We start from the raw sequence: 57,671 nt of genomic DNA, 5'->3' as shown, positions 1-57,671 counted from the left end.
CAAACCATCTCTTCTTTGGTACTTTCTTTACGCCAAAAAGAAAAGATTAAGGTACGCCAGCCGCTACAGCGAATTATGATTCCGGTACTCAATGAAGCCGAAAGATTTGAGATCAATGACATAGCCGATCTGATAAAAAGTGAGGTTAATGTTAAAGAAATAGAGCTGATTGATGATGCTTCCGGGATTTTGGTAAAACAAATTAAACCAAATTTCAAGACTTTAGGCCCTCGTTTTGGAAAAGACATGAAGTTGATAGCCAACAAGATACAAGGATTTGATCAAAAAAGTATCAAAATTCTCGAACAAACTGGCAGTTTTGATGTAGAAATTAATGATAAAATTATTACATTAGGAACCGATGACGTAGAAATTAGCTCTCAGGATATAGAGGGCTGGTTGGTAGCAAACTCTGGTCCCTTAACTGTGGCATTAGATGTAACAATTACTCCAGAGCTCAAAAAAGAAGGTATAGCCAGAGAGCTTGTGAATCGAATTCAAAATATGCGTAAGGACAGTGGGCTTGAGGTGACTGATAAAATAGAGATTGTTTTCCAGGAAAATAAAACTATACAAGAAGCGGTTACAACCAATGAAACATATATTAAAAACGAAACCTTAACAGAGACAATTGAATTTGCAACAGATGTAATAAATGGTACAGAAATTGCGTTTGATGACATTGCAACCCAATTGACAATAAAAAAACATTAAAAATATGGCAGAAGATGTAAAAGTAAGGTACAGCGACTCTGACTTAGAAAAATTCAGAAAAATTATCGTTGACAAGATGGAAAAAGCACAAAAAGATTTGGAATTACTTCGAAGTGCTTATAAGAATGATGGAAACAATGGTACAGATGACACTTCACCCACATTTAAAGCATTTGAGGAAGGAAGTGAAACCATGTCCAAAGAAGCCAACACGCAGCTTGCCATTAGGCAGGAAAAATTCGTGCGTGATTTAAAAAACGCTTTGTTACGTATAGAAAATAAAACATATGGTATTTGCCGTGTAACCGGAAAGTTGATTAATCCAGAGCGATTAAAGCTTGTTCCGCATGCTACATTAAGTATCGAAGCAAAAAATATGCAGGGTTAACAAACAGCAAAATATTGTAACTTTAAAGTGCTTTCCAGATCTGGAAAGCACTTTTTTTATATCCTAATGTAACCTTTTCAAAAAACTCAGGTATTACTAATAGAAACTAACCAAAAGAGTAAGGTCTTGAAAAATGTAAGCGATGAAGAATTAATGATTCTGGTGTCTAATGGAAATCTAGATATGATGAGCATCTTATTTGATAGATATCATGTTCGCATTTATAATTTTTTATTAAAAATGACCAGAGATCAAGATGTAAGTCAGGATATCACTCAAGAGGTTTTTTATAAGGTTTTAAAGTATAGAACCTCATATAAAAAGGGAAAGTTTTCATCATGGATCTATACCATCGCCAGAAATGTATTTTCAGATCATTATCAGAAACAGAAAAATAAAGATCAACGTTTAAATGACATTCACTATAAAACTATAGGTCAGGAAACTAATAGTGTAGACGATGAGGAGATCAAAGAGCAATTACATCTAGCATTAATGAAATTGAGTCACAGCGATAGAGAATTAATAATTATGAACCGGTATCAAGGAATCAAATACCAGGAAATTGCAGAAATTATGGACTCTACCGAAGGTGCAGTAAAAACCAAAGTACATCGGGCCATACATAAATTAAAAGAATATTATTTACAAAAGATATAATATCATGAACTGTAAACAAATAGAAGAGCAACTTATCGACTTCATAGATCATAATTTAAACCAAGAAGAACACAAAAAGTTTGAAGAACACCTTAAGGATTGCTCAAGCTGTAGTAAAGCACTACATGAATTTCAACAAGTTTTTGATATAATAGGTAAAGACATCGGTGAGCAACCAAATGCAAGTATGAAACTTAATTTTGATCAGATGCTTGAGAAGGAAAAAGCAATACAAAATGATCCCAAAGTAGTTTCACTTAAAAACAATTCTAAAAGCTCATGGAAAATTGCCTTACAAATTGCAGCTACGGTTGTTTTAATAATCTCGGCATATTTTTATGGAAAACACCAAAATAATAAGTCTTTCTCTGAAGAAATAGCCGTGCTGGAAAAAGAAAACAATAAAATGAAACAAACGATGACCATTTCGCTTATAGAGAACGAATCTGCGAGCAAGCGTTTACAAGCCGTGAACTATGCAGAAGAGTTTGAAAAACCAGGAAATGACATCTTAAAAGCTTTGATCGATAAAATGTCATATGATGATCATATTAATGTACGACTTGCTGCTGCAGAGGCACTCGTTAAGTTCTCAGATTCAGAGATGGTTCGTAAGGCGTTAATTAATGCCTTGGAAAAAGAACGAGATCCTAGTATGCAAATTGAATTAATTCAAATATTAGTTTCCATTCAGGAAAAACGCGCGATTCCTTCGATGGAAAAGTTACTTCAAAAAGAAGAAACACCAGATTATGTAAAAGATCAAGTAGTAGTTGGTCTACCAAGTTTAATTTAAAATTTCAATCAAAAACAAATAGTCATGAAAAAAATAATATTCATATTCTTAGTATTCTTCGCCATTGGTCAATCAAAGGCTCAGGACTACACAAAATCCTTACAAGGAATCAAAAAAGTAAAAATCAGTTCAGAATCAGGAGTATCAATAAAAGTAAATGATCAAAACGAATTAAGAATAGTAGGTGACGGTCATGAGACACCTGAAAAGGCCAGAGGCTTAAAAGCAGTATATGCAGGCGGGAGCGATAATACCGGTCTAGGCATGTATGTGCAAAAAGAAGGTGAAATCCTGGTGATTAAAAACCTAAAAGGTATGTATGGGAAATTGCTAGAAATGTATCTTCCTAAAACGGTTAATATTGTCATAGAAAAAAGTAACCTGGGTAATGTGACTTTGAGTGGATTTACTTCAGAAATTGAAGCCACTACCAATGTGGGATACATTAAGCTCGAAGATGTCACGGGGCCAGTCGTTGCCAAAACGGCTACCGGAGAAATTAACGTAGTATTCACCAAGGTAAGCCAAAGTTCTCCTATTTCTTTGATTTCTGCAACTGGAGCCGTTGATGTAAGCTTACCATCAGCTACACCAGCCAACTTAGAACTAAAAACATCGATGGGCGAGATCTATACAGATTTTGATATCAAGTTTCCTGTAGAAGATAATAATATGAAAATAGTAGGGGGAAAAAGAGCTATCAAAACCAAATTAAATAACGGAGGAGTCCAGATTAGCTTAAGATCATCAACAGGTAATATTTACCTTAGAAAACAATAATGAGGTCATAACATTCATCAAAAATCGAACAACATGAAAAATTTAGTCATCTTAATTGTATTTTGTCTTGCTGCATTGCAAATACAAGCACAAAAAGTAATCGAAAAAGAGATCAGCACTTCTGCAAACGAAGTAAAGGTAGCGTTCAAATTTGCCGAAGATATTACCATAAAAACCTGGGATAAAAATACTATTTACCTCAAGGCTGAAGTAAGCATCAGGAATGGAGAATTCGATGATTATTTTAATTTGAAAATAGATAATTCTTCAGTTTTAGATATAGCATCAGATTATGGAAAATTATTTGATATGTGGAAAGAAAAGCGGGGTTCAAACAAAGGAAACAATTGGGATTCCTGTAACAATCTCAATATTGATGCTTTCTACACTTTATATGTTCCTAGAAACATGCGATTACGTGTAAAAAGTATCTCAGGTAATGTCCAATCTGAAAATTATCAGGGAGAGTTAATTGTAGATATTATCAGCGGAAATATAGATATAAAGCAATATAATGGAGATTTAAATCTTAAAACAATAAGCGGAGATATCGATATTAACGTGGCAAAATCTCGTTTAAAAGCTGAAACTATCTCTGGTATGATATACTCTGATAAGGACATGCAGTTTGACCAAGGCAAAAACCGAGTGGTAGGCAGTAAAGTAACTGGCACCTTTGGTGATGTCCAAAGCGAATTGCTTCTTAAAACCATAAGTGGCAGTATATTTATTAGAAAGCAATAAGGCAAAACGGTAATTTTGAGTGTTATCAGGAGTTTAGTTACTTAGTTTTTAAAGTAACTAAACTCTTTTTTTGCTTTTATTGCAAAACTGAGGCATAAGCAAAAATATAAGTGTTTGTAAAACAAAATAAAATACTATTTTTGTCCGGTGCTTTTAATACCAAGGCAAACCCATACATTTATGTCCTTAAAGAAATCAATTTTAGTTATAATTTTAGTTTTATTGATTGACCAGATCACCAAGATTTATATTAAAACTCATTTCAGTCTTCATGAAGAGGTAAAAGTGTTTGATTGGTTTAGAATTGTATTTGTCGAAAATAAAGGAATGGCATGGGGTTTTGAACTTCCGGGCAACTATGGGAAACTTGTTCTTACACTATTTAGATTAGTAGCCATTACTGGTATTGGGTATTGGCTCTACGATTCTGTTCGTAAAAATAGTCCTGCAATACTCACATTTTGTATCGCTTTAATTTTTGCAGGTGCTTTTGGAAATATTATAGATTCTCTTTTCTATGGAATCTTTTTTGGAGAAAGCACTAACATAGATGTTGCTAGTTTCTTACCAGAAGAAGGAGGGTATGAAAGTATTTTTTATGGGAAAGTTGTAGATATGATTCAATTTACCTTTTATGATGATCTTTTACCAGAATGGATACCTTTTTGGGGAGGCCAGCATTTTTCTTTCTTCGACCCTGTTTTTAATATTGCCGATTCTGCTATTAGTATTGGGGTGTTCTTATTAATTATTTTCTATAAAAAAGCATTTCCAAAACAAAACGAAGTATAATACTTGAGGTCAAAACTATTCTAATATCCTTTCAAAATCATCAATTTTGATTGGTTTGGTGAGATAGTCAGAAACTACGTCTATTGATTTGGCTCTTTCTATATCTCTGGAATCTATAGAAGAACTGACCACATAAAGATTGATCTTGTCACTTAATTTATTTTTAATCTTCGAAAACTCCCTTAAAAATTCCCATCCATCCATTACCGGCATGTTGATATCCAAAAAAATTACCTGAGGCACCTCTGGTTTTTCGTTTTTTTCTAAAGATTCCTGGAAAAAATCCATAGCTTCTTTACCATTATTGAATACAATCACAGTTTCAGACAACTTTCTTAATTCAATAATCTTACTCACTAAATTTATGTAAATACTATCATCATCGATGATACAGACACTTTCTATATTTTGGGACATTTTTGGGGGTAAAACGTTTATAGTTGTCGAAATATAATACAAACTATACTTGAATGCAAGGAATGTTAATTAATTCTTAAAATAGTACGTTTCTAACGGAGTAACACAAAGGTCAAGCCTTATATCTGAGGGAATTATTCCATTTATTTCTTCTTCTGCAGCAAAAAATGAAAGCCCAATTTTTATAGTTTCAGGATTACATTTTGCTAAAAAATTATCATAAAAACCTTTGCCATAACCCACCCGATTTCCATTTTGATCGAAGGCGAGAAGCGGTATAAAGACAACTTCTATTTTATCCTCGGTTATTGCAATACCATCAACCGGTTCTGGAATACCCCAAGAGTTCACCTTTAATTTGGTACTATCAGTAAGTAAAATATGATCTAGTGTATGATCGTCAAAATTACTCTTGGGAACAAGCACATGTTTATCTTTTCCGTGTAAAACATGCATTATAAACTCTGTATTGATCTCTTTTTGTCTGGATATAGGCAAAAAAACATGATAATATGATTTATCCCATATTGATAATGGTAACAATCTATTGGCTATGTCCATACTCAGGTTATCAATTTCTTCCTGGCTTAATTGAGATCTTAGCTTTTTATATTTTTCTCGAAGTGCTTTTTTATTCATTATTCTTCTAACTCGGTGGTAATTCTGAAAATTGCATCTCCTTTATAAACAATAGGTGCCTCATTTACATTGATGATATATCCATCGTTTGAAGATTTTACAATATGTCGCATTTTCCCGTAAGGATCTGTTATGGTAGCTAGCATTTCTCCTTTTTCTACGTACTTACCGATAGGAATTTTAATGTGCAACAATCCACTGTATTTTGCACGCATCCAGAAACTTTTTTTGATAATGATAGTTTCTTTAAGGGTATCGGGCATTACAAAATCGGGTCTTAGCATTTCTAGATAATGTAATACCCGTATAGTACCATGCACACCCTCTCTGGCTACATCCCTATTGTTATTTTGTGACTTCCCACCCTCGAACAATAAAATATCTATTCCTTTTTTGGCACATGTCGCTCTGTAGGATCCATCAAGATTTTTGGAAAGCAGTGTGAAAGGTGCATTAAAAATTTTGGCTAATACTACCGATTTTTCATTTTTAGGATCTACCCGAATATGAGCTGCATTAAATCTACTTCCTCCTCCTGTATGAAAATCAAGACAAAAATCTGCTACTGGTAAAATTTCATTGACAAACTGATATGCAAATCGACTTGCTAGAGAGCCATTTTTTGTACCAGGAAACACTCTATTTAGGTCTCTCCCATCTGGAAAAAACCTATCCATATTCAAAAACCCGAACACATTAAGAACAGGAATACAAATAATAGTACCTTTGGCCGGTTTATTGATCTTTTTTGCTATAATCTGCCGTACTACTTCTACACCGTTAACCTCATCTCCGTGTATCCCTGCTGTGATCAGAATTGTAGGACCTGGCTTTCTAGACCTTTCTATAATTATGGGTATTTCTACTTTGGTAGAAGTATATAGTTTGGCAATATTAAAATTTATGGTTTTACTGGAGCCCAAAGGGATTTCTTCTCCTAATATATTAAGCAAATCTTTTTCTTCTGTTTTCGTCATATTATTTTACATATTTCTTTCGATATACTTGATAATTGACTTTGCAATATCCTTTCCAGTTGCATTCTCTATACCTTCTAATCCAGGAGATGAATTAACTTCTAAAATAAGTGGCCCTCTTTTACTTTGAAGCATATCTACACCAGCTACTCCCATTTTTAGTGTTTTCGTGGCCATAATGGCCGCTTGTTCTTCATGTCTAGTTAAATTAATCACGTTGGCTGTACCTCCCCGGTGCAGATTAGACCGAAACTCTCCATCTTTACCTTGTCTTTTCATAGCCCCAACCACTTGCCCATCTACTACCAAAGCTCTAATATCTGCTCCTTTGGCTTCTTTAATGAATTCTTGAACGATTACCCTGGCCTGTAATCCATTAAATGCCTCTAACACAGATTCTGCAGCTGTTTTAGTTTCAGCAAGTACAACTCCAAGTCCTTGAGTACCTTCGAGAAGCTTTATAATTAAAGGAGCTCCTCCAACATGTGATATAACCTCAGACACATCTTTGGAATAGTTTGTAAATACTGTTTTGGGAAGACCAAGACCAGCTTTTGATAACACCTGTAAACTTCTCAGTTTATCTCTCGATTGTATTAATGCTTGTGAACTTAGTGTTGTAAATACATTCATCATCTCAAATTGTCTCACCACTGCAGTTCCGTAAAAAGTAGTAGATGCCCCTATTCTTGGTATTACAGCATCAACATGATCTAACCTTCTACCTCGATAATAAATTTCTGGTTTTTGTCGCTCGATTACAATATCACAATTTAATGGATCAATTACCTGAACATTATGTTTACGCTTTACTGCAGCTTGAACAAGTGCATTAGTAGAATATAAATTCGCACTACGCGACAAGATTTTGATATTCATTATAACTTTTGATTGTAAGACTGATTTTCTAATTGAGGATCAACTAAAAATTTCCCGCTTAAGAATTTACGTCCTATCAATACAGGAAAACGCATATCATCACGAGGAGATAAGGTAAAAGTAATAGGATACGTTTTATTGAATACTAGTATTTGAGTTCTGATAGCAAAACGCATTTCGACTTTTCCATTACTGCTTTTTACTGCAGTCATATCATAATTTTTAAATGTAAATCTTTTGCCATTATATTCGGGATGTGTCGCATCAAGAAAGGTACATTGTAGAGTCTTGTCAACTTCTCGTATACCAATACAATGTATCGAAGAGGTATACACACCCGTATCGATTTTGGCATCGATATCTGATAGTTCTAAAAGCGGAAAATCCACTTTATCTATGCGACCAATTATTTCCTTCTTTTGTTCCAAAAGAATAACCGTTTATATTTAGGACTACTAATGTAGTAAAAATCAAAATGTATTATACAGTTAACGTTATTTTTAATAACAATTGATATTTTGCTACGGGTTTAACAAAATTTAAACTTCATATCATTATCCTTGAATTGGGTAAACCCTTAACTTTACCATTAGAATATGCGAGAAGCCACATTAGACATACAACTTAAGACACTACCCTCAGGCCCGGGAGTATATCAGTATTATGATAAAGATGGTAAATTATTATATGTCGGTAAAGCAAAAAACCTTAAGAAAAGAGTAGCTTCTTATTTTACTAAGAATCATGAAAATTACAAGACAAAAATCCTTGTAAAAAAGATTCATTCGCTTAGGCATATCGTTGTGGATACTGAAACCGATGCATTATTGTTAGAGAACAATCTAATCAAAAAACATCAGCCTCGTTTTAATGTGATGCTTAAGGATGATAAAACCTACCCTTGGATTTGTATCAAGAAAGAGCGTTTCCCAAGAGTTTTTCCAACAAGAAACTTCATCCAGGATGGATCAGAATATTATGGCCCGTATACAAACTTTAAAACGGTAAATACCTTATTAGATCTAATAAAAGGACTCTATCAGCTTAGAACATGTAATTATGATTTGTCTCAGGAAAAAATAGATAATGGTAAATACAAGGTTTGCCTAGAGTATCATTTGGGAAATTGCAAGGGCCCCTGCGAAGGCTTGCAAGATGAAAAGGAATACAACGAAAACCTGAATGCCATTAGACAAATCGTTAAAGGAAACTTTAAAGATTCTTTACATCGATTTAAAAGGCAAATGGCAGATCACGCAAAAAAAATGGAGTTCGAAGATGCACAGAGAATTAAGGAAAAAATCGAAGTGCTTGAAAAATATCAAGCTAAATCTACCGTAGTTAATCCTAAAATAAGTAATGTAGATGTCTTTTCTATCATTTCAGATGAGTCTTTTGGCTATGTGAATTTTTTTCAACTTTCTTACGGATCGATTATCAGATCCCATACTACCGAAATTAAAAAAAAGCTCGAAGAATCAGATAAAGAGCTATTAGAATTAGCGATTATTGAACTTCGTCAACGTTTTAATTCTAAATCGAAAGAGATATTTGTTCCTTTTGAGGTAGAGGTAGGTGAAAATATAAAAATTACGGTTCCACAATTAGGTGACAAGAAGAAAATTGTTGACTTGTCTCTAAGAAATGCCAAATACTTTAGGCAAGAACGCTTTAAGCAGATCAAAATCATCGATCCCGATCGTCACGTCAAACGCCTAATGGCACAAATGAAAAAGGACCTTCGATTGCCTGAAGAGCCAACACATATTGAATGTTTTGATAATTCAAATATTCAAGGAACAAACCCTGTAGCTGCCTGCGTTGTTTTTAAAAATGGGAAACCAAGTAAAAAAGACTATCGTAAATTTAATATCAAAACAGTAGAAGGCCCAAATGATTTTGCTTCTATGGAAGAAGTGGTATATCGCAGGTACAAACGATTGCTTGATGAAGAACAATCTTTACCCCAACTGGTGATAGTTGATGGTGGAAAAGGACAGCTTTCTTCTGGCTTAAAAGCTCTTGATGCCCTAGATTTAAGAGGAAAAATTACCATTATTGGTATTGCAAAGAGATTAGAAGAAATCTATTATCCTGGTGATTCTATCCCTCTTTATCTTGACAAAAAATCTGAAACCCTAAAAGTAATACAACATCTAAGAAACGAAGCACATCGGTTTGGTATTACCTTTCACAGACAAAAACGAAGTAAATCTGCTTTAGACACTGAGTTGGATTCTATCCCGGGAATTGGAGAAAAAACAGTGGTAGAATTACTTAAGCATTTTCGATCTGTAAAAAGAATTAGTAAAGCCACTATGGAAGAGTTGACCCAAGTAGTAGGAAATTCACGCGCAACCAAAGTTTTTAATTACTATCTTTCTAAAAAGGATTAATTGTGAATACACCAAACATCTTATGGGTTTTTCTAATTAGGATATTAGTACTCACCATATTATTCTTGCCTCAAATACATTGGTCCCAGGAAAAAGATCTCATAGAAACGCATGATGATCCTGCACAGGAAGATTTGAAAGTAGGTTTAGTACTTAGTGGTGGTGGTGCAAAAGGTTTAGCACATATTGGTGCATTAAAGATCATTGAAGAAGCGGGTGTTCGAATAGACTATATCGGCGGAACAAGCATGGGAGCAATTGTTGGTGCGCTATACGCTTCGGGATACCGAGCAAAAGAGCTCGATTCTATTTTTAGATCAGTAGATTTTGATACTTTTATTCAAGATTTGTTACCCAGAGATGCAAAAACGTTTTATGAAAGAGAAGACTCTGAAAAGTATGCCCTAACATTGCCTTTCGATAATTTTAAAATAGGTCTCCCAAAGGGATTATCAAAAGGACAGAATTTTTATAATCAATTTTCCAGATTTACAGCTCACGTAAATGACATTAATGATTTTGATGACCTCCCCATACCCTTTTTCTGTATGGCTACCAATATTGAAACCGGACAACAAGTGCTTCTCGACAAAGGGTATTTACCCGAAGCCGTGGCTGCCAGTGGAGCTTTACCTTCAATTTTTAGTCCTGTAGAATTAAACGGAGTTTTAATGACTGATGGAGGGGTGTCAAACAATTATCCTGTAAAAGAAATCAAAGAAAAAGGAGCTGAAATAGTAATTGGTATTGATGTTCAAGATAGTTTAATGCCTAAGGATGAATTAAATTCTGTAACGAACATCATGTTACAAATTAGTAATTTCAGAACTTTTAATGCCATGAAAGGCAAGGTTTCGGAAACTGATATATATATAAAACCGTCTATTATGGATTTTTCGGTTATGTCATTCAATAGAGCTGATGAAATCATAAAAAGTGGAGAAAACGCAGCCTTTTCCAATTTTGAAAAACTCAAGGATATTGCACAACGTCAAAAACCCACAGAACCTAGAGAAAAAGTTCCTGAAAATTCTGAAAACATTTTAATAAGCAATCTATATATTACCGGTAATAAACGATATACAAGAGCATATATAAGAGGGAAACTTAAGCTAAAGACACCTCGAGTTACTACATATGAAAAACTCAATGAAGGAATTAATAATCTATCAGCTACTGGGAATTTTGATCGGGTCAGTCATAGACTGATCGATGGTGATGAAGGTAAAGAACTTTCCCTAAATGTCAAAGAGAGTGAAAATAAAATGCTGTTGCGATTTGCCGTGCACTATGATGATTTGTATCAAACTGCAGCACTAGTAAATGTTACCAGAAAAAGTTTATTATTTAATAATGACGTTCTTTCGCTAGATGTCGCACTAGGAGATAACATTAGATATAATTTGGATTATTATATTGACAAAGGCTTTTATTGGAGCACAGGATTAAAATATGGGTATACTAATTTTAAAAAAGATTTTGATTTTGATTTTATAGGTCAATTTGGAGAAATTCCTGATCTGAATATTAATAGAATTGATGTTACCTATACAGACTATAATGTTCAGGCATATGCTGAAACATTGTTAAATCAAACTTTTTCGGTTGGGCTGGGTGCAGAATATAAAAGATTACAAATCATCTCGGACACCTTTGGAGAAGATGAAAATCAAATTCCAAGAACAGTTTTTGATGACAGTGATTATTGGAGTGCTTTTGGATACTTAAAATTTGACACTTACGACAATAAATATTTTCCAAAACGGGGAATATTATTTGAAGGAGATATACATACTTATCTCTTTTCATCAGATTTTACCAATAGTTTTGATGAGTTCTCTATCGCCAAGGCCCATTTGGGATATGCCAGACCTTTGTTTCACAATATTTCTATGAACTTAAGTCTTGAGGCAGGTACTAAAATTGGAAATAACGCAATTAACTCTCTTGATTTTCTACTTGGTGGTTTTGGAGCAAAAACTATAAACAATTTTATCCCTTTTTATGGATATGATTTTTTAAGTATTGCCGGGCAAAGTTTTATGAAAGGATTAATCACAGTAGATTATGAAATCTTCAAAAAAAACCATATTAATGCTTCAGCTAATTTTGCAAACGTCGGTAATAAATTATTCAGTACCGGAAGGTGGTTCGAAGACCCTGATTTTACAGGATACGCCCTAGGATATGGTCTAGAAACCTTCGCCGGACCCATACAGGTTAAATACTCGTACTCACCAGAAATAGATGAAAGTACATGGTTCTTTAGTGTAGGCTTTTGGTTTTAAGAAAATAGAAACTATAAAAAATAGAAATATTTACGATATTTGTAATATCATGAGCATGTTTTGGCAGGATTTATTACTACTATTACACTACCTTATCAAACGCAATCCAGAATAAGGCAGATTTGTTATTTATCTTTTAGAAAAGTAGTTAATACCTTAAATTTAATAATCAATGCCTTTTTATCATACACTAGGAAAAATACCACATAAACGCCATACTATCTTTAAAAAACAAGATGGTAATTTATACTATGAACAATTATTTGGAACTATTGGTTTTGATGGAATGTCAACCAACATGTACCATTGTCATAGACCTACTCAAGTAAAAGAAATTAAAGGAAGTTATTCTGTTGCACCAAAAATTGCAATTGGAAATAATATAAAGTCTTATAGATTTCATGGTTTTAAAGTGAATCCGGAAAAAGACTATTTGCAGAGCAGAAAAAATGTATTGACCAATAGTGATGTTAGTATTCTTTTATCTGCACCACAAGAATCGACCTCTGATTATTTTTATAAAAATACAGATGCAGATGAATTGATTTTTGTGCATCGCGGTAGTGGAAAATTTAGAAGTCATCTTGGTAATCTCGATTTTAAATATGGAGACTATATTCTAGTGCCTAGAGGAACTATTTATAAATTAGATTTTGATACCACAGATAATCGTTTGTTTATTGTAGAATCAAGAAGACCGATCTACACACCAAAGAGATATCGCAATTGGTTCGGCCAATTACTAGAGCATTCTCCATTTTGTGAACGTGACATTAGAACCCCATATGAATTAGAAACTAATGATGAAAAAGGCGATTTTTTAATAAAAGTAAAAAAGCAAGATGAAATTTTTGATATGATCTATGCTACACATCCCTTCGATGTAGTAGGCTATGATGGTTTTAATTTCCCCTATGCTTTTTCAATACACGATTTTGAACCCATCACAGGAAGAATTCATCAACCACCACCAGTGCACCAAACTTTTGAGACTGATGCTTTTGTAGTGTGTTCATTTGTTCCGAGATTATATGATTATCATCCCGAAAGCATTCCTGCTCCATATAATCATAGTAATATTGATAGTGACGAAGTACTATACTATGTAGACGGGGATTTTATGAGTAGAAACGACATTGATGCAGGACATATTTCTTTGCATCCTGCTGGGATACCTCATGGGCCACATCCTGGAGCCGTAGAAAGAAGTATCGGCCAAACCAAAACAGATGAATTGGCTGTAATGGTAGATACTTTTAAACCTCTTAAGGTTACTGAGGAAGCTATGAAAATAGCCGATGAAGATTATCATAAATCATGGTTAGAATAACCCATAAGAAGTTTGAAAATGCTAAATTATAGAATTGATATAACTCCTCATTTAAGAGCAATGTGGTAATTAGGGTTTGATTCTTTAAATTCTAATTTACTCAGAGAATACATTTTCTAATTAACACATTAACTAATTTAAAAGACATGTCAACAAATATAACACCTCAGGATTTAGAAAAAGTGGTTCCACAGGCAGAAGATTTTTTGCCCCTGTTAGGAACCGATTATGTAGAACTTTATGTAGGCAATGCCAAACAAGCTGCTTATTATTATCAAACTGCATGGGGATTTCAACCTATTGCATATGCAGGACTGGAAACAGGACGTAAAGACAGCGTTTCTTATGTACTTGAACAAGACAAAATACGATTAGTACTTACTTCCCCTCTGCAACCAGGCGGTGAAATCAACAAACACATCAATGCACATGGCGATGGAGTAAAAGTGATTGCTTTATGGGTAGATGACGCCACCAAAAGTTATGAAGAAACTATAAAGCGAGGTGCCAAATCCTATATGGAACCCAAAACTGAGAAAGATGAACATGGAAGCGTTATTTTTTCAGGAATCCACACCTATGGAGAAACCGTACACATTTTTGTCGAACGAAAAAATTATCACGGTGCTTTCCTACCAGGATTTATGGCATGGAACAAACCCTACCAAACAAAATCTACCGGATTAAAATATATTGATCATATGGTGGGAAATGTAGGATGGAACGAGATGAATAAATGGTGTGAGTTTTATGCAAAGGTAATGGGATTCGCACAGTTGGTATCATTTGATGATAAGGATATTTCTACAGAATATACGGCCCTAATGAGTAAAGTGATGAGTAATGGTAATGGGCGTATAAAGTTTCCAATTAATGAACCTGCAGAAGGAAGAAAAAAATCTCAGATCGAAGAATATATAGATTTTTATAATGGTGCAGGTGTACAACATATGGCATTAGCAACAGATAATATTATTGAAACTGTTTCTGAGCTTCGAAATAGAGGAGTAGAATTTCTAACAGTACCCGCTAGTTATTACGAAACGGTATTAGACAGAGTAGGAGAAATCGACGAAGATCTCGCTCCGTTAAAAGAACTTGGCATTCTAATCGATAGAGATGACGAAGGGTACCTGCTTCAAATTTTTACTAAACCTGTATTGGATCGTCCTACTATGTTTTTTGAAATCATACAACGCAAAGGAGCCCAATCCTTTGGAAAAGGTAATTTTAAAGCTTTATTTGAAGCTATTGAGCGAGAACAAGAACAGCGAGGGACTTTGTAAAATAAATTGTTTTACAGCTTTTTGATAATTCATAACTAAAGTCGTTAATCCATTACTAAAATTGAACTATTGTAATTATTTATATAAGTTTTTGTTAAAATTCATAATAAAAAAACGTTTTCGATTGATAATTATTCAAAAAAAGTTCATATTTGCAAAGTAAGTGGAGTGGTTACCGCTTATATCTAAAACAATAATTATTCTCATAATTTAAGTTTTTAGTTGGTTAATAAAAGTAAAAAAAGAGAGCTGTGGTGGCTCTCTTTTTTGTTTTCATTTTTATATTTATAACAGTTTTCGTTTTTATCTCATCGCTTTAAATAGTACTTTTGGAATAGATATTGTTACTACGCAATATAGTATTGCACCAAATAACATAATATCTCAAACCATGAAAAAGTTTTTTTTGATTATACTTTTAGTTGTATTTACAGCTCCTACTTATGCCCAAGATGCCCATAGTGCTTTTGATTCTGGAGAATGGTTTAGGTTTAGAATACACTATGGAATTTTTACCGCAAGTTATGCCACTATAGAAGTCAAAGATGAAGTGCTAAATGGTATGCCTGTTAGACATATTGCAGGAGAAGGTAAATCTTCAGGATTTTTAAGTTTATTTTTCAAGGTTGAAGATTACTACGAAACCTATATTGATAAAGACGAAGTAAAGCCATACAAGTTTATTAGAAAAATTAATGAGGGAGGTTATACGAAAGATATAGAAATCAAATTTGACCATGAAAAAAGCCAGGCATTGGTTCATGATAAAAAGCGTAATACTAAAAAGACTTTTACAACCCACGACAATATACAAGATATGATGTCTTCTTTTTATTATTTGAGAAATAACATCAAAACATCCTCATTAAAAAAAGGTGATGAACAGTATGTAAATATGTTTTTTGACAGAGAAAACTATCGCTTTAAACTGAAATTTTTAGGTAGAGAGGTTATTAATACAAAGATGGGTAAAATTGCATGTCTAAAATTTAGACCTTATGTACAAGCGAACAGAATATTTAAGGAAGAAGAAAGTATGACTGTATGGGTAAGCGATGATGACAATCGTATGCCTGTAAGAATCAAAGCCGACATATTAGTAGGATCTATTAAAGCAGATTTAGATGCATTTAAAGGACTTAAGCATCCATTTAAAATTGTGGTAGATTAATGAACGAACCAATCAAACCAGAAATTGCAGAAAAAATAAAGCAATTAGAAAAAAAATTCAAAAACTCTGGGCAAGACCTGGGATCCTATTTAGACGGTCTACTTCATGATCGATACTTAACGTATTGGGATTATATACATCTTGACACTTTGTTAAGTTTACAAATACCCAGGACCCATTTCCCAGACGAAGAAATATTCATCACCTATCATCAAATAACAGAACTCTATTTCAAGCTTATTATACATGAGCTTAAACAGATTATAGATGACAAGTTGCAAACGGCAAAATTTTTTACATCAAAACTAGACCGGATAAATCGATATTTTAGAGTTTTAATCAACTCTTTTGACGTTATGATCAAGGGTATGGAAAGGGATCAGTTCCTAAAATACAGAATGTCGCTTCTCCCCGCTAGCGGATTTCAATCTGTACAATTCAGATTGATAGAGATTTATGCCACACCATTGGTTAATCTTGTTAATGCCAAACAAAGAGATCAGTTTTCTGAGCAGGATTCTCTAGAAGAAGTATTTGAGCACCTTTATTGGAAATCAGGAGCAACCGACATAGAAACTGGCGAAAAAACACTTACCTTAAAACAATTTGAATATCGATATACACCCCGGATGATGCGTATCGCAAATCAAGTACAACACAGTACAATTTTTCATAAATATCTAGAACTACCAGAAAAAGAGCAAAATAATGTGCACCTTATCGAAGCATTACGTACTTTTGACACCAATGTGAATATTAATTGGTTATTAATGCATATGGGCGCCGCCTTTAGATATCTTAACAAAGAGAAAGGTGAAGTTTTGGCTACCGGAGGAACTAATTGGAAGAAATTTTTACCTCCTAGTTTTCAAAGAGTTATGTTTTTTCCTAATCTTTGGAGTGAAGAAGAAAAAGAAAACTGGGGTCAGCAGTGGGTCGCTCATCGATTTAATACCGCAAAATAAAATAGTCGTCAGTTGAAGCAATTAGGTTACTTACTACTGCTTATGGTAGTATTATTTTCGTGTCAAAAAGAGAAAAAAGAAGCAAAAGTTATAGTTCCTGAAGTAGTTGAGGAAGAAAAAGCGCCTCCGGTAAACAAGGAATTTGGATATGTTCTGGATGATTTTAAAGTAGTAAAGGATACGATTAAACCTGGCGATAGCTTTGGTGCAATTATGGATACTCATGGTATCAGTAGAGCCAAAGTATTCGAAATTACCAACAAAATAAAAGACACGTTCAATGTAGCTCGAATTATGGCTGGTAAACCCTATATGCTCCTTAAATCAAAAGACACAACAGAAAAAGCACAAGTATTTGTTTATCAGAATAACAAAATAGATTATACGGTAATTGATTTTAGAGACAGTATCATAGCCCAAAAACGAAAAAAACCTGTCAAATTAGTTGAAAAAACTGCTTCAGGCACTATTTACAGTAGCTTAATGCAGACTTTTGATGATTTAGACCTTAACTTTTTAGTGGCCTATAATATGTCTGATATTTATGCCTGGACTATTGATTTTACAAGATTGCAAGCAGGAGATAGATTTAAGGTAGTTTATACCGAAAAGTTTATTGATGATACCATTCCTGCCGGGATAGATCAAATTAAGGCGTCTTATTTTGAGCACAGAGGAAAACCTATTTATGCTTTTAGATTTCAAGATGATTCCATAAATGGTACAATTGATTATTTTGATGATGAAGCCAATAATTTACGTAGAGCATTTCTTAGAGCCCCGGTAAAATTCAGTAGAATTTCTTCACGATATAATTTAAGAAGAAGAATCAAATATTATGGCAATAAAATAAGGCCACATCGAGGAACAGATTTTGCCGCTCCAATAGGTACACCCATATTAGCTACCGCAGATGGCATTGTCACTAAATCAGAGCGAAGAGGCGGTAATGGTAAATATGTAAAAGTAAGACACAATGCAACTTATGACACACAATATTTACACATGAGTAGACAAGCTGTAAAAGTTGGTCAATTTGTAAGACAAGGAGATGTTATCGGATATATCGGTATGACAGGCAATACCAGCGGACCTCATGTTTGCTACAGATTTTGGAAAAATGGAAGAGAAGTAGATCCGTTTAAACAAGATCTTCCTGCTTCAAAACCTTTATCCGACAGTCTTAGACCTCAATTTTTTAAGTATATAGAACCCATAAAAGCAACTTTAGATAGCATTCAATTTAAACCACAAGAAATTTTGTAAAATGACATTACCAACTATCAACCCCACCACCACAAAAGCCTGGGAAGCATTGAAATCCCATTATGAGCATATAAAAAATACACATCTAAAAGATCTTTTTGAGCGGTTTCCAAATCGTGCAAATGACTTTTCTATTTCTTGGAACGATTTCTATGTCGATTATTCAAAAAACAGAATTGATGAAACTACCAAAAAATTATTAATAGAACTAGCCAAAGAAGTTAAGCTTGATAAAGCTATATCACATTATTTTGGAGGAAGTAGTATTAATGAAACCGAGGAAAGAGCAGTACTACATACGGCGTTAAGAGCTCCTTCGAATCAAAACATAAAAGTTGAAGGAAAAAATGTAATTCCCGAGGTTTATGCAGTAAAGGAAAAAATAAAGAACTTCAGCAATCAGGTAATTTCTGGTGAATTGAAGGGACATACAGGTAAGGCCTTCACAGATATTGTAAATATAGGTATTGGCGGATCTGACCTGGGTCCTGCGATGATAACAGAATCACTAGAATTCTATAAAAATCATCTTAAGGTACACTTTATCTCAAATGTAGATGGAGATCACGTACATCAAAATCTAAAAGGATTAGACCCGGAAACTACATTGTTTGTAGTGGTTTCTAAGACTTTTTCTACCCAGGAAACTTTATCGAACGCGACAACCGCCAGAAATTGGTTCACCAAAAAAGCACCAAAAGATGCTGTAGGCAACCATTTTGTAGCAGTATCCAGTAACATTACTAATGTAACAAATTTTGGCATTTCAGAAGAAAACATATTCCCTTTATGGGACTGGGTTGGTGGTCGCTTTTCGCTATGGAGTGCCGTTGGGCTATCCATAAGTCTTTCAGTAGGGTATGAAAACTTTGAGGCATTACTAGAAGGTGCATACGAAATGGATGAGCATTTTAAGAATACCTCCTTCGAAGAAAACATACCTGTTATTCTAGGTATGCTAAGTATATGGTATAACAATTTCTTTAATGCAGAAAGTGAAGCGATTATTCCTTATTCCCAATATTTACATAGACTTCCTGCCTATTTACAACAAGGAATTATGGAAAGTAATGGAAAAAGTGTAGATCGCAATGGTAATCCTATTACTTACCAAACCGGTACAATAATTTGGGGAGAACCGGGAACCAATGCACAGCATGCATTCTTTCAGTTAATTCACCAGGGAACCAAATTAATTCCTGCAGAGTTTATAGGATTTAAATATTCTCTGTTTGAAGATCAGGATCACCAGGACAAATTAATGGCCAATTTCTTTGCTCAAACCGAAGCATTGATGAATGGTAAAACAAAAGCCGAAGTGCTTGATGAACTAAAATCAAAGAATTTATCCGAGGATAAACTAAAAAAACTTACTCCTTTCAAAATTTTTGAAGGAAATAAACCGACAACAACTTTACTAATTAATAAATTGACCCCAAAAAGCTTAGGGGCATTGGTATCAATGTATGAGCAACGTATCTTTGTTCAAGGAGTGGTATGGAATATTTTCAGTTATGACCAATGGGGAGTAGAATTAGGAAAGCAATTAGCTACAAAAATCTTATCAGAAATTAACAATGCCAAAGTTTATCAACATGATTCGTCTACACAAAAGCTTTTAGAGCGTTATCTGACTAAATAATAAACTGGCTTTAAAGTGAATTATTAAGCCAAATTTTTCAATTTTTGACTCGTTTTGGGTATAGCAGTTGCAGATTTTTGTCAAGAATAATTAACATTTTTTTAGTTAATAACTTTTGAATATCTTCAACTCATTGATTGCCAATATAATCCAAAAATACTTTTACCTTAATCATATACAAATTTTGTGAAAAACTCTTAACATTATGGTAAAGTTAGTTTGCATAAAGATTTGTTTTTTTGCACGGATTAATTAACTCAATTTTTTATGAAAAAGATTACATTTTTATTTGTTGTAATCCTTATAGCATTCGTTGGGGAGACGTTTGCACAAGGGGTAACAACCTCTGCAATGGGAGGTAAAGTAACAGACAATACAGGAGGTCCATTACCAGGAGCCAATGTTATAGCGGTTCATCAACCATCTGGTACCACGTACGGTGCCACTACAGATTTTGATGGGTTTTATAGAATTTCTGGTATGCGTACCGGCGGACCTTATACAGTGACAATTTCGTATGTAGGGTTTAGTGATGCCAAAAAAGAAAACTTATTCCTTGATTTAGGGCAAACGTATAGGTTTAGCACACAAATGCAGGAGGAAGCTAACGCACTTGAGCAAGTTGTAATCACTGTAACTAACGATGGACTTTTTGATTCTAACAAAACAGGAGCAGAAACTAACGTTGGACAACGACAAGTAAACACGCTTCCATCACTTTCTCGAAACATTTCTGATTTTGCCCGATTAACGCCACAAGCTCAAGTTAGTGGTGATAATCAAATCTCAATTGCCGGTCAAAATAACCGCTTTAATGCTATTTATATTGATGGAGCAGTCAATAACGATGTTTTTGGATTAGCCGCAAGTGGAACAAATGGAGGACAAACTGGTGTTAGTCCAATATCCCTTGACGCTATTGAATCTTTTCAAATTAATGTTGCTCCTTTTGACGTAAAGCAATCTGGATTTGCAGGAGGTTCTATTAATGCAATCACAAGATCTGGTACTAATGAATTTAAAGGTTCTGCATATTATCTTTTTAGAAATGAAAGCCTAGCCGGAAAAACCCCAGGAAAATTGTTGGAAGATGATGACTCTAGAGAAAAACTAGATGAGTTTACAGCAGAAACTATTGGAGTAAGAGTTGGTGGGCCTATTATTGAAGACAAGTTATTTTTCTTTATAAACTACGAACGTCAGGATAACGAAACACCCCAACCTTTTATTCCCAGTACATACCGAGGAGATTCTGATCAAGCAGCTATTAATAATCTAGCTAATTTTTTAAGAACCAATTATGGATATGACCCTGGAGCCTTAGACGGAGCAAGTACTTTGGTAAGTGATAAGTTAATCGCCAAAATTGATTGGAATATTAACGAAAATAATAAATTGTCGCTGCGCCATAGTTATGTGAAAGCAGACCAATTTAATGCTAATACCTCTAATCCTGGATTAATTCAATTCTCTAATCGATCTTTACAATTTGAATCAATAACTAATTCCTCTTCTTTAGAACTAAACTCTAAGATCGGAAATAACATGGCAAACAATCTTGTGCTAGGATATACATCAGTAGAAGATAATCGTGATATCGTAGGAGATCCTTTTCCCGCTGTTCAAATTTTTGACGGAGATGGAACAATACAATTTGGTTCAGAACCTTTTTCTACAGCGAATTTCCTAGATCAACAAATTTTTACACTAACAAATAATTTTGAGATTTACTCAGGAAGACACACTATAACACTTGGAACGAATAATGAATTCTCTTCGGCAGAAAATTTATTCTTTAGACAAAACTTTGGAGATTATAGATTTAATAATCTTAATGACTTCTTATCTGGTGCTGCAAACGCTGCAAACCGATATCGAAGAGGTTATTCCTTATTAGGAGGTCTCGGAGATAACTCGGCAGGTGCAGCTGATTTTAATTTATTTCAATTTGGACTCTATGCCCAAGACGAAGTAAGTATCACCGATAATTTTAATCTTTCTGTAGGACTTCGTGTAGATATCCCATATTGGGAAGATGGTGATGTTAATGAAGATTTTAATACGAGAACTGTTTCATTATTAGAGGCTGCTGGTAAAAATTTACAAGGCGCTAGAGTAGGAGAAGGAATCGCTCCCAGAGCACATATTTCTCCAAGATTAGGATTTAATTGGGACGTTAACGGTGACAAAACAACACAAATACGTGGTGGTTTAGGAATCTTTACTTCACGTGTACCTCTAGTATGGCCAGGAGCGACGTATAACAACAATGGTCAAACTGCAGGTTTTATTGAGATCAACAGAGATACAGATGAAGGCATCTTTACTCCCGCTTTTGAACCTAATGTTAATCAACAATTTACTGAACCACAACCTGGAACTGGTGCTGTTGGTGGACAGGTAGACTTATTTGCTTCAGACTTTATGTTACCACAAGTAATGAAGTACAATATCGCAATAGATCAAAAATTACCTGCTGGATTTACAATATCCGCAGACTTTATCTATAACGATAATATTAATGCAGTGCAATATGAAAATCTAAACCTTAGAGGCCCAGAATTCACGTCTACGGGTACAGGTGCGAGACCAAACTATGGTTTTAATCTTGTTGACCCAACCTATACAGGAATATTTCTTGCCTCAAATACAGGTGAAGGATCATCTTATAATATTTCTACTACGGTTGGGCATAAATTCTTGAGCTCTTTGGTTAATGTGTATTCACAATTTAGTTATTCTTATGGAGACTCGGAAGGCTTATTTGACGGAACTTCTTCACAAAATAGCTCTCAGTGGAATTTCTTAGAAACGGTAAATGGTTCGAACAGACCCACTGTTTCCACATCAGACTTTGCTCAGGGACATCGTTTCCTAGCCAATGCTACCGTAGAGTTTAAGTGGAACGAAAATTTTAAGACACGTATTGGTTTAGTATATGAAGGAGCAGAGGGTTCTCCGTTTAGTTATGTATATAATGATAGAAACGGTGGTTTATTGGCTGATACAGGCTCTAGTTCTGCTCTTATTTATGTACCAGCAAATAGAAGTGAGATTAATTTAGTTGATGTTACCGATAGAGATACAGGTGCCGTTATTTCATCTGCAGAAGACCAATGGGAAGCATTAAATGCTTTTATTGAAGGGAACGATTACTTAAGAGGAAGAAGAGGACAGTTTTCTGAACGCAACGGAGATAGAACCAAATGGAGCCACGTAATTGATCTTAAGTTTGCTCAAGAATTCTCAATCATGGGACTTGGTAAAAAGAACACTTTAGAATTTACTGCAGATATTTTCAACTTTACCAATTTGCTGAATAAAGATTGGGGAACAAGATATTTTGTAAATAACGATAATGTTAGGCTAGTAACTTTCGCTGGATTTGAATCTGATGGTACTACACCCAGATATACTTTCTCTGAAAGAGCTACTGAAGGTGTAAATGAAATCGATGATGCTGGTCTGAACTCATCAAGATGGCAAATGCAACTTGGTTTACGATATACTTTTAATTAAGAAATATAAATAATCAAAATAATCACAAAACCTCATTCAAAATCGAATGAGGTTTTTTTATTCATATTACTTACCTTTGGATAAACTAAACACCTTATTATGTACGAAGCTATTCAAATCGTTCACTCCTATTGGGCTTATCTTGTCTTACTTATTGTTACACTTGCTACAATTAATGCACTAGCCGGTTTTTTTGACAAAAGAGAATATGCTCCAAAAGATTTTAGAGTTTCTTTATTTGCCCTTATCGTCTCACATATTCAGTTATTGATCGGGATTATAATTTTCTTTCTCTCACCTCTTGTGGTCTGGTTTTCGGGAACACATAGCATGGGAGAAATTATGAAAGATTCGACATTACGTCTATACAATGTAGAGCATCCTTTAACGATGATTTTGATGATCGTTTTTATTACCATAGGATATTCCAAACACAAAAAAAAGCTTACTTCTACCCCCAAATTTAAGATGTTGGCTATTTTCTATACGATTGCATGGATTCTAATGCTGTCAAGAATTCCGTGGGCGCAATGGTTTTAACCCTATAACCTCTAAAAGGGGAATTCTATTTTGTATTCTCCCGGGGGGACTAGGGACTTCCATAAGCCGTCAGTACCAACTCACGTGAGCCTCCATAATCTCGATGCTCACAAAGATAGATTCCTTGCCAGATGCCTAGGTTTAATCTTCCGTTGGTGATTGGAATCTGTACCGAAGTTCCCATTAGAGAAGCTTTAATATGGGCCGGCATATCGTCAGGTCCTTCGTAGGTATGCATATAATAAGGAGCATTTTGGGGTACCATGATATTCATATGACTTTCGAAGTCTTGTCTTACGGTAGGATCGGCATTTTCATTAATCGTTAGACTTGCCGAAGTATGCTTAATGAATATCTGCAATTGCCCTATTTTAATCTTTTTTATTTCCGGAATTTCAGAAATAATCTGTTCTGTGATCAAATAAAAGCCTCTTGGGTATGGTTTTAGTTGTATTTCCTTTTGGAAGAATTTCATCTTTAATTAATTTCAATATGAAAATATAAATTTTGATTGTTTTTGAAGCTATTCCTCCTAAAAAGGAGGGAAATTACAAACAATTGAAAATAAATAATTTAATACAAATTTCACAGTGATCACATATCGTATATCATTTAACTACCTACCTTTGTCACCTAAATTTAGACACCTGCTATGGATTTATCAAAAATAAAACTTGTCTCTACAGATATGGATGGTACACTTCTTAATTCTAAGGGTGAAGTAAGTCGCCATTTCTTTCAACTTTTTGAAGAACTTAATGAAATGGGGGTGACTTTTGTAGCCGCCAGCGGAAGACAATACTATAGCATTATTGATAAATTAAAACCCATTAAAGACGACATCTTCGTAATTGCAGAAAATGGAGCATTAACCATGCAACAAGGCAAGGAGTTACAAACAACAGTGATAGATCGCGAGACCTATCTTGAACTTCTAGATATCACCCGGGAACTTAAAGGCTCACAAGTGATCTTATGTGGCCGAAAAAAAGGATACATAGAAGACTACGGCCAAGATTTTATAGATATGTTTTCTGAATATTATGATCGATATGAAATTGTTGATGATCTTGCTGAAGTTACCGATGATCTATATCTTAAAATAGCCATTTGTAACCAAAAAGGATCAGAAAAATATCTATACCCGGCCCTTAAACACCTAGAGGATCGTTTAAAGGTAAAAGTCTCTGGAGAAATTTGGTTAGATCTATCACATAATCTTGCAAACAAAGGACACGCCTTACAACAACTTCAAGAAAATCATCATATCTTACCCGAAGAAACCATGGTTTTTGGAGATTATAATAACGACCTGGAAATGATGACCCGAGCCACCTATAGCTTTGCTATGGAAAATGCACATCCCAACATTAAAGCCATTGCCAATTATACTACAAAAAGTAATAACGACAATGGTGTAGAATATATACTACACAAAATGATTGAAGCTAAAAAATCGGCTACCTTTTAAGACAGAATCCGACAGGAATATTTTCTATACCTAGCTAAGAAACACAGGCCAGTGCAATAGATATGATAAAAAAATATACATAAATAGGAATACGGGTAGGAAAAAGATTTTGCATAATAAGTTGTTTAGTTCTTATGATTTTGGGGTCATCATTATAAATGCAAGGTATAAAAAATATGTTACTTATGCACTTAATCTCATAAAAATACTTTTCAACATGATTTTACCAGAATAAAAGAAGCTAATTTCCTACAAATACACCATTGTACTAAAAAAAAGCCACTCTCAGTAAAAAGAGCAGCCAATTGTGTATTTGTCACGTTTAAAGTTTACAGCCAATAAAATATAATACAGCTCTAGTCATTCAATTTTAGAACTGCCATAAAAGCTTCTTGAGGAATTTCTACATTTCCTACCTGGCGCATCCGTTTTTTACCTTTCTTTTGTTTTTCAAGCAACTTACGTTTACGAGAAATATCACCACCATAACATTTGGCGGTTACATCTTTACGAAGTGCTTTAACAGTCTCCCTAGCGATGATTTTGGCACCAATTGCAGCTTGAATTGGTATATCAAACTGCTGTCGCGGAATTAACTCTTTTAGCTTTTCACAGATTTTCTTACCAATATCATAGGCATTATCCTGGTGTAATAGCGCAGAAAGTGCATCTACAGTATTTCCATTAAGCAATACATCTACTTTCACCAATTTTGAAGCACGCATGCCAATAGGACTGTAATCAAAGGACGCATATCCTTTTGATACCGTTTTCAAACGATCATAAAAATCAAAAACGATCTCTGCCAACGGCATATCAAAAGTAAGTTCTACTCGTTCGGTAGTAAGATAAGTTTGATTGGTAATCTCTCCTCGTTTTTCTATACACAAAGACATTACAGGTCCCACAAAATCAGCTTTGGTAATAATAGAAGCTTTAATATAGGGTTCTTCTACCCGATTCATTGATGAAGGATCGGGAAGATCTGATGGATTATTTACAATGATAATATCATCAGGATGTTTATTAGTGAAAGCATGATACGACACATTAGGCACTGTCGTGATCACCGTCATATTAAACTCGCGCTCCAGTCGCTCCTGAATGATTTCCATATGTAACATCCCAAGAAATCCACATCGAAAACCAAATCCTAATGCCGCAGAACTCTCTGGCGTAAACACCAGCGACGCATCATTAAGCTGTAGTTTTTCCATCGAGGCACGTAGCTCTTCATAATCCTCTGTATCTACGGGATAAATCCCCGCAAAAACCATAGGTTTCACGTCTTCAAAACCTTCAATTGCATTTTGAGTAGGCGTTTTCGCATCGGTAACGGTATCACCCACTTTTACCTCACGAGCATCTTTGATTCCTGTAATCAAATACCCTACATCGCCGGTTTTGATAATTTGTTTTGGAACCTGATTCAATTTCAAGGTTCCTATTTCATCTGCAAAATAGTTTTTGCCGGTTGCGACAAACTTAATCTGCTGCCCTTTCCTGATTTCACCATTGACTACCCTGAAATACGTTTCAACTCCTCTAAACGGATTGTAAACAGAATCAAATATTAACGCTTGTAAAGGTTCATCAGGATTTCCTTTAGGTGCAGGAATTCTTTCAATAATAGCTTCCAAAATTTCTTCTATTCCAATCCCAGTCTTGGCACTTGCAGGAATCACATCAGCTGCATCACAACCCAAAAGGTCTACAATATCATCGGTTACTTCTTCTGGATTAGCACTTGGCAGATCTACCTTATTCAATACCGGAATAATTTCAAGATCATTTTCTAATGCCAAATATAAATTAGAAATCGTTTGCGCCTGTATACTTTGAGCAGCATCTACAATCAACAACGCTCCTTCACATGCTGCAATAGAACGAGAAACTTCATAAGAAAAATCTACATGACCTGGCGTATCGATAAGGTTTAAGATGTATTCTTCTCCCTTATAAGTATACTCCATTTGTATTGCATGACTTTTGATCGTAATCCCACGCTCACGCTCAAGATCCATATTGTCCAAAAGTTGCGCTTGCGCCTCACGAGCAGTTACAGATCCTGTAAAATCCAATAGCCTATCTGCCAGTGTACTCTTACCATGATCTATATGGGCAATAATGCAAAAGTTTCTAATGTTCTTCATGTTGATTTTTCAAATAAATTCTGGGGCGTGACCCTTCATTACATTACGGGTCGGGCTATCCGTTATATCTTTTCATTTTTTTGCCTTCGAGAGCCTCAGGCACAAAAAATAAAAAGGATGCCACTCCTATCCCTCACGCAAATTCCATTGCTGTAATGACTTGCAAATATAGTTGATTTTAGAAGCTTTATGCTATTCCACCGAGTATTTTTAAACCTCATTGGCTTTCAAAAACCTGGAAGGTCTGAAAGAATTTGTATTTTTGCCAAAAAATATCGATTGCTGTGGCCAAAATAGGAGACATAGATGTAGGAGAATTTCCATTGCTGCTCGCGCCCATGGAGGATGTGAGTGACCCCCCTTTTAGGGCATTGTGCAAGGAACAAGGAGCTGATGTAGTATATACCGAGTTTATTTCTAGTGAAGGACTCATTCGAGATGCTGCCAAAAGTGTTATGAAACTTGATATTTACGAAAAAGAGCGCCCGGTTGGTATTCAAATTTTTGGAGCTAACCTTGATTCTATGCTTAAATCTGTAGAAATTGTAGAAGCTTCTGGCCCAGATATCATCGACATTAATTTTGGATGTCCTGTAAAAAAAGTAGTAAGCAAAGGTGCAGGTGCCGGAATTTTAAAAGATATTGATCTTATGGTAGCGCTTACTAAAGCTATGGTAGCGCATACCAAGCTACCGGTTACTGTAAAAACGAGACTGGGTTGGGATCATGATTCTATTAAGATTGTAGAGGTAGCAGAGCGGTTACAAGATGTAGGTTGTAAAGCAATTTCTATTCATGGCCGCACCCGGGCGCAGATGTATAAAGGTAATGCCGACTGGAAGCCTATCGCCGAGGTAAAAAACAATCCTAGAATGCATATTCCTGTATTTGGCAATGGCGATGTAGATACTCCCGAACGTGCTATGGAAATGCGTGATCAATATGGTCTTGATGGTGCTATGATAGGCAGGGCCAGTATTGGCTATCCCTGGTTTTTTGCAGAAGTTAAACACTTTTTTGAAACAGGAGAGCATCTCCCAACGCCGACTATAGAAGAACGAGTAATCGCCGCCAGAAGACACTTACAAATGGCTATCGATTGGAAAGGAGAAAAATTGGGTGTTTTTGAAACCCGAAGACATTATACCAATTACTTTAAAGGTATCCCACATTTTAAAGAATACCGAACCAAAATGGTTACCAGTGATCATCCTGATGATGTGTTTGCTGCCTTTGATGAAGTAGAGCAAAAATTTGCGGGGTTTGAATTTGTGTAAGGTAGAATTGCCCTTCCGACATGCTCAGAACAAATTCATCCTTTCTTATTTAGTATCCTGAGGTTCTCGAAGGATACGAAATAAGAAAGATAAACCAGAAAAGTTTTTATACCAGTTCTTATATGAAGTTACTGATATACGAATTGAACTATTTTGATTTTAGGCTAGGTAAAAAATTTATGGATAGCCATAGCTATCGATCAATTTTATAACGAAGCATCAAGTCAAAAGAGACAATTTTATACGGTAATTTCATGTGAGAAATGGTATTCGCTAACGTATCAATTTCTGATTAATCCTGCTAGATGCCAATAATGAGGCCACAAAACCAATCATTGTGATGGTTACAAAAACAATGATAAAACTCATTGCAGTAATCCTGGTAGGATATGGTAATGATGGCGTAATCATTAATAAACCGAATTGCTGTTGTAATATAATTAATATCAATCCTAACACTAGTCCTAATATTGTTCCTAATACGGTCATCAAAGATCCTTGAAACAAGAAGATTTTTCTGATGTTGGGTAATGAAGCTCCTACATTATACAATGTTTTTACATTGCTCTTTTTATCAATGATCATCATGATAATTGCTCCGGCCACATTAAACAAAGCGATAATTGCGATTAACGTAATAACCAAATAAGAAACCAGGTTTTCGGTATTCAACATTTTATACAACTTATCATTAAGCTGAAACCTATTTTTTATAACCACCTCGTCTCCAAAAATTAAATACAATTGCTGTAGTACTATGTCTTCATTAGCTTCAGGAGATAACTTCAACTCTAGATGAGTCACTTCATCTTTGGGTAAATCAAGCAGGGTGCGTGCTAAACCTGTTGTAGCAAATATGTACTTCTCATCTAATTCTTCATTTACACTATAAATACCAATATTTACTACTTTTTGTGATCTAAAGGCTTTGGTAATATCATTGGGAATTCCTTTTCCGGGTTTTGGCACATAAATACTAAGCAAATTGGTATACGTTTGTTCTACACCCATACCTAGTTCTCTACTAATACCGTTGCCTGCTACTACCTGAAAATCATTATCGGTTAACCAGTTTCCGTAGACAACAATGCTATCGGTCTTGATAACGTTATTGTAATTGACATCAACCCCTTTTATAAAAGCTGTTTTTTGTTTATCACGAAACTCAAGAAAAACGTGGTCTTCTACAATTTCAGAAAAATGCGCAACGTCTTCAAACTGATTTAGTTTTTCTTTTTTTTCTTTATCAAAGACAAAAGTCTTTCCGCTTGACGGGAAAACTTTAAGATCGGGATCAAAATAGGTAGAAAACTGAAGGCTGAAGTCTTTAAGTCCGGCAAATCCCGTGAGCACAAGAAATAAAGCCATCGCCCCAATAACTACTCCTGCAGCCGCTATACTTGTTATAATATTGATAGCATTGTTGCTACCAGGAGAAAATAAATACCGCTTGGCGATGTAGTATGAAAAATTCACTTCTTTTTACGCTTTTCAAGAAGTTCTGGATTTTGAATGGGATTTTCCTCGCCTTTCACCGCTTTTTCGATATTAGAAATATATTCCAGAGAATCGTCTATAAAATAAGATAACTCTGGCATGCGCCGTAACTGATTTTTGGTACGTTGCGCCACCTGGTGTTTGATTTGTGATTTTACAGCATTTACCTCTTTTAAGACCTTTTCTCCCTCTTGATGTGGAAAAACACTCATATACACCTTTGCTATCGAAAGATCTGTAGTCACACTTACTTTGGTAACGGAAACCAAAATCCCGTGTACTCCGGCATCGCGTAATGCATTTTGTATCACATCGGCAACATCTTTTTGCAATACTCCAGCGATTTTTTTCTGTCTGTTTGTTTCCATAACTGCAAAAATACATATTAATCTTTGTAAGAGGCAAGATCACTTTGCATTTAGGCGTAAGAATATAGACTTTTTGTCTATCTTATAATTAAACGGTGTGCATTTCTATGTGCTATGGTGACCAATTAATTTTTTGATTATGGTATTATTGTATTTTTATACCGGTAAATAAAATTATAAAATGGGTAAAATCAACAAAATCGAGCACTTAGGTATCGCAGTAAGAGATATTGATGCAGCAAATAGTTTATACGAGAAACTTTTGGGGGTTGCTCCTTATAAACAAGAGAAGGTAGAAAGTGAAGCTGTGATTACTTCTTTTTTTAAAGTTGGCGAGAGTAAAATTGAACTTTTGGCCAGTACAAAAGAAGATGGGCCGATCGGTAAATTTATAGCCAAAAAAGGAGAAGGTATTCATCATATTGCTTTTGATGTAGATGATATTGAGAAAGAACTAGATCGTTTGGAAAAAGAAGGGTTTCAAATCATTAACAAAACACCCAAATCCGGAGCCGACAATAAGCTCGTTGCTTTTTTACATCCCAAAAGTGCTAATGGGGTTTTGATAGAGCTTTGCCAGGAAAAGAAATAAAATAAAAAATGTTTGGCGTGTATTGGTCAAATCCTTAAATTTGCCGTCCGTTTCGGGTCCCATAGCTCAGCTGGTTACCTGCCTACCTGGCGGTAACGACAGGCGGGGAGCACCTGAATCGGTATAGTAACTATGTATGTTTACGTTCTTAGAAGTTTAAAAGACAATCGTTTTATGTAGGTATGTCTCAAAATGTTGACAAACGCTTAAATGCTCATAATACAGGAAAAACAAAAAGCACAAAAGGATTTCGGCCTTGGGAAATTATCCTAACTGAAGAATATCCTGATAGAATCACTGCCCGGAAAAGAGAGAAATATCTCAAAACTGGATATGGAAAACAGTGGTTAAAAAATAAATACAAACAGGTCCCATAGCTCAGCTGGTTAGAGCACCTGACTCATAATCAGGGGGTCCTTGGTTCGAGCCCAAGTGGGACCACTTTGTAAATCAAAGAGTTACGATTTTAAAATTTCGTAACTCTTTTTGTTTTTATAGACTTTGCCCACTTTTTGCCCACCTTTTATGGTTTTATACATATCAAAACAGGCTTATTAGTGACAAAAATTCTATTTATCTCATTTTATCCACCGACACAACATATCAAATATTAGCAGTTAATTAAACAGTTAATAAATCATTCAATTTAATACTCCTTTGTGAATGGAGGATTTCCTCCATTTGATTATCTTGCACATATAAAATTTGCTTCTTACCCATATGAGATTTTCAGGACACGATACATTTCACTGTAAAGAACAGTGGTTAATGAAAGGAATACAATTAATTGAAAAAGAAGAAGTTGAATCTGTTTTTAAAGATAGTTTTGCAGTACCTAAATTAGGTGTTGGTAAAAATATGGTGCGAGCAATTCAGCATTGGTTAAAAGCTTTTGATATTTTAAATGATGATAATTCTTTTGGAGAATTAGCTAAAGTACTTTTTCTTGATAATAAGTTTGATCCTTATCTAGAAAACGAAGGTTCTTTATGGTTGCTTCAATATCATTTATGTAAAAAGGGCTATGCTAGCATTAATCAAATAATTTTTAAAGACTATTTTTCGGACAAAGCAACTCTTGAATTTTCAGAATCTCAAATATTGAGTTTTTTAAGACGACAGTACACATCGGCAAAAAAAACAACAGATAAAACTTTAATTTCTGATTACAAGGTTTTCTTGAAGACTTATGCTCCTCCAAAAAAGAATACAAAGACTGTTGAAGATGATTTTAATGCTCCTTTATTAGGACTAAATTTAATTAGCAATACGGGTAGAAGGAATAATTCAAATGATGTTGTCTATCGAGTTAATCGAGGACTTCAAAAAAATATTTCGCCTGAAATTTTTATTTATTGCTTATTAACAGAATATGGGGATAGTATAGCTATAAGTTTTGATGAAATACGAAGAAATCTAGGTTCTTATTTATGTCTTTCTAGCGAAGGGCTTGAATCAATTATCGATAAAATTTGTGATAGGTATAAAGAATTTGTTTATAAAGATGATGCGGGAGTAAGGCAATTGCAAATTAAAAATGTAGGGAAGTATTATAAAATAAAAGTATTGGAAAAACACTATGAATTATACAGATAATATCTCCACTAATATAATACGCGATAATTCAAAAGAAATTGATTATATCGTAACGCCAAATAGTAAAGAGATATTTGACAGAATATTTCTTCATAGCTATGGAGCTAATAAATCTTTCAACCTAATTGGTAACTACGGAACAGGTAAATCTACATTTTTATGGGCATTAGAAAAGAATCTTAATAAGGAGAAAATTTTCTTTAGTGATCTTGAGGGGAAAAATGATATTAAAGATTACGAAATAATCAAATTAATAGGAGATAGTATTTCCTTTTCTGATGCACTTTGCAAAGAGTTAAACATAAAAAAGAAAGTTGACAACTCAACTATCATTAATGAAATTGAGAAAAGAAGATTAAAGGCTTTAAAAAACAATCGAGGACTTATTATTGTTGTGGATGAGTTTGGAAAATTTCTTGAGTTTGCTTCAAAAAACAAAACACTTGAAGAACTTTTTCTGTTACAACAAATCTCGGAGTGGGCTAATAACGATTCTAATGAGACCTACTTTATAATAACATTACATCAAAATTTTTCTGATTATGGGAAGAACTTATCCAGTAGAGATAAACTTGAATGGGATAAAATAAAGGGAAGATTTGTTGATTTACTTTTTAATGAACCTGTAGAACAACTTATTTATTTTGCAAGTAATAAATTAAAGGAGTTTGTTATTCCTAAGAGGTTAAATCCTCGTTTTAATTCGTTAATTGAATTAATTAAAGATTCCAAACTCGTAAGTCATAATACTACTATTAATGAAAACTTGAGTGAAGCGTTATATCCACTTGATTGGCTTTCTGCAAATATCCTTGTTAATTCATTACAGCGATATGGTCAAAATGAAAGATCTTTGTTTTCATTTTTGAATGACAACACAAAATATTCGATAAGAAAGCTTGAAAAAGATTTTTATACCGTCTCCGATGTGTTTGATTATTTGACCAATACACTACCAACAGAAATAAACAGTTTAGATAATCCTCATAGGGCGCAATGGTATTCTACTTTTAAAGCATTAGAAAGAGCAGAGCTGCATTTTGATAATGATTATGGATTAGTCTCTGAAGTCATAAAGACTGTTGGATTGACTAATATTTTTTCTAAAGCAGGGGGGCTATTTGACATAGAGTTTATTAAAGAATACTTCAAGTTAATAAGAAATATAGAAGTAGGTAGTATTCTTGAGACTCTTGAAAAAACTGGGATAATACGATTTTATAGATATAGTAATAAAATAAATTTTCTTGAAGGAACAGATATAGACTTAGAGCAAGAATTAATTAATGTTTCAAAAGAAATTAATCCTAACTTTTCAGTTGCTAATGAGATTTTGTCATTAATTGACTTCCCAATAATGTTAGTCAAAAGGTATTCTTTTGAAACTGGAACGCCAAGATTTTTTGAATTTAAGATTTCCACAAATATAGATGATGTAAGTGAAGCGGAAGGAGCAATAGATGGATATATCAATCTAATTTTTGATGATGTTAAATCCTCTAAGATCAAAGAAAAATCTAAAGAAACATATAGTAATCTATTTGTTCACTACAAGAATTCAAATAAGATAAAAAAGGAAGTTTTTACAATAAAAAAGTTTGATCTTCTTATAGAGAAACATCAATCCGATAAAAACGCACTTAAACTAATTGATGAAGAAAGGTTATATTGTATTCGGCAATTAGAGAAACTAGTCTTAGATGAATTATTTGATAATGATGTTAATACCTGGATACATCTTGGAAAAAAGATTGACATCCAAAATAAGCATAGATTATATGAACAATTAACAGATATATGTTATACTATATATCCAAAGACCCCCACGTTTATAAATGAGCTAATAAACAAGGAATATTTAAGCGCTCCTATTAATGCTGCTAGAAAATATCTTTTTAGAAATATATTAAATAATGAGTCTTCCAAGTTTTTAGGATTTCCTGATGATAAATTCCCTCCTGAAAAAGCTATCTATATAAGTTTACTTAAGGAAACAGGAATCCATAGGTTAAATAAAAACCTTGGGTATTATGAACTTTCAGCTCCTGATAAAGGATCAGTATTATCCGAATTATGGAAAGAATGTCAAATTTTTATAAAGAACTCTATTTCTAACAAAAAAAACATACGTGACCTTTATGATATTCTAAGTAAAGCTCCATATAAGCTTAAAAAAGGCTTTACAGAATTTTGGATTCCAATATTTTTAATGGCAACTAGAGAAGATTATGCTCTGTTCCATATTAATGGAAATTTTATACCATTCCTAACTGAAGAAGTTATTGATTTAATTCATAAAAATCCTTCAAACTTTCAGATCAAAAGCTATGATATCTCTGGACTTAAGATAAATCTATTAGAAAGCTATAAAGAACTGGTTCAAATAGAATCTGACACAAATAAGGGCGTACAGTCTACATTCTTATCAATATTTGGAAACTTTTTACGGTTTCAAAGAGGGTTGAATAGTTATGCTTTGAAAACTAATAAACTTTCCACTAAAGCAATTAATTTAAGGAATGCTATTAAAAATGCAAAAGATCCTGAGGATGCATTATTTAACCAATTCCCAAACGCACTAGGTTTTCCTTCGATTTCGATTAAAGATGATGAGGATGTTCTTAAAAGTTATACTGAGCATATTCAAAGTGCTATCAGAGAAATAAGAACTGCTTATGAACAGTTAATAGATAGAGTTGAAAAAGTAATACTCGCAGCTTTTTATTGTGAGTCAATAGAATTTCCTGTCTATAAAGAAGAAATCATTTCTAAGTTGAATAGTGTAAACTCAGCTTCTTTAGCAAACGTTCAGAATGCATTCTATAAGCGTATTATCTCGCCTTTGGATGATAAATCAAGCTGGATAAAATCACTAGCTGATGTAGCTTTAGGAAAAGGGCTTGAAGAACTAATAGATGAAGAGGAGTCATTGCTTATTGATAGTATTAAAGACCTTGCATTAGGGTTAATAAAAGCTTCTGAAATCCAAGAATTTAACGAAAGTAGTCATAAAAGCAAACTATATTCTTTTAGATTTTTTGATGAATCGGGAGCATCTAAATATGAAAAAATTATTGTTTCTAAAACTAATAGCAAAACTGTTTTGGAGGCTAAAAAGAGCATTGCCAAATCACTAAACAACTTGGATATAGACCTACGTAAAGAAATATTAATTGAGTTGTTATCTGCGGAATTAAAAGAGGATTAATATATGGGAGAAGTAAAACATGTTTTAGGAATTTCTGGGGGAAAAGATAGTGCTGCTTTAGCCGTATATATGAGGACTAAATATCCCAATTTGGATATTGATTATTACACTTGTGATACAGGAAAAGAATTAAAAGAAACCTATCAACTTATAAATAAATTAAATTCATTTTTAGGAAAAAAGATCCGTTTATATAAATCTATAGATGATTTAAACTCTCCAATTAAAAACCCTTTTGATTTGTTTTTAGATAGTTATAAAGGGTATCTTCCTTCTCCATTAGCAAGATGGTGCACAAAAAAAATGAAGTTAGATCCTTTTGAAAATGAGATCGGAAACACTCCAACAATCTCTTATGTGGGTATTAGAGGTGATGAAAATAGAGAGGGCTATATATCAAAAAAAGAAAATATTCAATCCATTTTCCCATTTAGAAAGAATATATGGAGCGTAGATGTTATTAAAAAAGTATTATCCAATAATAACATAGCTATACTTAAAGAGTATTATTCTAATTATATACATACAGAAGAGCAAGAAAAAGTCTTACAATATATAGAACAACCTATTTCCCCAAAATTCACTCAGACTCAAAAATTAAATATTCTCTTAAACAGTGATGTTAAGTTATTCAATAAAGTAATTTTTGAATATCTAAAAACTACTGAATATCCAATTGGCAAACTAGATAACTTTCCTTTGATTGATAATGAAGATATTATTGTTTTGGCAGATGTTTTTAAAATATTAGAAGATTCTGATGTTGGTATTCCTGCGTATTATAATCCTGTAGAGTATACAGTAGAAATTGATGGAGAAACAAAAACTGGAACATACTCAAGAAGTAGATCAGGATGTTATTTCTGTTTTTATCAACAAAAAATTGAATGGGTTTGGCTACTTGAACAACATCCTGAATTGTTTCACAAAGCTAAGGAATACGAAAAAGAAGGCTATAAATGGATGGAAGAATCTTTGGATGACCTCATGAAACCTGAAAGGGTTAGGACTATTAAAAAGGACCATTATATTAAAATGAGTCGACAAAAAAGTAGATCAAGAACTGGACTTTCTTGGCAAGATGAAATTTTGGAAGCCGAGGGTCAAGGATGTGCTAGTTGTTTTATATAATGGGAGACATTATTAAAAATATCAAAGAATTTATATGGGATGTTGTTGGATATCTTATTCCTGGATTTTTGTTGATTTTAGTTTTTAATCTGGTATTTTCACCATCCGTTGGAATAAAAAATGAATTTTTGATTGAGTGGACTCAATTTAATGATTACTTGATTATTGTCCTATCTTATATCCTTGGATATGTCGTATATAGTTTGACAATTTTGAAAGTTCGTACTCAAGATAAAATTCTAAATAATTTAATAAGAAGATTTCCCAAACACAAAAACACCATTTTAAACTATAAAAGTGATGGTTGGGAAGAAAAATTCAAAAACTCCGCTACATTTCATAACGCTGTGTCATTTTTAAAAGAAAATGGGTATAAAAAAGCAGATGAAATGAAAATAAATGAAATAAGGAACATTTTGATGTCAAGAAATCCTTCAATGGACCAAAAAGTTTATACTTTCATGTTTCGTTCATCATTGTTTGATCATATTTCAACCATTTTATTAATAGTACTATTTTTAGTAATTATTCAGTTTATATTTTCATTTTGGAATATTTATTTTCTAAAAACCACTCCTCAATTTAAAATCATATACGTAGTATTTCTATTATTAATACCTCAACTTGGAAGGTGTAAACGAATATTTTTTCCAATAGCAAAAAGAATTCCTTTTTCTAATACAAAATAAAGAGCAATGAAACCTAAAATTTATTTAGCTGGAGGCTTCAAAGGTGGCTGGCACAATAAAGTCATAGATGAATTAAAAAATGGCTGTATATTATTTAATCCTCAGCAACATAACTTACCAGAATCTGAAAAATATACTGCTTGGGATCTGTATCACGTAGATAAATGTGATATTCTTTTAGGTTATATGGCTAAGGATAACCCTTCCGGGTATGGATTGGCATTAGAAATAGGGTATGCAAAAGCAAAGGGGAAACTTATTATTCTTGTTGATGAAAGGTCTCCTGAAGATAATCAATTCAAAAAGTATTTTTTAATTTGTAAAGAATCATCGGATGTGCTGTTTGAAAATTTGGAAAGTGCAATCAGTTATATAAAGACGTTTGCTTTAAGTTAAGATTTCCTTAGTTTTAAGAGGTCTTCCTTGCTATAGAAATAAGCATTCTTCACTTTTTTATATTCAAGCTTGCCTGCTACTCTATAGTGCATCAGATCACAATCTTGAATTTTTAACAACCCTTTAGATTCACTACTATTTAACCATTTATCTTTATTCATAATATTTAATTATTTATAAATCTAACCAACTATTAATTCTATCCCATATTAGTTCCAAAATACGATCTGTCCTTTTTATTACTACATTTTTATTCCAAGTTTTATTTTCAGAATTTTCTACAAGAGGCAAGATATGTTCATTAAAAGAAGAGTTTTGAAGAACTGTAACCGTATCCGTATTTAAATTAATACCTTCACTTTTAGCTTTGGAGGCCAATTCTTGAAGCTTATCAGGATCTTTTTCACTCAAATGTTTATAATAAATTATTTTTTCTTTCCACCCTTTATTTCCTGCAGAGCTATTTATTTTAGTTGGTAACAAAGTTAAATTACCTATAAGTTGGAATGTTTCATCTTCATTATACAATTCTTTATCCCAACCACTATCTTTACCCTTTTGAGGAGCTATATGTTCGATTGACTTTAACTCCGCAGAATTCCATTTAAACAAATTAAAATATGGCGAAGTCCCTTCAACTCCTTTTTTCATTAACCCTATTGATTCCGAATCAGTAATTGTTCCTTCGAATGCTAGAAAAAGACCTATTTTACAAACGCTAGCAGAATGGTTATATTTGAAATTGTTTTTAGCTATTGCCATCCAACTTTCTTTAGTTTCTATATTATTTTCAGATAAAACGTTTTGTAAATATTTAGTCAAATCATCAATACAAATCGATTTATTATTCATCCAATTTTTTCCATCCCTTTTTTCCTTTGAAGAATTTTTTAAAAATTCCCGATAAACATTATCTAATCCTGAATTAGATTTTGCAGATCTCCATATAATATAAAATGAACTTATTGCTTTTACAGCCATTATAAAACTTATAATAGACCCATCTTCTCCATTTAATAAATCGTTATAAAATCTTCCCAATAATGTTATAGACATTTTGTGATTGGAAGATTTTAAAAACAGTATAAGAAGTGATACTAAATCGGCTTCGGAATTTTGAGATATTACATCTATTTTAAGTTCATTAGCCCCTTTATAATTAAGCCAAATTTCTTTATAGAACTTTGCGTAATTACCAAGAAATTTAATTAATTCCTCTTTTTGTTCTTCATTATTCTCCTTGTAAACCTCGTTAAGCCATTTTCTTTGTTGACTAAAGTGACTAGATAATATCTCACCATCGGTTGTAATAGCTAATGATGTCAAAAAATCATTAGTTAACTTATTTTTTTGTGCCGCTGTTTTAGTATGAGAAAATAAATTTTGGATATTTTCAAAATTAACCTTTGTATTAGAATTCTTGTAAGATCCTTCAATTTTTTTTGTCGAATTTACAACTAAGGGTAAAAAAGTTTCAATCGCAGTTAGAGGTGTACCAGTCGCATTCAAAGATTGAAATAAATCAAATGCCCAATCATCTTTTGAAGGCTTTATTATAGTAAAGCAACATCTTTCTAATAAATAATGACATACCGAAAATAACTGAGCCATTGAGCACACAATAAAATCAAAACTTTTTCTGTTATTGATTTCCTTCCTATTAACAGCCTCTTTTAAATTTGGCCTATTGTATAACCATATGTACTCTTCCTTAAGACCTCCAATAATTTCCCATGCAGGCACGAAATCTGTATTGTTATTCACGTGGGCATTTATAACTGTTTGTTGAATCCAATCATTAATCATCTTTAAGTTTTCACCAACTTTAGTTTTCCTGTCCAATTTTGGTTTCTCGCCATCCGCAAAATGATATTCAATATATTCAGCAAGATATTTGGCTATATCTGACTTATAATTTTTTTTAACTTCCCCATCCCGAGTCCATTGATCAATATCACCTCTAATTAATTTTGGCTTTCTCTCCGGTTTTCCTCTCTTAAGATCCAAAGAAAACAAATCAACTAGCTTATCCTTCCAGTTTCTTGAGGCTTCTTTCAAAGTTTCACTAAACTCATGATTTGGTAATTTGTTCTCTAATTCTATAAGATGTTCATGAATCTTAGTAGCAAATAAAGCTAAGGTAGACAATCTTTGTTGACCATCAATAATTTTATCTATTCGGCTTGGTAGGCCTTGGGGATCTTGAGGTTCAATATTTTCCGTCGGATTCGTTTCTTGAACTGCTATAATAGTTCCTAAAAATCGTATTTCATCATCTTCATCTATTGCATTTTCAATACCTTTAGAAATATCCTGTAACAATTGTTCAATATTATCGCTATCCCAAGTATATTCTCTTTGATATAATGGTATATAATAACCTATTCCTGGTTGCTGAAAAAAAGTATGTACATTACTTGTAATTGGATCAAAAGCACTATCAATTCTTATCATTCTCGAAATTCATTAATTCATTAACAGTAAGGTTAAAATATTTGGAAAAAACTTCAATATTTCTGAGACTTAAATTTCTTTGCCCTCTTTCAATTAAACCAATATATGTTCTATGAAACCCTGTTTTATTGGCTAATTCTTCTTGACTAAGTTTATTGGAGATCCTAAGACTCCTTATTCTTTCTCCAAATTGTATTAAAATATCCTTTTCCACAACCCAAAGAAAGACATTTGAACACAATAAGTCTACAGACAATAAGTCTCATTAAGAAAATGATACTCTAAAAACATGTTCTTTGTTTTCGATAGAAGAAACTTCAATAACATGGGAAATTTCAACAAGATTAGAATTGCAAGCAGATGCTGTAGATGCATAAAATTCTTCTTTATGCTGAAGGAGATAATCTTCAGCATCTATATTATTTAAGGTAATACTTGATATATGCGGTGCACGATTAGTGTCTTTAAAATTTATGACGCCTATATTATTGGTTTCTATATGCTTTTCAAACTCATCCCGTTTATCAAGTATAGATACTATAATGTTTTGTAAATCAGCATCAACAATTTCGCATGCTTTCCCTAATCCTACTATCCCTGGAGTATTATGAGTGCCTCCACGTAGTTCATTTTCTTGCCCTCCACCATGTATTAAAGGAATTAATTTTATATCATTTTTAATATAAAGTGCTCCAGTGCCTTTAGGTCCATTAATTTTATGAGCAGAAAAACATAAAATATCTATATTATCTTCTAAAACATCTACTACCATTTTTCCGACAGCCTGAGTTGCATCTGTAAAAAAAGCTATGTTCCTTTCTTTACAAATACTTCCTATTTCTTGTATTGGTTGTATAACACCTATTTCGTTGTTTACATACATTATAGAAACCAAAATAGTATCTTCCTTAATAGCATCTATAAGATCTTGCAATTCAATTACCCCATCTTCATTTATATCTAAATAAGTAACTTCAACTCCTTTTTCTTCAAGGTATTCACAAGTTTTCAGAACTGCTTTATGCTCAGTTTTTACAGTAATAATATGATTTCCTCTTTCATGATTAGCTTCCCAATATCCTTTAATGGCCATATTAATAGCCTCAGTAGCACCTGAGGTAAAAACAATTTCCTCAGGAATTGCATTTATCAAATTTGCAACTTCCTTTCTAGCATTGGTAATAGCATCCATAGATTGCTTTCCAAATTCATGATTGCTAGATGCATTACCATATAATTCATTAAAATAAGGGAGCATAGCATTTAAAACCCTATCATCCACTTTAGTAGTGGATGCATTGTCTAGATATATTGGTTTGTTATTCATGCAGTTTTATCTCTGAATGCACCAAAGATATTCATTTATTAAATGTTTTATAAATTTTCAACAAATTGTAGTTGACTCATAAATTCTGCAAGTTCGATGTCATCAATATTGATAATTATCAAATTACTCATACATCTTGTGAATCCCGTATAAATGAGCTCTCTATAGGTTGTTTCTAGAGTATCTTTTTGAACAATTAAAAAAAGAGTTTTTATCTCCCATCCTTTATAGCTGTGGATTGTCGAAAATTTAGTTAACCCAGAATTCATCCAAAAATGAAATTTTTTATTTTTTCTGATTTTTTCAACTTCTTTATTAAAGTTTTTAGATTTTTCTTTAAATACTCATGAAACTCCCTGGTCTCAGACATGATGTAAGTTTTCTCCTTAGTACTCTTTCTATAGTAATAATCAATTTCACGAATAATTTCTATAGATAATGAGAGCACACAAATATCATTTGGATGATTATCTAATTGAATTGAATAAGACTTAATGAATTGAGCTATTTCTTCAAAATTGAGAACATCGAAATGTTTATAGTATACTTTATCAAATAGTTCGGATTGAAAGTCAATACCTTCAAATTCATCAGGAATATGCTTGTCCGCTAATAAAACCTTCTGGAAAACTGAAGCAAAAGCTGTAATTGTTGGAGTTAATCTAAAAGACTTGTCGAGTTGTGCCCATCGACCTAGACTATTTGGAATAACAAGCACTTTTTTGTTATTTACTATAGAAACTCTATTATAAATATCTTGCTTACTATCTCCAAATACAACAAATTCACCATTATCCGCTAAGAAATACTTTTTTATAATCCTAAGCCATTCCGTTCTATAATCTTGAACTTCATCTATAAGAATTGAAGAGTATTTTTTGATCCTATTTTCAAAACTCCCAAATAAATCGATATTACAATAATATTTTTTGTTGAAATAATTCTCTTTTTCCGAATTCTCCCAATTATCAAAACTTCCGGGAATATCAAATTCAATTCCAAGGTTGTTCATGGTTGAATTGAAAAAATCATGATAATTTAATATATGGAAGTTGCTCCAATTGAAATTTTCTCTTACATTACTTACTTTATCATGAATATAATTCTTAAGAGAAAGATTATACGTGAGTATTAACACCGTTTTATTTGTTCGTTTATAAGCATTCACTGCTCTTTTGGCTAGAACCAAAGTTTTTCCTGCATCAACTATTCCTCTTATTTTTTGTTCTCCAGATCTACTAACTGATAATAGTAATTGCTTTTTATCATATTTGAAATCTTTTCCATCATCAAAGGAATGAAAAGAAGGTTTCAGGTATCTTTTGAAACTCTCATAAAGTTCTGAAGAGAAGTAATATGATTTTCTACTAATCCATCTTCTTTGAAGAAGTTCATTTAGATCTTTTGAATTAAGGTTGTCTTTACCAATTAATTCTATATTCTTATCCAGAAACTTTAAATATCGTTCTTTTGATTTTTCCGAAAATTCACTTATCTCTTTTTTAAATGGTGTTAGAAGAAAGTTCTTAATATCACTTTGACTTTCTTTATAAAAGAAAACTGCACAATTAACCACGTACCAATATTTGTAATCTCTTAATTTTAGTTCCAATAAGTCTTCAATATGGAGATTATACATATTTTCTTTGTATTTGAGTACTTGAGAAATAGGCGATTTTGTAAGCGCATTATTATATGAAACAAACCATCTTTTTCTATAGTCTAAGTAATAGCTATCTAAGTTCCAGTCTTTTACTTCGATAATTAGGATACCACCACCTTTTCTCATTAGAATGATGTCTGGACAATCCCCATTTAAGAAAGGCTGAAAATATATTTCATATTCGTCGTTCAAGTTTTCTAGGAGAAAATCGATCATTTTAAGCTCACCTTCAGTTGGAGGGACCTTCAGATTTTTTATAGTTTCATATTTAGGGTATATATGGGCCACTTATTGAGTAATATATATTATAAATAAGTTTCTTTTTCTTTCTAATTGAATTCAATTTACTTTGAATTGTATAAACTTCAGTGTGGAGTTCCGCAAACCATTAAGAATTAGCTTCTTTTTACTTCAATTTTTTCGTTTACTAGTAATGTCTCTTACTATTTTCTATTTAAATATTTTCCCTGTCTATCCCATGAAGTTAATTTTATTCTCCTAAGCTTTCAATTAGGTCTTTATCACCAAAGTTAATAATGAACTCTGTGTAGTAGCTATCAAAAATATCTTGTAGATATTCTGATATATCCTTGTTTTCGGAAGCTCCATCTTCTGTTTTCTTTACAAGACTAAATTTCCTGTTTTTGGTAATAGTATATAGAAATAGAGTGTGAAAATAAATCGATGAAATATATTTTGTTTCTCTAGCTTCTTTTTGTTTTTCATTAATATTTTTGTCTTTTGATTTAAATCGAGTGAGCACATTGCTATCCATGTTAATGAATATTTTTTCAAGTTGTTCTCCTTCTGCCAATGGATACATAACCATTTCTGCATTCATTTCAGATGGAAGTGATTCATTTGCCTTTTCCCAAGAAAGAAAACCTTCTTTTTCTTCCTTATAAACCAATTGAAATTCTGGTAATCCCGGATTTTCAAAATCTTCTTCTTTTTTAGGAACTTTCTCTTTTTTTTGTTTAGGCTCAGCCAAGCGAACCATAAGTATTTCTTCAAACGAAGGACCACTTCCATTAAGAGATACTTTAATCTCCAGTTCATCACCAACAGAAACTTCTTTTCCCTCAGCATTGAGATGTATCCTAATAGTTCCATTACTAGGGCTACTTTTATGAACATTCAACACTTCACTTATTTCGGTTCTTGTTCCCTCCCTATCTCCACCTTTAGTTTCGCTAGACCTATGAGATATCAATGCTACTTCTAACTCACCTGGTTCATCTGTTCTATGAAAATAATTATCTTCAACATCAGTTGCAAATTGGATTTGATTTTCTCCATTTAAAGGTAGACTAATTGCATTTTTAGTTCCTTTTCCTTTAAGATTAAAAAAACTTGGGAAACGTTTTGGAGAGAAAGCGACTTCTTCTTTTTCTTGTTGACTTTTTTTCTCTTTAGAATTCTTGTTTTTTTTGGCATCATCCTTAAAGTCTAGTTTAAACGTTTGGCTTAATAACCTCATCAAATCAGGAGCCATGCCAATGTCTTTTGTGAAAGATTTTAGTAATTCCGTTGTACTACCAGATTCAAACGAAATCGAATTTTTTCGTTCTTGATTCAATTCATAAAGAATACTTCCTTTTTTACTCAATTGTTTAGCTAAAAATCCTCTTAAAGCTTTGGTTTCACCACCACCTTTTAGCCGATCTCTTGATGCCATAAATAACCTCTTTCTAAAATCATAATCCAAATGGGTACAATCAACATGTATAAGTAAGTGGTTCTTAAGTAGACTAAACTTCAAAGATTGTGTTATGAACTCTGTTGTATAATGACCATGTACTTGTCCGTTCATAGAAAATAGAACAGACATATTATTTTTAAAGTATCGTTCTCGGATATGCTTTTTAGATTCAGAAACACTATAGTTTTTTACTTTGTTAGCAAAAACATATCCTGTAACAACTAACTTTGACCCAAAGAAAAGATCATCCTCATATTCTTCAACAAAAGTCTTCTGCAAATAATCCTCTTCTTCTTTTTCTAAACGCCTTTTCAAACCAAAAAGATCAGTTTCCAAAACCTTATTGTTAGGGTATCGCTCCTTCGTATCTTTTGTTAAAATTGGCAACGCTGGTTCAAATAAAAACTCAGTTAATTGCTGATTTAATTCTTGTGCAAATCCGTAACGTTTTCCAAATTGATAAGAATACAGCTTGATGATAGTTCCCGAAACAAATTTTCTATTGTGAAGTTTTAGGTCTAACTCATCAATAGGAAAAGAAGGTATTCTTCCGTCAATTACAAGATATTCATACCAAGTATTTTTCTTAATTTGTTTTTCTTCCTTAGAAAGAGGATGTTGCCTTACCAGAGTAAAACCAAAATTTCCAGTTTTATCATATCTTTTTGAACCTATTAATTGATATCCGTTTTTTCCACAAAAAACAATGGCTCCACTACCTCCCATATTATATTTCCCTTGAACAAATGGAATTTCGTTTTTATTTCCGGTAACCAAGGACAAAAAAGTGTTTTCAAATTTATCAGGAAGTTGACCTTCTCCATTATCATAGATAATGACCGCTGTCTCATTTGTTGGACCATCTGCAATTATCTGAATTTCCTCAGCTTGCTTACGCCTATTGGATTGGAGATCCCAATTTCTGTTAGGAAAAAACATTTCAACTGCTTCTTCCATGGTTTGAGGAGCATAGGTCGACTTAGGATCAATACCCATCTCATAACACCTCTTCATTAATGTAGCATCAATTGAATTGGTGATTTTCTCAATTAATGCAGCTATGGGAGAAGATTGTTGGTTCTCTATTATACTATAATTATTTGAGGTACCTCCTAGAGGTTTCCAATTGTCATCATTAAAGATATCAGAATTCTTATCAAGAATTTCTGATAATTCGGCTTCCTGCTTAGCTGAAAAAAGGTCAAGGAAAAGTTGTCGCATATAATATTCTGTTGGTTAAGCAGGGGTAATTACCCTCTAAAATAATCAAAAAATTTATACAAACATTTAAAAATATATCTCAGTATTATTACTAGATATTTATATTATACATGTTTTTATGGAAAAGTTGATCTAGACTTCAAAAATTGTTTGACAAAGTATATTATATTTAATCCCAGTTACCCCATACCTGTTTTTAGTAGTAATGGCATAATTATTATCAAAAGAATCATCTACTTTCACCACTTCAATATTGATCCCCGCATCAAAAAGCGGTGCAGTACCTCCACGAATAGTCTTTTGAGTAGTACGTTGAAAAATGACAATAAAAATGGTATTAGGATGTTGTTTTCGTAATCGATCAAAATCTTGTGAGGGCAATCCTGTTTTGTTCCAACTATCAATGATTATTACATCAAAATCTTTGGCAGCTTTTGAGATGGTTTGATACCCTTCAGGCAATTGATCCGTAATAAATATGTTGTTTTGATTCTTAGGTTGTAGATATTCTTCTTTCATACGCGTAATCAAATCAGATCGAATCCCAATCTCAAGGGAAAAAATTGCGATTCGATTTCCAATCTCTGTAAAAGCATCTGCTAGTTGATAGGTAAATCTTGTTTTTCCACCTCCCTGATCACCTTCGATAGTGATGGCTAGTTCATATCGTTCTAAATTCCCTAACAACTCACCTAATGCTCCATTAAGTTTAAATGTATTTGTCGAAAGGCTTAAAGGCTGTGCATTAATTGGTGAAAACAAACTAGGTGGCACTTCTTTGATAGGTATATCTCCTAAATCTTGATTCGAGTCAGAGGGAACAGATTGACCTTTCACAACTTTTCTTAACTGGCGTAACCATTTTCTATTGATCACAATCTTAACTTGTTCTTTTAAAATAAGATTGTTGTGTTGTACAATCAATTTCTCTTGGATTTGCATTAGATGATCTGCCACTGGAGTGTCTTTACTGATTTCTTTTTTTGAAATTGCTTTTTGAAGATCAAAAATGTACTGCTTTAGTTCATCTCTGGATTGAATAGTTCTATGCATCTCCAAGAAACGTTTGATAAATTCCATTTCTATTAATGATATTCCATCTAAACTGATTTGCTTCTTCTCTTTGGGTATATGAGCATTTAATTTATTGAGGTAGATATCAATAGTTTCTTTTATAAGGGGTTCACTATGATAAAAATCCTTAGCATCCATCAAAAACTGATGTCCTTCTTGTAGAATTTCAGGAAGTTTCTGGATTTCTATAGTGGTGATTGCTTGTGAATAGGTATCAAACGTAATGGCTTGTTTTTCCATAAAACAATACTACCTTGTGTAACCATATTACTTTCGGGATAGTTCTGTTTCGTGCAGGATCAGCACTAATTTTGTAACCGTAATTTTAAGGCTCTGGACCTTATCATTATTCTTTCTAATTCTGAGATACCTGATAGGGCTGGTATCTTCTTTTGGATATCATAGTTCGCTGTCAGGACTTCGGTTTTCTTTTTATTGGTTTGCTTGGTAACGGCAACTTTCCTTTCTATAGCATGCTGATCCCAATTCTGTTTTTTCATAAATTCATTCAATGTTTCAGAAGGGTAACTACTTAATAAAAACTTCCCTTTTATCTTACTTAAAAGCTCCAATAGCTCTATAAAATCCTTTTCCTTATATCCTTTGTAATGGCCCATATCAGAATTAAAATAGGGAGGGTCCACATAAAAGAAGGTATCTTTGGTATCTCTGCTTTTAATCACTTTAAGTGCATCGTTACATTCGATATCCACCAAATCTAGTCGGTCACAAATCTCTTTGGTAAATGCCTGTTTCTTATTAAAAATGGTTTTGGATACACCATTGCTTTTTCGTTCGTATGCATAGCCTCCAAATATCCTTGCCGAAAAACTCATATTGGTCTGCACCCAAAATGCCCAAGCTCTTTTTACCTTATCTTTTTCGTTCTCATTCTTTAAAATAGCTGCAGCTTCTTTGTGTAACTTTCTACTATGAGGAGTAGCTTGGATTAGTGTATTTAATTTGGAAAAATCCTGCTTACATACCTGGTAAAAATTAACCACGTTGCCATTGAGGTCATTAATCACTTCGGCAGGACTTGGTTCTTTCGCAAAAAAGATGGCTCCTCCTCCTACAAAAGGTTCACAGTATAGATTATGTTCCGGGATTAGCGAAAGAATGTGTTTGGTTAGCGCCTGTTTTCCTCCGTAATAGGTTATTGGAGTTTTGGTTGTTTTTCCTAGGCCGTTTAAAGGAGATCTCATCTTTTTGTTTTCGGTAATGATAGAAAAGTGAGATGTATTAATTTCTGTTTTGGGTTTGATATGAATTGTTAATAACAGATAATTATAGTATTCTAAAAAAATAGAATACTATCGTAAATTCCCTAAAGTTCGCTAAAAGTTTAAATTATCCAAATCTTCCTTTTGTTTTTATTAAGAGTTTTATTTGTAAAGAAAACTTAATAAGTTTTCTTATATCAATATTATTTCTTTTATTTTCTCTATATTCGAGAGAAATTACCCCGAAATCAGAGTGTTATTCAATACTCTGATTCGGGGTTTTTTATTTTCAGTTTTAAATATTTATAATCAACTAAACTAATTATATGAAATCAAAATACATTCTTCTTCTATCCTTTATCAGTCTACTTCATAGTTATACTTTTTCTCAAGAATTAGCGATTAATGAAAACCCTGAATCTTTGTTAGAATCTGGACTCAATAATAATAGCTCTTCAAATGAAAGATTAATCAATTCTAAATCTAGAAATTCGGGTGATAGAAGTGGTAATGAGAATCCTAAGGATATCGAAACGGTAGTTATGACAATCGATCTTGATGATCCGCGTAAAAAAAGTGTGAAAATGTCTAATGATAGAAGCCGGCTAGCTATTTTAAGTCGAGAGCTTTTAGCAGTAAAATTAATCAATGGGAATCCTTTTAGATATCAATACAAACTTAATTATCAGTCTGTCAATCTATTTGATGATAAGCAATATATTCCTGATTTCAACAGGGAAAGTACTTCGGATACTAATATTCCTGAAATTCAATTGATTGTAAGTGGCCGATTGGAAACTGACCCACTGAAGTCGCTATTCATAATAGATTCTTTAATGACAAAATTAGAAGTAGAAATTAGAAATTTTGTGGATTTGAATAGTCAAAAAACTAGTTTAAACCTTGATGAATTTCGAGATAAAAGAAGGGAATTTAAAGATAAGTATGAAGAGTATTTAATATTATGGAATACCCAAGAATCTAAACTTGATCCTCAAGGAAATTATCCTGATTTACCCAAACTCAAAAAAAGTTTTTTGGAGAACAAAGAAAAGATCAGAGTAATGATCGAAAGACTATTGTCTGTGGACAACAAACCATATTTACTTCCAATAGATATAAATGGAGATAATATAGATTATATCGAGATAGAATTAGAAATTTACGATAAAACTCAGCAAACGACTCGAAAATATACTTATAAAATCTGGATAACTGGAGGTTTAAAAATTGATTTTAGTGGGGGAGTTACAGTAACATCCCTTTTTGATAGTGAATATACAACAGTAGCTATTTCTGATGATCCAGCAACTACTGAAAATGAAGCTGGAACAGCAATTAGAGAATTAGATAATGGCGATTATGACTTTGGTTTTGGGGCAATGGTTAATATTTCGATAAGATCAGGAGGGGCTTGGGTGAAACCTAGCTTAAGTATTGGAGCTATGTTCAGTTCCGAACAAAAATTTCAATTAATGACAGGGTTTGGACTTATTCTTGGTAAGAATAGTAGATTTATATTTCACGGAGGTTTGGCAATGGGACAAGTAGCAACATTAAGAAGTGATTTTGTCGCTGACGGGGAAACTACATATAATTTAGGAGAGGATGGAAGCATCCCCACTAATGATAAATTTGAATTTGGCCATTTTTTTGGGATTAGTTATAATTTTGGCAATCCGAAAGCAAAAACACCCGCACAATAGACGTCCGGTTAATATAATTAGCAGAACCCGTATTCTATTAATTGTGAAGGCATAATTGAAGAAATGAATAGCAAATCAGGGCTCTCCCAGCCGTTCAAACAAAAAACGCACTACCTCTGGTCTTAGAAGTTTAGTGCTTTTTTTATATCCAAATTGGGTAAGTTCTTCTAAATAAGTATTGATCCAAGAAGAAAAGGTTTTGGTGCACACATTGTACAAAGCTGCTAATTCATATTTATAATAGGCCCTAATTTTGGTCGGCTGTTCTCCTTCAAAATAGATCGTTGTATTAGAATTCTTCATAACTACTCCCAATTTGTTTTTGTTTTTCTATAATCAACTCTTCGCCTAATACACTTCCTAAAAATCCACCGATCAGAATAAAAGGATATGTTTCTTTTGGGGCATATTTCTTGGCTGCCATGAATCCAAGCATACTTCCCATTAATGCTAATCCTGCTTTCTTGGTGTTTTTGGATAATCCCATCTTCAGTTCAAACGATTTATAAATAATAATCCTCCAGTAGCTATCAGTGACCCCCAAGCTATCTTTTGCAATCGCCTTCTTCGTTCATCTCTAAAATCCACCAACGTTACCGTAAAGGAGTTTCCATATCGTTTTTGATGTTCCTTAGTCAGTTTCATGAATAGGCTATAATCTTCGGCATTCGCAAACACCAAACAGCCTGCAGAAAAATCATCAATCACTTTGGTAGTACCTTGTTTTCTGGCTCGATGGATATTGATTCCAAACCTCCCGTTATCTTCTACTCCCGATTCAAACCATTTAAATATTCCTTTCCGCTTATAATTTCGGATCACATTCACATCCTTTTGTTGTACTAAGGCTGGATAAATGCCTCGATGTAATCCAATGCCATAGGCATGTTGATATTGTCCTTTTTTTAGGAACGGCGTTCCTCTTGGATGTAATGGATTATCCAACCAATATTGTCCCGGATCTGTAGTAGCCTTAAAGATATGATATACCCATTTTCCTTGATCATTCGTATAGAATACATGAATCTCATCATCAAATTGATTGCTGCGTACGAAGCGACTTCGATACCCTACAATATTTAATTCATAGGGTTTTCGGTAAACCTTGTACCCTTTACTTCGTAAAATCTGTAGGCTTTTGGATAACATCAATTCACAATTTATAGTATACTTACATTCTGAACAGGAGCAAATACGGTCTCTCCAGATTGTGTTAGGATCTGGGTGGTTCCATTTTTGATTCCGGTAATATATCCAATGACGGTTTTGGGTAATACTTCAGGAACGATAAAGGTGCCATCTTGTGATTTTAATAGCGTAGGTTTTCTTACAATAGCCAAACTCCATTCATTCTCTATTTGGTCTCCTACCGAATCAAAATCTTCAAGACCGTTAAGGCTTGGTATAAACCACACATCTCTCGTATTTTGCTTAAGCCCCATTCTTCGAAATTCTGCTCTTATTTTAACCTTCTCCAGTTCTTTTTGTCGAAATGCCACACTTAAAAGGGCATTGACTATTGAAGTTACTCGTATGCCTAAGATTCTTACATTCTGAAAAAAGGTACTAACCTGACGATATTGATTTACATTTTGGATCTTCTTTAATCCGTTCAATACTCCAAAAAGGTTTCGTTTGTTGGCTGCTCCTATGATTTCATTAGCAATCATCCCCGGATTAAATCCGGAAGTGCTTTTTTCTTTTCCAACCAGGCTAGTAAACTGACTTTGAGTTAATGCTGATGGATATCCTGCTACTCTTAAGGCGCGTTCAGTTCCTCTACCAAAGATCCCATCCGGTTGCCCGGCTCGTAAACTGGTTTCTTTGATGATGAGTGCTGCTTGTTCTCCTTTGTTTAACAGTGCTTTTTGTATCATTTGCACTAAAGATCCTCTTGCTCCTCTTCGTAATGGGAAACTGCTTGAGGAAGCCACAGGAAGTATGGGTCGGGTAACAATATCTCTTGGTGTTGGAATGGTTATTGGTTCTTGTATGCTTCGTTGCTGAGCCCTTCGGTTTCTAAAGAAAATAAAGGCCAAATATCCACCTCCTAGCAATGCAGCAATCCCCAGACCATACATCACATATTTCTTTTGTGAATCTTTCTTTCTAATTGGGTTCTTCTTAGGTTGCTTTTTTAGTGTCATTTGTTTTTTCATCACTTATCGTTTAGCATTTATGATCTCCTGAGCAATGGTAAATTCCTGGGTACTGAGTTCACTTTTTAAATCACTGGCAAGGTTCTTTCCGAACAGATCTTTATAGGCTCGTTGCACCCTTCGCATCATCCATGTATTCGGAATTTGCTCTAGCGTTCTATACACCGCTTCTTCATCAGTTCCCCAACCAAAGGCATTATCATTTTCAAAGGCCATTTTAAGTTGCGTAGCAAAAGATGCCGGGTTGCCTTCTTTCAAGATTTGACCTTCTCTAATATTTCTTTTAAACGAACGCCAAATCGCTCTTCCAGCAAAGAACACTCCTAATCCGAAAGCTGTGGATAGTAGTACCGTGTTAACTTTCGAATTTACCTTGACTTTGGGTTTGTTTTTAATCGCCTGCACTGCTAGTGCTGCTGGGAGTGCCATATTTATCGTTTGTTAATTTTCATTTTCACCAGGTTTCTGATAAAAGCATCATTTAGAAATAATTGTTCCATCTTGATAATGCCCCTGGCTTTAAAATGTTTGTTCATCGTTTCAAAAGCTTTTTTTACCTGATGTGCTTCTGCTTTGTCTTTTACATCGATGTTTACGGTTATGGGTGTGATCATTGTTTTTCTTTCTTTTTAAGTTGTTGTACATAATAGGTTACTTTCTGAAGTATCTGTTGGTCTTCTTTGATACGCTCTCCTAATTGAACCATTAGTTGCATGACTTGTTCGAATTGTTCTTCGGTAAACACCTCAGTGAAGTGATTTAAAATTTGAAGTAAATACTCCTTGTCTTCTTCATTTTCATCTGCCACATCGTGGCTGAGACCTATGCTTCCTAGTGTTCCTGCGATCCCTTTCATCTGATTGGGGTACTGTTTGGCTAATCCAGAGATAGCACCAGGAAGCAAGGCCTTACCTAATTCAACCAGTCCTAATTTTTTGACCAAAGCTTCGATCTCCTCTTGTTTGGCTTCCGTTTCTTTCTTTGATTTTTCCAGTTTCTCTTCTAATGTCTTGATCTCTTTTTCTTGTTGAGTACTCTGTTTCTTCTGGGCTTCGAAATCTCGTTTCATCAGCTCGTCCTGAAGCATCGCATGTACCTTTTGATTGACTCCACTCAAAGTTTGTTGATTGCTTTCTGAAATCTCCTCCAGTTTGTTTTTCAGGTTTTGATTCTCTAACACCAACCGCTGAATCGTCAATTTATCTTCTACCTGAGGCAGGTCATTAGCTCTATTCGGTACTGCGGGCAATGTCTTCACTTGAGATTCTTGTGGCTCCGGTTTTAAAACCGCCAACTTGCTTTGGGCCGTACTGAGTTTGTACTTTACATAGGCACTTTCATTATCTATCCCTAGTCGATCCATCTCCTGGTATTGCTCATCAGTTAGCCTCACCGATCCCGGTTTTCTTTGTCGTGCTTCCATCATCTTTGGTTTTTAGAATCACCTGTATAAATCGTATCGTTCGTTGGTACTTTCGGGTATTGATAATCTCTATTCGATCACCATGTTCATGGCTGTTTTCTGTTATCCCTTGGGTGTACCAATTTGTATACTTTCCGTAACTGGATTTTACAATCAATCCCCAAGCGATATGGATGATCAACCAGAGTTCGTTATACGCCTGAAACTTCAAGGTTCCATTCGGTGGAATGATAAACTCTCGATATACAATTCGATACTGATCGTATCCTCGTTCTTTAGCTCTTCTCTGAGCATACTGCAAAGCAAACTCTTCACGCATAGCGTGTCTTTTTATCTCACTCTTGCGGGTGATTGATTAATAATTTAATTTTTCACATCTACTTCCTCCGGTGCTTCCTCGATAAGCAACCATACCGTAACTTCATAAGGATACTCTGCTTCTCCTTGATCTTCGAAAGTGGCTGTGATATAATCTGTATTCCCAGATTCTTCTACCGGATGTACTTTGTATTGCTTTGTGGGATTCTCAAAATCTACAAACTCATCAGTAACCTTTTCCAGTTCCTGCATTTCCATATTAGAAAAGCCTTCTGTCGAATGCACTTCTTGTTCGCTATAAAACAATCCTCTTTTCTGAAATAATGATAACACTCCTAAAACCATAATGGTTAATCTTCTGGGTTATACGTAATCCAAGCAAATCCAATTAAACGTTGACTCCATAGGTAATACGGTACAGGATCACATTGTCCGGGATATTGGACATTTACTTTGATCGGGTCTTTTAACTGATCTACAAAATCGTCTTCAAAGAGATAGGGAAACTGATCCGTGACCGGATGGGCATAATACCACCAGGTATTCTTATTGTCCGTTTGTCGAATTCGCACATCGGGTGGATACTTAGTAGTATACACTTCTCCTTCATTGAGATTTAAAAAACGAGTATCTGTTATTTGAGCATTCGAAACTCCATAATACAATCGAGAAGGAACCGGGGCATCACTGCAATAATTTACTTGGTTGGTTGTGAGCATCCCAATCACAGCATTGGAAGAAAAAGGAAGTTTGGCCGCTGCGTTTACAAATTGATTTTCCCTAGTTATCTTAAATCGTATTGGGACAAACTTCCTGCGGACTATAACCGCTTTTGCTTCCTTTTTATTGTGTGTATGGATCTTACATTTCATAGATTAACATTTAATGGCCGCTATGCGGTCTCTTCAATTAATACTACCAAGCTTACCCGATATCCTTTTTCGAAAGGCACCTTAGGATGATCTTTATCTTCAAACCGTATTTTTACCAAAAGATCACCCGGTAATACCTCACCCAAATCAAAGAATCGTTCTCTTGGGGCTACACTTACCGAAGCCATCAGGATCTTACTATCAAAACCATCTGGAAACAGTTCTTCTCCGCCAATTTCAATACGCTGGCTTCCTCGGTAATAGAGCCTATTTGGATGATCTGAGATCAGTTGTAGCCCCTTCACCAACTTGGTATGCTTTGGGAGTTCCAGATTGTCTATGGTTACCAAACTATTGGCTTTTGTTACCTTGAAGGGAAACGTGATGCGGGTTTCTTTGGTTTTTTGCTCCATCGGTTATGTTCTTTAGGCTGGGATGGTTACCGTTCCTGCCAATACTACTTTGATCAATGCTTTCTCTGGAGCATCTTCTCCCAATTCGATATTGAACTCAAATTCTTCATCGTCTCTAATAAAGCGTGGACTTTCCAGATAATAGGTTCCCAGATTACTCATTAGATTGTTATCGGTCACAAACTCCTGCATGGGACGCTCATCAATGATGGTCTTTTTATTGGCAACTAGGGAAAAAACTCCGTTTTGTAATCCAGACACTTCTTTAATGCTTCCAAAATCAGTTTGTTTGATTACTTTTTTGAGTTGAGAATCGCTTCCGGGAAGATCACCTTCAATCTCTGCAGCTAACAGGATGATTCGATTGCATAAAAACAAACGGTCTTTCTGAAGTTTGGCTTGGGTGACATTGGTAATCCCAATCTCCTTGGCATCCTGGGTTTCAAACATATCGATATTGGCACGGTTCCCGGCAAACTTGATCGAATAGTAAGCAGCATCTGCTAATTGTAGCCTTCCTTCTTTGATATCCATAGCTACTTTTACCATAGCTGGATCGTGTTTTTTGGCCTGATCTCTAAGTGAGATATGCGCATTGACAATCTCTAAAAACTGAGATCTGGAACTTTTTATCATTGTTTTCATTGTAATTAGTATTAAGTAGTTAGTATTGAGTAATGAGTATTAAGTCTTTCAAGTACTTGGTACTATGTACTTAAGCCTTTGTACTACTTCACGCTACTGCATTAAGTTCTGTTATAACTTCTGCTCCGTTTAGGGCTTCGATATCAATATTGCCTATATCTCCGGTAGCTGTTCCTTCTATAAATTCTTGTTGGATATCGGCAGTGGGTAAAGGTTCACCTGCTTCAATCTTTTGGATAATATCATCTACCTCCTGGGTATCAAAATCTCCTTCATCTACTACTTCAGATCCCATAAACACCAAGGGGCGATCTTCAATATTCCCAAGTGATAGTTTTTGAGCTAATGATGGAGACAGTTTATCTAAATAGAGCTTTTTACCAATGGCTTTGAGTGAAGTAACTGTCCTGTCTTTGGCTTCTTCCAGATCGTCTTTGATGCCATCGATGCCTTGAGTGGTTTCTGATTTCTTTGAAAATCCATTGGAGAAGGCCATACCCACTCCTGCGGAGGTAATCCAGTCCTTGCCGTAGTAGGCTCCCCCGAAAATGGTCAGCGCCCCAATAACGAGGGAATGCCTGCCTACGTAAGAGCCTGCGACCATGCCTAGTACGCCTGAGCTTAGGTGTTTTCCTACTTCTAATAAGCTATCTTTTGCATTTGCTTTTTTCATGATTATTTAATGTTTAGTTCATCTAAGCTTTCAATGAAAGCTATACTTTTGAGCATCATATCATAGAGTATTGTGTTGCTCCGAAGAATAAGTCAAGCACCCTGAAAGCATTTTATAGTAACGCCTTGGGAACTAATTTTTCCGGGGCTTTTTTCTTGATATTTCTTTTTCTGGCAATCGTATGCCCTTTAGTGAATCTTCCTAACGCATCTCTCCCTTTAGATTTTGATT

Annotated in this window: 57 protein-coding genes and 1 tRNA gene (2 of these 58 only partly in view); 28 read left to right on the top strand and 30 right to left on the bottom strand. The window is 33.9% G+C overall.

The window, feature by feature from the left end:
* The 7 genes from ileS to ACFSJT_RS06870 form a co-directional block, all read left to right on the top strand.
* Positions 1-714: the 3' portion of an isoleucine--tRNA ligase gene (ileS, locus tag ACFSJT_RS06900; protein WP_378319489.1), read on the top strand. 2,691 nt of this gene lie to the left of the window's left edge; the window shows 714 of its 3,405 coding nt (coding positions 2,692-3,405); its start codon lies off the left edge, out of view; the stop codon is at positions 712-714.
* Positions 715-718: 4 nt separating this feature from the next.
* Positions 719-1,102, top strand: coding sequence for a TraR/DksA family transcriptional regulator (locus ACFSJT_RS06895; RefSeq protein ID WP_378319488.1), 384 nt, complete (start codon positions 719-721; stop codon positions 1,100-1,102).
* 126 nt (positions 1,103-1,228) lie between these two features.
* Positions 1,229-1,762 (top strand): RNA polymerase sigma factor, encoded by a 534-nt coding sequence (locus ACFSJT_RS06890; protein ID WP_378319487.1) that lies wholly within the window; start codon positions 1,229-1,231, stop codon positions 1,760-1,762.
* A gap of 4 nt (positions 1,763-1,766) precedes the next feature.
* Positions 1,767-2,558, top strand: a complete 792-nt coding sequence (locus ACFSJT_RS06885) for a HEAT repeat domain-containing protein (protein WP_378319486.1) — start codon at positions 1,767-1,769, stop codon at positions 2,556-2,558.
* A 24-nt stretch (positions 2,559-2,582) separates the two neighbouring features.
* Positions 2,583-3,338, top strand: a complete 756-nt coding sequence (locus tag ACFSJT_RS06880) for a DUF4097 family beta strand repeat-containing protein (RefSeq protein ID WP_378319485.1) — start codon at positions 2,583-2,585, stop codon at positions 3,336-3,338.
* A gap of 33 nt (positions 3,339-3,371) precedes the next feature.
* Positions 3,372-4,082 (top strand): DUF4097 family beta strand repeat-containing protein, encoded by a 711-nt coding sequence (locus tag ACFSJT_RS06875; protein WP_378319484.1) that lies wholly within the window; start codon positions 3,372-3,374, stop codon positions 4,080-4,082.
* A gap of 180 nt (positions 4,083-4,262) precedes the next feature.
* Positions 4,263-4,874 carry a lipoprotein signal peptidase gene (locus tag ACFSJT_RS06870; RefSeq protein WP_378319483.1) on the top strand — a complete coding sequence of 204 codons (612 nt, stop codon included), beginning with the start codon at positions 4,263-4,265 and terminating at the stop codon, positions 4,872-4,874.
* Positions 4,875-4,889: 15 nt separating this feature from the next.
* Here the strand turns inward: ACFSJT_RS06870 and ACFSJT_RS06865 are convergent, their stop codons facing one another.
* The 5 genes from ACFSJT_RS06865 to ACFSJT_RS06845 form a co-directional block, all read right to left on the bottom strand.
* Positions 4,890-5,291 (bottom strand): response regulator, encoded by a 402-nt coding sequence (locus ACFSJT_RS06865; protein WP_378319482.1) that lies wholly within the window; start codon positions 5,289-5,291, stop codon positions 4,890-4,892.
* A gap of 69 nt (positions 5,292-5,360) precedes the next feature.
* A complete protein-coding gene (locus ACFSJT_RS06860) occupies positions 5,361-5,930 on the bottom strand; it encodes a 5-formyltetrahydrofolate cyclo-ligase (RefSeq protein WP_378319480.1) in 570 nt (189 codons plus the stop codon).
* Positions 5,930-6,907, bottom strand: coding sequence for a succinylglutamate desuccinylase/aspartoacylase family protein (locus ACFSJT_RS06855; RefSeq protein ID WP_378319479.1), 978 nt, complete (start codon positions 6,905-6,907; stop codon positions 5,930-5,932). Before ACFSJT_RS06855 ends, ACFSJT_RS06860 begins: the two co-directional genes overlap by 1 nt.
* 6 nt (positions 6,908-6,913) lie before the next feature.
* Positions 6,914-7,786: a 30S ribosomal protein S6--L-glutamate ligase gene (gene rimK, locus ACFSJT_RS06850; protein WP_378319478.1), complete on the bottom strand. Its 873-nt coding sequence runs from the start codon at positions 7,784-7,786 to the stop codon at positions 6,914-6,916.
* Entirely contained in the window at positions 7,786-8,214 is a 429-nt protein-coding gene (locus ACFSJT_RS06845) for an ATP-dependent zinc protease family protein (RefSeq protein WP_378319477.1), read from the bottom strand. The genes rimK and ACFSJT_RS06845 overlap by 1 nt, the downstream gene beginning before the upstream one ends.
* A gap of 168 nt (positions 8,215-8,382) precedes the next feature.
* On the opposite strand from ACFSJT_RS06845, the gene uvrC reads away from it, so the two are divergent.
* From uvrC to ACFSJT_RS06795, 10 genes are all read left to right on the top strand, one after another.
* Positions 8,383-10,182 carry an excinuclease ABC subunit UvrC gene (uvrC, locus tag ACFSJT_RS06840; RefSeq protein WP_378319476.1) on the top strand — a complete coding sequence of 600 codons (1,800 nt, stop codon included), beginning with the start codon at positions 8,383-8,385 and terminating at the stop codon, positions 10,180-10,182.
* A gap of 2 nt (positions 10,183-10,184) precedes the next feature.
* On the top strand, positions 10,185-12,470 hold the full coding sequence (locus ACFSJT_RS06835) for a patatin-like phospholipase family protein (RefSeq protein WP_378319475.1): 2,286 nt from the start codon (positions 10,185-10,187) through the stop codon (positions 12,468-12,470).
* A 172-nt stretch (positions 12,471-12,642) separates the two neighbouring features.
* Complete coding sequence (locus ACFSJT_RS06830) at positions 12,643-13,800, top strand: homogentisate 1,2-dioxygenase (protein WP_378319474.1); 1,158 nt, start codon at positions 12,643-12,645, stop codon at positions 13,798-13,800.
* Positions 13,801-13,946: 146 nt separating this feature from the next.
* Entirely contained in the window at positions 13,947-15,086 is a 1,140-nt protein-coding gene (gene hppD, locus ACFSJT_RS06825; RefSeq protein ID WP_378319473.1) for a 4-hydroxyphenylpyruvate dioxygenase, read from the top strand.
* A gap of 391 nt (positions 15,087-15,477) precedes the next feature.
* Positions 15,478-16,257, top strand: a complete 780-nt coding sequence (locus tag ACFSJT_RS06820; RefSeq protein WP_378319472.1) for a DUF3108 domain-containing protein — start codon at positions 15,478-15,480, stop codon at positions 16,255-16,257.
* On the top strand, positions 16,257-17,222 hold the full coding sequence (locus ACFSJT_RS06815; RefSeq protein WP_378319471.1) for a tryptophan 2,3-dioxygenase family protein: 966 nt from the start codon (positions 16,257-16,259) through the stop codon (positions 17,220-17,222). The genes ACFSJT_RS06820 and ACFSJT_RS06815 overlap by 1 nt, the downstream gene beginning before the upstream one ends.
* 12 nt (positions 17,223-17,234) lie before the next feature.
* Positions 17,235-18,488 (top strand): peptidoglycan DD-metalloendopeptidase family protein, encoded by a 1,254-nt coding sequence (locus tag ACFSJT_RS06810; RefSeq protein ID WP_378319470.1) that lies wholly within the window; start codon positions 17,235-17,237, stop codon positions 18,486-18,488.
* A gap of 1 nt (position 18,489) precedes the next feature.
* Positions 18,490-20,130: a glucose-6-phosphate isomerase gene (gene pgi, locus ACFSJT_RS06805; protein WP_378319469.1), complete on the top strand. Its 1,641-nt coding sequence runs from the start codon at positions 18,490-18,492 to the stop codon at positions 20,128-20,130.
* Between the two features lie 267 nt (positions 20,131-20,397).
* Positions 20,398-23,649, top strand: a complete 3,252-nt coding sequence (locus ACFSJT_RS06800; RefSeq protein ID WP_378319468.1) for a TonB-dependent receptor — start codon at positions 20,398-20,400, stop codon at positions 23,647-23,649.
* A gap of 99 nt (positions 23,650-23,748) precedes the next feature.
* Positions 23,749-24,189, top strand: a complete 441-nt coding sequence (locus ACFSJT_RS06795) for a hypothetical protein (RefSeq protein WP_378319467.1) — start codon at positions 23,749-23,751, stop codon at positions 24,187-24,189.
* Between the two features lie 49 nt (positions 24,190-24,238).
* Here the strand turns inward: ACFSJT_RS06795 and ACFSJT_RS06790 are convergent, their stop codons facing one another.
* Positions 24,239-24,664 (bottom strand): secondary thiamine-phosphate synthase enzyme YjbQ, encoded by a 426-nt coding sequence (locus ACFSJT_RS06790; protein WP_378319466.1) that lies wholly within the window; start codon positions 24,662-24,664, stop codon positions 24,239-24,241.
* 177 nt (positions 24,665-24,841) lie between these two features.
* On the opposite strand from ACFSJT_RS06790, the gene ACFSJT_RS06785 reads away from it, so the two are divergent.
* Positions 24,842-25,660, top strand: a complete 819-nt coding sequence (locus ACFSJT_RS06785; protein ID WP_378319465.1) for an HAD family hydrolase — start codon at positions 24,842-24,844, stop codon at positions 25,658-25,660.
* Positions 25,661-26,016: 356 nt separating this feature from the next.
* Here ACFSJT_RS06785 and lepA read toward each other — a convergent pair whose 3' ends face one another.
* On the bottom strand, positions 26,017-27,813 hold the full coding sequence (gene lepA, locus ACFSJT_RS06780; RefSeq protein ID WP_378319464.1) for a translation elongation factor 4: 1,797 nt from the start codon (positions 27,811-27,813) through the stop codon (positions 26,017-26,019).
* A 284-nt stretch (positions 27,814-28,097) separates the two neighbouring features.
* Here lepA and dusB point away from each other — a divergent pair, with 284 nt between their 5' ends.
* The gene (dusB, locus tag ACFSJT_RS06775; RefSeq protein WP_378319463.1) at positions 28,098-29,090 is read left to right on the top strand and encodes a tRNA dihydrouridine synthase DusB; all 993 of its coding nucleotides are present in this window, start codon (positions 28,098-28,100) and stop codon (positions 29,088-29,090) included.
* 273 nt (positions 29,091-29,363) lie between these two features.
* Here dusB and ACFSJT_RS06770 read toward each other — a convergent pair whose 3' ends face one another.
* Both ACFSJT_RS06770 and rbfA read right to left on the bottom strand, forming a co-directional pair.
* Positions 29,364-30,566: an ABC transporter permease gene (locus ACFSJT_RS06770; protein WP_378319462.1), complete on the bottom strand. Its 1,203-nt coding sequence runs from the start codon at positions 30,564-30,566 to the stop codon at positions 29,364-29,366.
* Entirely contained in the window at positions 30,563-30,955 is a 393-nt protein-coding gene (gene rbfA, locus ACFSJT_RS06765) for a 30S ribosome-binding factor RbfA (protein ID WP_378319461.1), read from the bottom strand. The genes ACFSJT_RS06770 and rbfA overlap by 4 nt, the downstream gene beginning before the upstream one ends.
* 190 nt (positions 30,956-31,145) lie before the next feature.
* Between rbfA and mce the strand changes: the two genes are divergently transcribed.
* The 8 genes from mce (at position 31,146) to ACFSJT_RS06725 (ending at position 38,567) form a co-directional block, all read left to right on the top strand.
* Entirely contained in the window at positions 31,146-31,547 is a 402-nt protein-coding gene (gene mce / locus ACFSJT_RS06760; protein ID WP_378319549.1) for a methylmalonyl-CoA epimerase, read from the top strand.
* Positions 31,548-31,729: 182 nt separating this feature from the next.
* Positions 31,730-31,924: a GIY-YIG nuclease family protein gene (locus ACFSJT_RS06755; RefSeq protein ID WP_378319460.1), complete on the top strand. Its 195-nt coding sequence runs from the start codon at positions 31,730-31,732 to the stop codon at positions 31,922-31,924.
* Positions 31,915-31,988, top strand: a tRNA-Ile gene (locus tag ACFSJT_RS06750). Before ACFSJT_RS06755 ends, ACFSJT_RS06750 begins: the two co-directional genes overlap by 10 nt.
* A 327-nt stretch (positions 31,989-32,315) precedes the next feature.
* A complete protein-coding gene (locus ACFSJT_RS06745; RefSeq protein ID WP_378319459.1) occupies positions 32,316-33,143 on the top strand; it encodes a DUF4007 family protein in 828 nt (275 codons plus the stop codon).
* Positions 33,127-36,351 (top strand): hypothetical protein, encoded by a 3,225-nt coding sequence (locus tag ACFSJT_RS06740; protein WP_378319458.1) that lies wholly within the window; start codon positions 33,127-33,129, stop codon positions 36,349-36,351. The genes ACFSJT_RS06745 and ACFSJT_RS06740 overlap by 17 nt, the downstream gene beginning before the upstream one ends.
* 3 nt (positions 36,352-36,354) lie before the next feature.
* On the top strand, positions 36,355-37,482 hold the full coding sequence (locus tag ACFSJT_RS06735) for a phosphoadenosine phosphosulfate reductase domain-containing protein (protein WP_378319457.1): 1,128 nt from the start codon (positions 36,355-36,357) through the stop codon (positions 37,480-37,482).
* Positions 37,482-38,171 (top strand): hypothetical protein, encoded by a 690-nt coding sequence (locus ACFSJT_RS06730; protein ID WP_378319456.1) that lies wholly within the window; start codon positions 37,482-37,484, stop codon positions 38,169-38,171. The genes ACFSJT_RS06735 and ACFSJT_RS06730 overlap by 1 nt, the downstream gene beginning before the upstream one ends.
* 6 nt (positions 38,172-38,177) lie before the next feature.
* On the top strand, positions 38,178-38,567 hold the full coding sequence (locus ACFSJT_RS06725) for a nucleoside 2-deoxyribosyltransferase domain-containing protein (protein WP_378319455.1): 390 nt from the start codon (positions 38,178-38,180) through the stop codon (positions 38,565-38,567).
* Positions 38,568-38,741: 174 nt separating this feature from the next.
* On the opposite strand, the gene ACFSJT_RS06720 is transcribed toward ACFSJT_RS06725, so the two are convergent.
* From ACFSJT_RS06720 to ACFSJT_RS06690, 7 genes are all read right to left on the bottom strand, one after another.
* Positions 38,742-41,021, bottom strand: coding sequence for a DUF262 domain-containing protein (locus ACFSJT_RS06720; RefSeq protein WP_378319454.1), 2,280 nt, complete (start codon positions 41,019-41,021; stop codon positions 38,742-38,744).
* Positions 41,008-41,235: a helix-turn-helix domain-containing protein gene (locus ACFSJT_RS06715; RefSeq protein WP_378319453.1), complete on the bottom strand. Its 228-nt coding sequence runs from the start codon at positions 41,233-41,235 to the stop codon at positions 41,008-41,010. Before ACFSJT_RS06715 ends, ACFSJT_RS06720 begins: the two co-directional genes overlap by 14 nt.
* A gap of 51 nt (positions 41,236-41,286) precedes the next feature.
* The gene (locus tag ACFSJT_RS06710; protein WP_378319452.1) at positions 41,287-42,348 is read right to left on the bottom strand and encodes a cysteine desulfurase family protein; all 1,062 of its coding nucleotides are present in this window, start codon (positions 42,346-42,348) and stop codon (positions 41,287-41,289) included.
* A gap of 265 nt (positions 42,349-42,613) precedes the next feature.
* Positions 42,614-44,227 (bottom strand): NERD domain-containing protein, encoded by a 1,614-nt coding sequence (locus ACFSJT_RS06705; RefSeq protein ID WP_378319451.1) that lies wholly within the window; start codon positions 44,225-44,227, stop codon positions 42,614-42,616.
* 274 nt (positions 44,228-44,501) lie between these two features.
* Positions 44,502-46,934, bottom strand: a complete 2,433-nt coding sequence (locus ACFSJT_RS06700; RefSeq protein WP_378319450.1) for a hypothetical protein — start codon at positions 46,932-46,934, stop codon at positions 44,502-44,504.
* Between the two features lie 132 nt (positions 46,935-47,066).
* Entirely contained in the window at positions 47,067-48,248 is a 1,182-nt protein-coding gene (locus ACFSJT_RS06695) for an antirestriction protein (protein WP_378319449.1), read from the bottom strand.
* A 65-nt stretch (positions 48,249-48,313) separates the two neighbouring features.
* On the bottom strand, positions 48,314-49,213 hold the full coding sequence (locus ACFSJT_RS06690) for a DNA adenine methylase (protein ID WP_378319448.1): 900 nt from the start codon (positions 49,211-49,213) through the stop codon (positions 48,314-48,316).
* A 344-nt stretch (positions 49,214-49,557) separates the two neighbouring features.
* Here ACFSJT_RS06690 and ACFSJT_RS06685 point away from each other — a divergent pair, with 344 nt between their 5' ends.
* Positions 49,558-50,937: a hypothetical protein gene (locus tag ACFSJT_RS06685; RefSeq protein ID WP_378319447.1), complete on the top strand. Its 1,380-nt coding sequence runs from the start codon at positions 49,558-49,560 to the stop codon at positions 50,935-50,937.
* Positions 50,938-51,012: 75 nt separating this feature from the next.
* Here the strand turns inward: ACFSJT_RS06685 and ACFSJT_RS06680 are convergent, their stop codons facing one another.
* The 14 genes from ACFSJT_RS06680 to ACFSJT_RS06615 all read right to left on the bottom strand — a co-directional run.
* Complete coding sequence (locus ACFSJT_RS06680; RefSeq protein WP_378319446.1) at positions 51,013-51,240, bottom strand: DUF4248 domain-containing protein; 228 nt, start codon at positions 51,238-51,240, stop codon at positions 51,013-51,015.
* A complete protein-coding gene (locus ACFSJT_RS06675) occupies positions 51,227-51,424 on the bottom strand; it encodes a hypothetical protein (protein ID WP_378319445.1) in 198 nt (65 codons plus the stop codon). Before ACFSJT_RS06675 ends, ACFSJT_RS06680 begins: the two co-directional genes overlap by 14 nt.
* Before the next feature lie 2 nt (positions 51,425-51,426).
* Positions 51,427-52,086, bottom strand: a complete 660-nt coding sequence (locus ACFSJT_RS06670) for a hypothetical protein (protein ID WP_378319444.1) — start codon at positions 52,084-52,086, stop codon at positions 51,427-51,429.
* Positions 52,087-52,097: 11 nt separating this feature from the next.
* Positions 52,098-53,096 (bottom strand): peptidoglycan-binding domain-containing protein, encoded by a 999-nt coding sequence (locus tag ACFSJT_RS06665; protein WP_378319443.1) that lies wholly within the window; start codon positions 53,094-53,096, stop codon positions 52,098-52,100.
* A 3-nt stretch (positions 53,097-53,099) separates the two neighbouring features.
* Positions 53,100-53,525, bottom strand: coding sequence for a hypothetical protein (locus ACFSJT_RS06660; RefSeq protein WP_378319442.1), 426 nt, complete (start codon positions 53,523-53,525; stop codon positions 53,100-53,102).
* Between the two features lie 2 nt (positions 53,526-53,527).
* Positions 53,528-53,710: a hypothetical protein gene (locus ACFSJT_RS06655; RefSeq protein ID WP_378319441.1), complete on the bottom strand. Its 183-nt coding sequence runs from the start codon at positions 53,708-53,710 to the stop codon at positions 53,528-53,530.
* Complete coding sequence (locus ACFSJT_RS06650) at positions 53,707-54,522, bottom strand: hypothetical protein (protein ID WP_378319440.1); 816 nt, start codon at positions 54,520-54,522, stop codon at positions 53,707-53,709. The genes ACFSJT_RS06655 and ACFSJT_RS06650 overlap by 4 nt, the downstream gene beginning before the upstream one ends.
* Positions 54,476-54,838: a hypothetical protein gene (locus ACFSJT_RS06645; protein ID WP_378319439.1), complete on the bottom strand. Its 363-nt coding sequence runs from the start codon at positions 54,836-54,838 to the stop codon at positions 54,476-54,478. Before ACFSJT_RS06645 ends, ACFSJT_RS06650 begins: the two co-directional genes overlap by 47 nt.
* 44 nt (positions 54,839-54,882) lie before the next feature.
* Positions 54,883-55,182 (bottom strand): hypothetical protein, encoded by a 300-nt coding sequence (locus ACFSJT_RS06640; RefSeq protein WP_378319438.1) that lies wholly within the window; start codon positions 55,180-55,182, stop codon positions 54,883-54,885.
* Positions 55,183-55,187: 5 nt separating this feature from the next.
* A complete protein-coding gene (locus tag ACFSJT_RS06635) occupies positions 55,188-55,709 on the bottom strand; it encodes a hypothetical protein (RefSeq protein ID WP_378319437.1) in 522 nt (173 codons plus the stop codon).
* A gap of 20 nt (positions 55,710-55,729) precedes the next feature.
* The gene (locus tag ACFSJT_RS06630) at positions 55,730-56,122 is read right to left on the bottom strand and encodes a hypothetical protein (RefSeq protein ID WP_378319436.1); all 393 of its coding nucleotides are present in this window, start codon (positions 56,120-56,122) and stop codon (positions 55,730-55,732) included.
* 12 nt (positions 56,123-56,134) lie between these two features.
* Positions 56,135-56,767, bottom strand: coding sequence for a hypothetical protein (locus ACFSJT_RS06625; RefSeq protein WP_378319435.1), 633 nt, complete (start codon positions 56,765-56,767; stop codon positions 56,135-56,137).
* 88 nt (positions 56,768-56,855) lie between these two features.
* Complete coding sequence (locus ACFSJT_RS06620; RefSeq protein ID WP_378319434.1) at positions 56,856-57,371, bottom strand: hypothetical protein; 516 nt, start codon at positions 57,369-57,371, stop codon at positions 56,856-56,858.
* A gap of 181 nt (positions 57,372-57,552) precedes the next feature.
* Positions 57,553-57,671 carry the 3' portion of a hypothetical protein gene (locus tag ACFSJT_RS06615; RefSeq protein WP_378319433.1) on the bottom strand. Its footprint extends 1,135 nt past the window's final position, so the window shows 119 of its 1,254 coding nt (coding positions 1,136-1,254); its start codon lies beyond the right edge, outside the window; it ends in the stop codon at positions 57,553-57,555.

Origin of the sequence: Aquimarina celericrescens (assembly GCF_042682765.1) — a bacterium.
GTDB classification, from domain to species: domain Bacteria; phylum Bacteroidota; class Bacteroidia; order Flavobacteriales; family Flavobacteriaceae; genus Aquimarina; species Aquimarina celericrescens.
This window is presented reverse-complemented; position numbering and strand designations above follow the sequence as displayed.

Bases quoted from the DNA above. Each gene is read 5' to 3' on its own strand.
- ACFSJT_RS06820 (WP_378319472.1), top strand. From the start codon at position 15,478: ATGAAAAAGTTTTTTTTGATTATACTTTTAGTTGTATTTACAGCTCCT.
- ACFSJT_RS06625 (WP_378319435.1), bottom strand. From the start codon at position 56,767: ATGAAAACAATGATAAAAAGTTCCAGATCTCAGTTTTTAGAGATTGTC.
- ACFSJT_RS06740 (WP_378319458.1), top strand. From the start codon at position 33,127: ATGAATTATACAGATAATATCTCCACTAATATAATACGCGATAATTCA.
- ACFSJT_RS06620 (WP_378319434.1), bottom strand. From the start codon at position 57,371: ATGGTCGCAGGCTCTTACGTAGGCAGGCATTCCCTCGTTATTGGGGCG.
- ACFSJT_RS06815 (WP_378319471.1), top strand. From the start codon at position 16,257: ATGAACGAACCAATCAAACCAGAAATTGCAGAAAAAATAAAGCAATTA.
- pgi (WP_378319469.1), top strand. From the start codon at position 18,490: ATGACATTACCAACTATCAACCCCACCACCACAAAAGCCTGGGAAGCA.
- ACFSJT_RS06710 (WP_378319452.1), bottom strand. From the start codon at position 42,348: ATGAATAACAAACCAATATATCTAGACAATGCATCCACTACTAAAGTG.
- ACFSJT_RS06640 (WP_378319438.1), bottom strand. From the start codon at position 55,182: ATGGTTTTAGGAGTGTTATCATTATTTCAGAAAAGAGGATTGTTTTAT.
- ACFSJT_RS06645 (WP_378319439.1), bottom strand. From the start codon at position 54,838: ATGCGTGAAGAGTTTGCTTTGCAGTATGCTCAGAGAAGAGCTAAAGAA.
- ACFSJT_RS06650 (WP_378319440.1), bottom strand. From the start codon at position 54,522: ATGATGGAAGCACGACAAAGAAAACCGGGATCGGTGAGGCTAACTGAT.
- ACFSJT_RS06630 (WP_378319436.1), bottom strand. From the start codon at position 56,122: ATGGAGCAAAAAACCAAAGAAACCCGCATCACGTTTCCCTTCAAGGTA.
- ACFSJT_RS06875 (WP_378319484.1), top strand. From the start codon at position 3,372: ATGAAAAATTTAGTCATCTTAATTGTATTTTGTCTTGCTGCATTGCAA.
- ACFSJT_RS06790 (WP_378319466.1), bottom strand. From the start codon at position 24,664: ATGAAATTCTTCCAAAAGGAAATACAACTAAAACCATACCCAAGAGGC.
- ACFSJT_RS06865 (WP_378319482.1), bottom strand. From the start codon at position 5,291: ATGTCCCAAAATATAGAAAGTGTCTGTATCATCGATGATGATAGTATT.
- ACFSJT_RS06680 (WP_378319446.1), bottom strand. From the start codon at position 51,240: ATGAAGAATTCTAATACAACGATCTATTTTGAAGGAGAACAGCCGACC.
- rbfA (WP_378319461.1), bottom strand. From the start codon at position 30,955: ATGGAAACAAACAGACAGAAAAAAATCGCTGGAGTATTGCAAAAAGAT.
- ACFSJT_RS06670 (WP_378319444.1), bottom strand. From the start codon at position 52,086: ATGTTATCCAAAAGCCTACAGATTTTACGAAGTAAAGGGTACAAGGTT.
- lepA (WP_378319464.1), bottom strand. From the start codon at position 27,813: ATGAAGAACATTAGAAACTTTTGCATTATTGCCCATATAGATCATGGT.
- ACFSJT_RS06690 (WP_378319448.1), bottom strand. From the start codon at position 49,213: ATGAGATCTCCTTTAAACGGCCTAGGAAAAACAACCAAAACTCCAATA.
- ACFSJT_RS06705 (WP_378319451.1), bottom strand. From the start codon at position 44,227: ATGATCGATTTTCTCCTAGAAAACTTGAACGACGAATATGAAATATAT.
- ACFSJT_RS06795 (WP_378319467.1), top strand. From the start codon at position 23,749: ATGTACGAAGCTATTCAAATCGTTCACTCCTATTGGGCTTATCTTGTC.
- ACFSJT_RS06800 (WP_378319468.1), top strand. From the start codon at position 20,398: ATGAAAAAGATTACATTTTTATTTGTTGTAATCCTTATAGCATTCGTT.
- ACFSJT_RS06660 (WP_378319442.1), bottom strand. From the start codon at position 53,525: ATGGCACTCCCAGCAGCACTAGCAGTGCAGGCGATTAAAAACAAACCC.
- ACFSJT_RS06725 (WP_378319455.1), top strand. From the start codon at position 38,178: ATGAAACCTAAAATTTATTTAGCTGGAGGCTTCAAAGGTGGCTGGCAC.
- ACFSJT_RS06675 (WP_378319445.1), bottom strand. From the start codon at position 51,424: ATGGGATTATCCAAAAACACCAAGAAAGCAGGATTAGCATTAATGGGA.
- ACFSJT_RS06685 (WP_378319447.1), top strand. From the start codon at position 49,558: ATGAAATCAAAATACATTCTTCTTCTATCCTTTATCAGTCTACTTCAT.
- ACFSJT_RS06730 (WP_378319456.1), top strand. From the start codon at position 37,482: ATGGGAGACATTATTAAAAATATCAAAGAATTTATATGGGATGTTGTT.
- ACFSJT_RS06785 (WP_378319465.1), top strand. From the start codon at position 24,842: ATGGATTTATCAAAAATAAAACTTGTCTCTACAGATATGGATGGTACA.
- rimK (WP_378319478.1), bottom strand. From the start codon at position 7,786: ATGAATATCAAAATCTTGTCGCGTAGTGCGAATTTATATTCTACTAAT.
- ACFSJT_RS06635 (WP_378319437.1), bottom strand. From the start codon at position 55,709: ATGAAATGTAAGATCCATACACACAATAAAAAGGAAGCAAAAGCGGTT.
- ACFSJT_RS06700 (WP_378319450.1), bottom strand. From the start codon at position 46,934: ATGCGACAACTTTTCCTTGACCTTTTTTCAGCTAAGCAGGAAGCCGAA.
- ACFSJT_RS06720 (WP_378319454.1), bottom strand. From the start codon at position 41,021: ATGATAAGAATTGATAGTGCTTTTGATCCAATTACAAGTAATGTACAT.
- ACFSJT_RS06860 (WP_378319480.1), bottom strand. From the start codon at position 5,930: ATGAATAAAAAAGCACTTCGAGAAAAATATAAAAAGCTAAGATCTCAA.
- ACFSJT_RS06895 (WP_378319488.1), top strand. From the start codon at position 719: ATGGCAGAAGATGTAAAAGTAAGGTACAGCGACTCTGACTTAGAAAAA.
- ACFSJT_RS06735 (WP_378319457.1), top strand. From the start codon at position 36,355: ATGGGAGAAGTAAAACATGTTTTAGGAATTTCTGGGGGAAAAGATAGT.
- ACFSJT_RS06745 (WP_378319459.1), top strand. From the start codon at position 32,316: ATGAAAGGAATACAATTAATTGAAAAAGAAGAAGTTGAATCTGTTTTT.
- ACFSJT_RS06855 (WP_378319479.1), bottom strand. From the start codon at position 6,907: ATGACGAAAACAGAAGAAAAAGATTTGCTTAATATATTAGGAGAAGAA.
- uvrC (WP_378319476.1), top strand. From the start codon at position 8,383: ATGCGAGAAGCCACATTAGACATACAACTTAAGACACTACCCTCAGGC.
- ACFSJT_RS06695 (WP_378319449.1), bottom strand. From the start codon at position 48,248: ATGGAAAAACAAGCCATTACGTTTGATACCTATTCACAAGCAATCACC.
- hppD (WP_378319473.1), top strand. From the start codon at position 13,947: ATGTCAACAAATATAACACCTCAGGATTTAGAAAAAGTGGTTCCACAG.
- ACFSJT_RS06655 (WP_378319441.1), bottom strand. From the start codon at position 53,710: ATGATCACACCCATAACCGTAAACATCGATGTAAAAGACAAAGCAGAA.
- ACFSJT_RS06880 (WP_378319485.1), top strand. From the start codon at position 2,583: ATGAAAAAAATAATATTCATATTCTTAGTATTCTTCGCCATTGGTCAA.
- ACFSJT_RS06665 (WP_378319443.1), bottom strand. From the start codon at position 53,096: ATGAAAAAACAAATGACACTAAAAAAGCAACCTAAGAAGAACCCAATT.
- ACFSJT_RS06830 (WP_378319474.1), top strand. From the start codon at position 12,643: ATGCCTTTTTATCATACACTAGGAAAAATACCACATAAACGCCATACT.
- ACFSJT_RS06870 (WP_378319483.1), top strand. From the start codon at position 4,263: ATGTCCTTAAAGAAATCAATTTTAGTTATAATTTTAGTTTTATTGATT.
- ACFSJT_RS06755 (WP_378319460.1), top strand. From the start codon at position 31,730: ATGTCTCAAAATGTTGACAAACGCTTAAATGCTCATAATACAGGAAAA.
- ACFSJT_RS06885 (WP_378319486.1), top strand. From the start codon at position 1,767: ATGAACTGTAAACAAATAGAAGAGCAACTTATCGACTTCATAGATCAT.